A 57,671-nucleotide genomic window follows, 5' to 3' on the forward strand; every position below is an offset into this window, starting at 1 on the left:
ACTGAGGTCGACCTTTTATCTCCTTCAGCTTGGGCTGGAGATAATGCAGCATTGCGGCTGCGTCCGCTCGGGTCATCTGTTTATATCCTTCAAAGCCCTGAATAGATCTCGATGTAACTCCACGGACATAGTCCATGGCGAGCACGTACTGCACCGTCTTGGTGAAATTTTTACCGTCTGCCGCTGCAATGATGTCCGCTGCCTTCTCTCGTGTCATGGCTTGGTTTCTTTTTTTTACATCGCTGATCCCAGCTAGAGGTATATTTCGGCTCTTGGCAATCTGGTAAGCCCCGTCGGCCCAGTACGTGGCTTTAGCAGGCTTGTAAGCGTCATAATGGATGTTTAGCATCTTCAGAAACATGACCCAAAACTCTGCTTCACTAACCGTCTGATCAGGCTTGAAGGTTCCGTCGGCATATCCGGACATTACTCCTGTATTCAGCGCCCATTCGATCGATGTCTGCTGTTCATGGCCCTTAATATCAACAAACGCTGCTGGATTTGAAGCAGTGTATTTTTTGGTCTTCAGCTTGTCCAGAACAGTGACCTTAATATCGGTGTTATACCCGCTGCTTGTACGTACTGTAACGGTATAGCTACCCGCTTTATTTCCGGTTACTACCCCACCGGATGTGATGGTCAGGCCAGCTTCTTTGCTGCTTGAAAATACAAGACTGGGCGGGTTGACTTGAGTTGTCCTGTCATCGTAACGGCCATGAATGACGAGCTGTTCAGGGCTTCCGGTGTTGATCACAAGCTCCGGATAAAGCGCATAGATCGATTGCAGCTCGCGTCCCTTCCCGGTTGTAAACGACCAGGTCCGGTTCAGCTTTTTGCCCGAGTCAGTTAGTACAGCTTCCACAGAAACAGTATAGGTGTGATAGCCCTGCAATATTTCTTTTGGATAGAGAAAAATCGTTCTACTGTGGCTTAGCTCATGGTAATAAGGAATAACATTCCCCTTTTCATCCGTGATGACTGCCTGGTACGAAGCAACATTCTCATCCGCCGTGGCAGAGATAATCATACCTGAGTAATCGATCCCAAACTGCTGCAGGGGATTCGGAATTTCACGCCCATAAAATCCAACCCCGGAGTTGGTCATTCCATCATAAGGATAGACCGAAAGGCCGGTTGGAGTCGGAGAGATGTTTAGAAACTCGCCTACCACATTAACAACAGCAGTGCCGTCAACCAAGCCGATGCCGATTACCTGGTATTGGGGATCCATAATAATTCTGCGATGGTAAGCGGTGTTCAGCCATTCCTTCATGGCATCCGTGCTGGTCTTCTTTTGAAAGCCCATAACCTCGCCTGTTGCACCACCATACCGGGTCTTATAACTATATCCGGCGGCTTTAATGCGGTCTGATACGTTGCTGCCTGTAAATCCCGGCTTTCCAGACTCCTCCGTATGTGCCTTGAGTGTAACCTTCTCCTCTTTATTCTGATTATAATACATAGCATGGGCTACAGCCGCCTGCGTAACATGAGGATCCAACGTTAAAGGCTGGAGTCCCGACTTGGTCCTTATATCATTAAGAAACTGCAGCGCCTCCACTTGGTCTTTGGAAAACGATGATAAACTTGAATCGGCATAGGCAATAAATGAGTCTGCTGTTAGAATGCCTGATGTACCGCTAAGCAGAATGCAGAGAATTAACGTTCTAACTAACCACCTTGACCAGGCACCTCTCCTGTTTAATCTTGAAACCATCGTACAGTCATCCCCTCTTTTTCTATTTTCGTATAATCCAGTTACTCCCATTACGTATATTTGTTATATCGGTTTTCGTTCTTTTGAAGTTAAGAATCCCTGAACACAAAAAAGTCTATTTTCATTTCCATAATCTAAATCTAATATAAAGACAGTGGTACATACTGTATGGCTGTCGGGATAGGAGGTCCATTATGACGAAGCGATACAAGATACGCGCAGCATTACTTCTGGCATTACTAGCTATCTCTTCAACAGCCTTATTTGTATATCGGCCTGCTCAAACGGATGAATCTATTTTCCAACCTACACTGGAGCAAAATGAAATAGAAACGTTGGAAACGGCGACTACAAAGCCACATGTGAAGACATTAGAAGATTGGACCCAACAATACAAGGACATGAAACTGGTAGACGCTCATAATCATAGTGCGACAAATTATGAGTTCCGTTTGAAGATTGATAGGATGTGGAATCGATATGGTGTGGATCGGATCGTGTTATTCGGAAATGTATCAGACCCGAGTGCCGTGTATACGGATGAAATCGCATGGGAAGCTTATCAGCAGCATCCCGAACGATTCATCCCCTTCGCTTCAGGCATTAATTTATTGGAGGAATCCGGGGTGCAAGTGGCAGAGGAATATTTGGAGAAGGGCTTCTTCGGATTAGGAGAGCTTGCCGTCGCTTCTACATACTCGGAAGCGCTGGCACATTCCAGCTGGAAGACACAGCACCCAATGGATGGCTTCCTGCCTGACATCTATGAGTTATGCGCACAGTATAAGGCGCCTATATTGATGCACATCGATCCGCCCGAAGGCTATCCCATACTGAAATTGGAGGAAGCGGCAAAAAAGTATCCGGACACGATATTTATTTTTGCACATGCAAATGCCTACAATTCTCCCGATAATATTCGATCACTGCTTAAGGAACACTCGAATGTTTATGCAGATTTTTTTGAAGGCTTTACGGCATTCAATCCATCTAGTGCATTTAAGCTGGAGGATTATGTTCCGGTCATTAAGGAATTTCCTGACCGCTTCCTGATAAGTACGGATTCGGGATACGGCATCTCAAGCGAAAAAGATGCGATACAAGCGATGTATATGCTGCTAGAGGCTATAGATGATCCCGAGGTAGCTATGAAGATCGCTTCAGGCAATATCGAACGGCTTATCCGCGAGCAAATGGCAACACGTACTCAGCTTACCGCCATACGGCAACTTGAGAACAAATCAGGCAAGAAATACGATACTTCCAACATGTCCAAAGAGCAAGCCGGCAAGCTTTTGATTGAAGAAAGTAAAAAGTTGAGCAATACACAATGAAACCTAAACCGGAAGGTGGGTCTGAATCAATAGCCTATAGACCAACCAACGAAGATACTTGCTGTATCAGCCTCATTAAAGTACATAGAAATAGAATCACATATACCTTCGCGGCTTACCCTCCTATATCTCACAGGGTCTACGTTCCCACTTTACTTAGTTAATCTCGAATCCCGGATACCTTCGATGGTATAGCGAATGGATTCCTGCAAGGCACGCATTGGCTCGTCTGTTGGGGTGTGCTCCTCCGACTCAATTGAAGCTTTCAATACTTCCGTTTAAATCAAAATACTATATAACGACTGACCTATTCCGTCATGCAGCTCACGCGAGATACGTTTATGTTCATTTTCTTGCGCAGACAGAATCGAGTGGGTAATTTATCCCTATAAAAGTTACCTTGAGGATCACAAAGGAACAATGCTACCAAAATTGAAGACCAAAGCGATAATATGGATAAATGTGAATTGAAAGATGTATAACCCTCGCGATTTTTTTAATAACATATAGATTAATGTGACAGATACACTTTATTACCTTCTCATCTTCCCTATCGTAGTGGCGTATTTCACAGTTGCGATTGATTTCAAAAAACTGTGAGAAAACGAAGATAATAAAAAAACAGGTCAATCATGGTGGTAACTGACCATAATCGACTTGTTTGATGTATCGGCATAGCGTTATTTAGGTTATAAAATTAAAGCATTTGATAAGAAGGCTGAGCTAATTAAGGAGGTAGCTATGAAGATCGCTTCAGGCAATATCGAATGGCTTATCCACGAACAATTGACCACACGTACTCAGATTGCTGCCATTCGGGAATTCGAGAACAAATCAGGCAAGAAATACGATACTTCGAACTTGTCCAAAGAGGAAGCCGGCAAGCTTATGATTGAAGACAAAAAGGTGAGCTATAGCAGCCCCCATTAAAGTACATAGAATAGAAACACATTACACTAAAGGCAAGCCGGTTATCCCTGGCTTGCCTTTAGTTCCCTTTTCTTCAAGATTTCTTTTATGTAATCGGCCGTTCGTAACGCAAGCGACATGACGGTGTTGGTCGGGTTCCCCGCGCCGGAAGTGACGAAAATGCTTGCGTCGCAAATGAACAAGTTGGAGATGTCATGACTCTGCCCGTAAGAATTGACGACCGAATCAGTAGGGTTATTCCCCATGCGGCACCCACCCATCATATGAGCTGTGTCCGGAACGACGAAATCGACCTTACCGCCCTCCGCTTCTAATATGGAGCTCATCGTGCTCACCGCGTGTTTGATTAGTTTTTGGTCGTTCTGTCCGTAGCTAAATGTAACTTTTGCGCGCGGCAAACCATATTCGTCCTTCTCATCCACCAGGGTCACGCGATTCTTGGGATTCGGTAATACTTCGCCGACTAAAGTGATTCTACCGTAATGATTATAGTCCAATAGTGCCTGCCTGAGTCGCTCCCCCCAAATTGGGCCTCCTTCTGCTTTGGAAATCCCGTTCGCAAACTCAACCGGTCTAGAACCATGGGCATGAAGGGTATATCCGCGAACGAAATCACGGTTCGGGTCTGTTCGATAAAAATCAAGAGTTGTCGCGAGTACCGGCGTCCCCTTATACAATCGCACCTCGTGATCGAACTTTGCATACACGTCATTACTGCTATGAACCATGATTGATTTTCCAACCATGCCGCTACTGTTTGCGAGTCCGTCCGGAAACTGTGCATTTGCTGAATTAAGCAGCAGTCTGGGCGTCTCTACTACAAACGCACTAAGGATGACCATCTTGGCCTTTTGTTCATACATGTTTCCTTTATGAACGAACGTCACGCCTCTAGCTAGTCCGTCTTTACCCATCAACACTTGCGTCACCATGCAATCAGGCAACACCTCGGCTCCGGCCTTGATCGCTTTCGGGATGTGCACGATGAGCGTGCTGAATTTGGCGTCAGGCATACAGCCCTGGTTGCAAAAACCACGGTTAATGCACGGAGGACGTCCTTCAAAAGGTGCGGATAATATAGCTAGCGGTGCAACGGACGAACGAATCCCCAGCTTGTCACAACCATTCATGAACAGGTAGGCATTGGGACTTAACGGTTCCCTCTCCGGATAAGGATATGGTCCATTAAAATGCCCCCACGGAAAATACTTCGGTCCCGAAACCGCAATATCTCTTTCCGTTCGGGTGTAATACGGCTCAAGATCCTCATAGCTGATCGGCCAATCTTCACCGATCCCGTCTATTGTTTTTGCCTTGAAGTCCAGATCCTGAAAGCGCAGAAACACGCCCGTAAAATGAACGGTTCCGCCGCCAACTCCGCGGCCGGAATTGTTATGGCCCATAGTGAGCGGATCACCGCCGTCCACGATTCGCGTATCTTGCCAACCAAGATTCCTCATGGAAAGCTCATCGCTGGCAAAATCCTTCTGGGGATCGCGCATAGGTCCTGCGTCCAGCACAACGACAGAAAGTCCGGCTTCACTTAACTCTTTGGCCAGCACCCCTCCCGCAGCTCCAGCACCTACTATGACACAATCTACTTCTTCATTTTCATATTTACGCTTCATGTTCCGCTTTCGCCTCCCATGGATCCAATTGTCCGAGCTGCGTTCGTACATATCCCCTCGGATAAGCCGGCCCCGCATAGCCGATCTCCGACCAAACCCGCGGGTGGGAGCAGTAGGATTCAACTGTGAGCCGCATCAGCTTGTTGAATAAGTCCTTCTGAGGAAGTCCGTTCCATATCTCTGACGGTTTCGCTTTCGCCGTGCTGATGTCCTGAATCATCTGCTTTTGTTGTTCGGCATTTAATTTAACGAACGAGTCGGAATACTTCTGTTGTGAACACTTATCGATTGCCGTGAGCCCTTGCCGGATCAATTCCGGTGCTTTCGGTACGTCGACTTTCCTCTGACCTTCTCCTGGCGATGAAAATAACGTATGGTCGATATGGGCAACGATAAACTCAAGGGCTTCTGGTGAACTATCATCCACCAGCAAACTGCAAAAGCAGCGTAAAATATCAGCTTCACGTTCGTTTATAAACTGAAAACTTACTTTTGCATTCGTTCTCGAAGTCACAATTTGTTGGGTATGATCATCCCACTCATCTTTTTCGTCCAGAACGTTAAAGGAAGGGTATCGCGTATTTCCGCTCATATCGATTCCCTCCAATAGACCGCGATTAGCCCAAGAACGCTTATGGCCGTAAACATTAATGGTAGTATAACTGGCGGTCCGATCAGGAAATTGCGCAGCGCCCATCCGCCAACTCTGACACCAACCCCCCGAAAATGAAAATAAAATCCGATTAGCCCGAAAACTACCCCGAACCACATCAAGACCTGAAATAATCCACTTAACCATGAAGCATTATAAATTGTTAGGGCAAGTCCTACTATAAAAAAAATCGGTGAAGAAATAACCGGAGCCCACATCGCCTTATGGTGAAAATTTTGCCTGTAATGAAACATTGTTACCTGAATCCCCAACAGCAAGAAAGCCAGGCTTACAAACAGAATCAGTATTCGTGCAATGGGCCAAGCATCCCAATACATGCGATCTCCCTCTATTCATTAAGTTTTGGATGATTTTAGCATGCCCAGCATCCAGAAAATACATCCAAACGTGGTCATAATGTACAGCATTAGCACTCATACTAAGAAAAAGGCAAGGAGATGTTGGGAGATGAATGTTGCGGATGTCATCATCGAGCAGCTGAAACTGTGGGGAGTCAAACGGATTTACGGAGTGATCGGGGACTCTATTTTTGGCTTGATAGATGGTCTCTCCCGCCAGAATGATATGGAATGGATTGGCGTAAAGCATGAATCTGTCGCTGCCATGATGGCGTCCGCCGAAGCCAAGTTAACCGGCCGTATTGGGGTATGCGCCGTGCAAATGGGACCTGGTTTGACTAATTTAATGACCGGACTTGGGGATGCTTTCTTAGACAATGCTCCAGTTTTGGCCATTTCCGGACAGGCGCCAACCCGCAAAATTGGAACGGAATACAAGCAATATATCGATCAACAGGGACTGGTTCAAGCGATCACCGGCTTTAGCCGGATCGTTATCCACCCCGATTCTGTGATTGACGCTATTACGCAGGCCATGTTTACGGCAGATAAACAAGCAACGCCCGTTCATCTATCCATACCTTCCGATATATGGACACTTCCCTGCGGGGCAAAACCACGCAAACCGATCCAGATCGCAAATCAAGCATCAGAACAGAGCGCAATCCGACATGCGATGAACCTAATGCTCGCGGCGAAACGCCCAACGATCCTTGTCGGCAATCGAGCCAGTCATTCTGGTGACGCGATCCGGAAATTGACCGATCGTTGGGGATGCGGAATCGTCATGAGTTACGGGGCTAAGGGCATCGTAGCGAATTCTCACCCTAGTCATTTGGCTGGTCTGGGTGAAGGCGGAAATCCTTATGCAAGCGATCTGTTTAAGCAATCCGATATAGTACTTGCCATCGGAACATCTTGGTGGCCTGAAGATCATGTTCCTGAAAATGCGCAAGTGATCCATATCGAAGAACGGGCCTCAGCCATCGGGCGAATCATACCTGCTCAGATCGGCGTCGTAGGTAATATCGCGGAGACGATTCATACCCTTTCCGAAGGCTTGACAAATTACAGTCCCGATCCAAATTGGCTGCTACTCGTAAACCAATGCAAACAAGCCTGGAATAAGCAAAATGAACGGGAACGTGCCATCATATCTTCGCCGCTTCATCCCGCATCCATTGTCAGCGTCATTGAACAAACCATTGACGATGACGCGATCATTGCTCTAGATGAAGGAGATGTCACCCTATGGTTTCTGAGAAGTTTCAGGGGAACAGCTCATCAGCTAGTGCTATCGGAGCGATGGAGAACGATGGGTTTTGGATTACCGGCCGCAATGGCTGCGAAATGCTCTTATCCCAATCGCCAAGTCCTATGTATTACAGGGGATGGCGGATTAGGAATGGTACAAGCGGATTTGACTACAGCCTCACGGTACGGATTACCTATTATCGTCATCATTTTCAATAACGGAACACTTCAAATGGAACAGGACAAAATGGCAATGAAACATCTCCGTCCGTTTGAGACGGATATCTCCAATCCGAATTTCGTCCAAATCGCAGAAGCGTCAGGATGGATAGCCAAACGAGCGGAAACGAACGATCAGCTGCGGACAACCCTTAATGAAGCGAAATCATCCTCCAGACCCTACCTGATTGATGTCCCGACGGCGAAAATCACGCATCCGGATTTTCGAAACCAACAATAAAGGAGCTTGAAGCCATGGCAACTGAAAATGAAAAACATCCTTCACCCGTAACTATGCCTAAACCGCCCTATCCTTCTCAGCACCAGGACGTGCAACCCGGTATTGAGTCTTTGATGAACCCACGTCCCATCTATGACGATCCGAACTACAAACCGGGCGGTAAGTTAACAGATAAAGTTGCCATCATTACCGGAGGAGACAGCGGTCAAGGACGCGCGATTGCCGTGGCTTACGCGAAAGAAGGCGCCGATGTCGTCATTGTATATCTAAACGAACATTCGGATGCGGAAGAGACCAAACAGGTTGTCGAGCAAAAAGGACGAAAATGTCTGTGTATAGCTGGGGATATCGGCCAAGAAGCCTTTTGCAAACAAATCGTGGAACAAACCGTTAAACAATTCGGCAAGATAGATATTCTTGTAAATAATGCTGCCGAGCAGCATGTGCAGAACAGTTTGGAGAACATTACCTCCGAACAAATGGAGAAAACGTTTCGAACCAACTTTTTCTCGTTGTTTTATTTAACGAAGGCTGCCCTTCCTCATATGAAACAAGGGTGCAGCATCATCAACGCCGCTTCCCTCACGGCCTATGAGGGTAATGAACAGCTAATCGATTATTCATCCACCAAAGGCGCCATCGTTGCTTTTACCAGGTCTCTCTCGAAATCGCTGCACAGCAGGGGCATTCGTGTGAACGGTGTTGTCCCGGGAAGTATATGGACGCCACTTATTCCCGCGTCGTTCCCTGCTGATCAAGTCGCGAAGTGGGGAGAGAAAAATCCAATGGGTCGAGCAGGCCAACCTTGCGAGATTGCACCCGCTTATGTATTTTTGGCATCGGATGACTCGTCCTATATTTCCGGGCAATTCATACATGTAACAGGCGGCGTTATTGTAAACAGTTGAGGAGGTGAAGTTCCGTGAAGATTCGCAATATAGAAACCTTTCCACTCTTCTATCGCCTACCTAAGCCTTATGGCGATGCCAACGGGATAAAAGCGTACCGCACCTGTTATTTGATTCACATTACGACCGATATGGGGATCGACGGATGGGGAGAATGCACCGATTGGCTTCCAACCTTGCATAAAGGTTTTCATGAACGAATCATACCCTATTTAATAGGCAAATCGATTTTTGACAGAATAAAAATCGTTCAAACCATAAAAAAATGGCATTCGCGCGCCGCTACCGCCGTCAGCATGGCGTTAACCGAAATAATGGCCAAAGCATGCAGGGTATCGGTATGTAACTTGTGGGGCGGTAAGTTTCGTGACAAAGTGCCCGTCTATGCCTCTTTTCAGTCCTATTCTGAAGATACGGACTGGCAAAGGCAATCTCTTGCAGCTATTGAAAAGTCGGTCAATCAGGGGTTTGAAAAGGTCAAGGTCAAAATAGGCGGAAAATCGATCGCCGAGGATCAAGAACATATCACTACGTTGCAATCTTTGTTACATGGAAAAATCAAGCTCGCTTTGGACGCCAATCAGAGCTATGACATAAGTGCTGCTCTGCAATGGCAGTCTTTACTTCAAGCCTGGCCTAATCTGCTGTGGCTTGAAGAGCCCCTGCAGATCAAGTATATTGCCGAATACGCATTGCTTAGAAACCGATTGGTTATACCATTGGCTGGCGGCGAAAATATCGAAGCGCCGACAGAGTTCATTCCCTTTTTTACGCAGCATGCTCTCGATTTCATCACACCTGATCCTCTGCACGTGACCGGTATAGACAGCTACAGAGAGCTATTGAGCCTTGCCCGAAGTTTTGGCGTTCGCATAACACCGCATGCTTATGATGGTGCCTTGTCGCGTCTATATGCCCTTTTTGCTCAAGCCTGTTTAGAGCCGTGGAGTAAGATGGAATCGGACTCCATTGAGCCCGTGGAATGGGATGCTATGGATAACCCTTTTACTGGTTTACTCCCAATTCGCCCTTCGAACGGAGAAATAACCATTCCAGACGGCAGTGGAATTGGGCTCGAACTGGACCAAGAATTGATTTCATTCTATCAATGGGACGGAAGTAGTTATAGGTAGTTGAATGGCGACTCCATGGAGCCGCCATTTATCATTACAGGTTTACTTCAAGTACCTTCCCGTAATCGACTGCTCCGCATGGATGATCTGCTGAGGTGTGCCCTCGAACACCACCTGGCCGCCCTTGCTGCCTCCGTCCGGTCCCATATCGATGATCCAATCCGCTTGGCTGATCACATCAAGGTTGTGCTCGATGACGATTACCGTATTGCCGGCATCCACGAGGCGGCTCATGATCCCTAGAAGGTGACCGATATCTGACATATGCAAGCCGGTCGTCGGCTCGTCCATCACGTATATGCTGCCTTGCTTATGCAGTTCGCTTGCTAGCTTGAGGCGTTGGCATTCGCCGCCAGAGAGCGTACTGAGTGGCTGACCAAGTGTAATATAGTTCAGCCCCACATCACTCATCGCCTGGAGCTTGCGCACAACCTCTTTTAGCTGGAAAAAGTCCAAAGCCTGCTCCACTGTCATCTCTAGCACTTCTGCAATCGACTTGCCATTCAACTTGTACTCGAGTACCTCTTCCTTGAAGCGTCTTCCTCCGCATACTTCGCATGGCAGCTTCACGCTATCCAGGAATGCAAGGTCCGTATACACAACACCCAGCCCTTGGCAGTTCTCGCAAGCCCCCTTGGAGTTGAAGCTGAACAAGCCTTGATTGACCTTGTTCGCTGAAGCAAACGCCTTGCGCACATCATCCATAATACCCGTGTAGGTCGCAGAATTTGAGCGTGTTGACACGCCTACCGCCGACTGGTCGATAACGATCGCATCCGGATGCTGGCTGAGGAATACTTCGTTAATCAACGTACTCTTGCCCGAGCCGGCGACACCCGTAATGACTGACAGCACTCCGGTTGGTATATCTACACTCACGTTCCGCAGGTTGTGCAGTGTGGCATCCTTGACGGTCAGTTTGCCGGATGGTTGCCTGCAATCGTGCTTCAACTGGAGCGGCCGCTTCATATAGTTACCAGTCAGTGTGCCTGAGTCCAGCAAGCCATGGTAGCTTCCTTCATATACGATGGTCCCTCCGCGGCTGCCGGCGTATGGACCGACATCGACAACATGATCCGCCACCTTGATCACATCGGGATCATGCTCAACGACAATCACCGTATTGCCCTTGTCGCGCAGCTTTTGAAGCAATTCATTTAACCGGTGTACGTCGCGGGGATGCAATCCCACGCTGGGCTCATCGAAGATATAAGTGACATCCACCAGACTGCCGCTCAGGTGCTTCACCATCTTGACACGCTGCGACTCGCCGCCGGACAAAGTATCTGTCTCACGGTCTAACGTCAAGTAGTCAAGTCCGATATCCACCAGATGCTGCAAACGCTCCGACAGCGACTTAACGACCGGCGCAGCGGCAGGATCGTCAATCTCTTGAATGACGCGAATAAGCTGGCTAACCTCCATGGAGGACAATTCCGCAATGTTGAGTCCATTGACTTTGCAGTTGAGTGTGGCTTGACTCAGTCTCGCACCCTGACAGCTTGGGCACGTGCACTCGGTGATGTATGGTGCAACTGTTTTTTGTGTGCGCTCAGACTTCGTCTTCACATCCTGCTTGATGTATTTGTTAGTGAACTTCTCGATGGCGCCTTCCACTGTGATATTCGTTGCCTTACCGGCGAAATCCATCTTCACTTTCCTTGCCTTGCCGTACAGCAGCTGCTCCAGATCCTCATCCGAATAATCCCTTAGTTTCTTATCGAGATCGTAGGACCCAGACTGCACGAGCATGTTCCATTCCCAGTCATTCACCGAATAGCCTGGCAGCATAATGGCCCCTTCATTCAACGACTTTGACATGTCCACCGCCTTGCTCATGTCAACGCCTAGTTTGCGACCGATCCCGTTACATTCGGGACACATCCCTTGCGGATCGTTGAACGAGAACATGTTCACTCCTCCAACATGAGGCTGACCCACTCTTGAGAAGAGAAGACGGAGAATGGGGGAAATATCGGTGATCGTGCCCATTGTGGAGTGGGATCCGCCGCCTAGCCGCTTTTGATCCACAATTACGGCCATGCTCAGGTTTTCGATCGCATCCGCATCTGGCTGCGGATAGCGCGGCAGAAAAGTACGTACGAACATGCTGAAGTTTTCATTCAGCAAACGCGTTGATTCTGCAGCGATCGTATCGAAGACGATCGATGATTTGCCGGATCCAGATACCCCGGTGAAGATCGTAATCTTCCGCTTGGGAATACGCAAGGATACGTTCTTGAGATTGTTTTCCCTCGCAGCCGAGATTACGATATATTCTTGATTAGACTCGCTCATAACTAACATCCTTCCGAAAGTGTCAATTTCAACTTATATTCACATTGCACCATTCATCGTGCTTAGAAAGTCGGCAGCCTTGGAACGGGACAAAAAGTCTTAGACTGCCGCTTGTATTCTATGTTCAACGAACAACTCTACTATGGTGCCACTTCCATCATGAAGTTTTCAATGCATACAGCTGCGAAATCATCTGATCGAGTCTCTCTTTGATGAGGATCGCCTCCGCATATCGGGCTGGAATGCCCTCATAGCCGTAGTAGATACCTGCCAACCCTCCGGAGATAGCGCCGATCGTATCGGAATCTCCTCCTAGGTTTGCCGCCTGCTGCACAACTCCTGCAAAATCTGAAGAATGGAGCAATATATGTAGTACCCACCGAAAGGTATGCACCACAAAACCGCTCGGCGCACAATCCGGCTGCGCTTCAATGTTGCCTTCGTATTCACTTCCCGCCACTTCGGCCATGATGGCTGCTCTTAAGTTTTCGCCCTGTAGAAGGCGGTGAGCTATTCGGTTGTATATGACGCAGACTTCGGCGCACCTTGGATCATAATGCGTCATCCGTGACTGTATGACCGTCACTCGGTCAATGTCCGCCGGGTCCTTGTACGCCAGTGCCGCTGGCAGGCATCGCATGAGGGATCCATTCCCGGCGCTTTGCCCCAAATCCATGTGCGCAATAAAGGCCGTTTCGAACCAGTCTCCCTCGTATTTTTGAAAAACATGACGGATGATATTCCCTATGTCTTTGGGTCGCGATTGGTACCATTCCATAAAAAAACGCCCGATCGCCTCCATCGGCTCTTCAGGATTTTCGAGTATTCCTTCCGCAACACAAAGCGTCATCATCGTATCGTCGGTCACTTCTCCCGGTTCTAAGTTCCACACCCCACCGCCGATGATCTCTGTCAAGTAGCCGTACTTCACCTCAATCTCCCGCGTGCTCATAAACTCTGTTGTACCGCCAAGAGCGTCGCCTACAGCAACTCCGTACATTCCGCCCTTTATGCGGTCGATTAATTTGATTTCCATGCCAACACCTCACATTCTGTTCAATTAAGAAGAGAAATCTAGTAGGTTCATATAAATTATGATTATAACTAAACGGGCCGTTGTTTGCTACCTTCTAACATCGCCTACCCGTTACCTTAGCACAAAAGCTGCCAGATCGATCTGCAGGCAGCCTTTGCTTGTCGTTTATTGAGTTATAAAGGTATGTTCAGAAAAACAAGACAATTCCTCGAAGCCATTTTTCTTGTAAAATCTGATGGCTCCGGAATTTGATTTTGCAACTCGCAGGCAGACTTTCTTTATTTCTCTCTGTTTAATCAAATGTCTTATGCAATGAGCTAATATTGCAGTTCCATACCCTTTGTTTTGAAACTCTGGTGAAATAACAAGATCACGGATATAGTTTCCGTCAATGATATAGGCTCCCACCAATCTGTCCTCGATCCAGAAGGAGCGACACTCATCCTCTAGAGTTCTACTATGTAGCATCGATCGGAAAGTCTCGGAATCCGTCGAATACCAATCGGTTTCCCAACCGTTATCCTTATTTAGTTGGTAATAGCCTTGTTCGAATAATGTAATGAAATCCCCTAGCATCCAATCCTCAAAAGTCTTCTCGATGAATTCAGTCTTTGGGGCGACTGGAATATCCTCTGTATCGTAAAATAGAATGTACCCCTCTATGTCCTGTTTAAAGCCCATTTTTCTAACAAACTCAATTACTTTTGTATTTCTCCCATAAATATTAAAACATAGCTCTTTATCTCCACTTACCATATAAGGCTCGATCTGTTGCTGAATCAATCCCAATAAAGCTTCATCCTCTAAATCATTAACGAATGAAACATAAGCAATATCACACTCATTGTTGCTAGCCACGCAAAATACACCGTTATTTTCCGCAGATTCTTCGTAGTGATATATGGTAAGCTCGTTATTGTTCATCGCGATATCCACAAAATCTCTTGCACCCGGAGAGATTCTCTCAACCAGCTTTAGGATCTCTTCTCTCTTTTCGATTTGCATGTTGAAGATGCCTCCCTCAAATTAATCTTTCAGTCATCTACCCCAAAAGCCAACTGCTCAATAGATGCTTTTAGAAAGTTTATCATAAGTAATAATAGAATATCGGTAAAGTATGGTTATAAAAATTATTCACTCTTACAATCCGAACGAATAACGAAACACATTTAGGTTGAGAAGTTCATCTTGTCAATTTATACAAACGAAAAACCTCTAACAAAACCACATTCAAGCTAAGCCAGACGCCACCGAATACGTATCCTGCGGCAACATCACTTGGAAATTGCACGTCAAAAAATATAAGACTTATACCAACGAATAAACAAACAGCCATCACAATCAAAGAAACTGCATATCGAATCCAAATGCTGCTAACGTGTCGGACCCCTAAATAAGCACAAATACCAAGTACAACAAGTGTAATAAATGTTTGTTCGCTTGGAAACGTATATGGTGTATTACCCATTGAAGTTAAATGTCCTGTTCGGTGAAACAAACGCCTTAAACTTTCTTCCCACACTTCTCCACCGATGACGACAATCAGCATAAATATAATTTCTAGCTCTCGATCTTTGCCTTTAAACATAATCCAAAACAGTGTTAATAAGACGATAGGTACTAAGACCTTGATAGAAGCTATGAAAGCGAAATTATTCATTAAAGATGACCAGCTTTCGTTAAACATCGCGTGGATAATAAACGAGGTCACTATATCGAAGTCCCCGAATTCTTTGGCTAAAAAATCTTGAATTAAACCAATCATCAAAACGAGCAGCGATAAGAAGACTGCGAATGTGACAACAATCAATGTTTTTACACGGCGCGGGGAATGAAATTTCTCCTCCCCTTTTTTGAATACATTCATGAAAAATTCAATGATTTGAGGCTTGTATTTTTTATAGAGGAAAGAAAACACAAACACAACTGCGATAATGATGGTTACAACCACCACGTATTTTTTTATTATGACGTGATAACGGTCCCATTCCGGCCCGAAGAGTTTTCCTAAAGAAACGAATGTAGCGGCCCACAAGAAAGCCCCAATGGATGCATAAATGATATACGTTCGAAATGGAATTCGTGTAATGCCTGAAAAATACCCTGTAATGTGTCGGACGCCCGTAATGAAATAGTTAATGGTGATAACCTTATTTCCGTACCTCTGAAACCATTGGGAAGCCTTATTTAATCGGTCCGGTCCCATATGAATGCGGCTGCCGTACTTTTCAAAAAATGGAGTTCCCAATTTATAACCGATCCAATAAGCAAGGGTCATACCGATCGAACTGCCGGTTGCAGCCACCAATATACTTATAAACCAATTTAATTTCCCTTGAAATACAAGAACACCACAATACCCCATTACGAACTCTGCGGAAACAGGAACAAAAAGCAGCTCAAGCATAGGAACAAAAAATAATACGATATATCCGTTCTGGTCTATCCAGCGCATGATCCAATCGAGCATAACCCCAGCCTCCGACTCACATTTTAATACATATATTGCCCTGATATTCCACCTCCATCCAATAATGATCTTGTACCATTTAACATAAAAATGACCCAGTAGATATACACCCTCCTAAAGGACGTCATCTAACGGATCATTGTATGCTAACCAATAGTATTTATTATGTAGATAATGCTTAAACTCCTGTGTTTACAATTCCATAATGAATCAGGTCTTCAAATTTATTTTTTTATAGATATGCTGTAAGAGAACACCTTCTTGCACCATGCCAGATTTTTGCATAACCCGTCCTGAGCCGGGATTTGAAGCAAAGTATCTCGCATACACTCTATGATAATGTTTTTCTGAAAAAGCAAACTCAATGATTGCTTTTGTTGCTTCAGTTGCATATCCTTTACCCCAGTATTCCTCACCTATCCAGTATCCAAGTTCGCCATTTCTATGTGTTTGATTATTTGACAGTCCAATAGCTCCATACAGCTCGTTGGTACTTTTATCAGCAATTGCAAACTCATAGAATTTACTATTGTTAAAATTATCTTCATGTGATTGAATCCATGATATTGCACAATCAATGGGGTAAGGATAAGGCAGCGTCAAAGTACTTTTGTAGACATTATAATTATTGCAGAGCTCACAGACTCGTTGTGCATCGGATAATTCAAATGCTCTTAAAATCAATCTTTCGGTAGTGATTGTTCTGTTTTCTGGATTGTACATTGTTATACCCCCTTGTTTAATGTTCTTAATATAATTTGACACATTATAAATGGTTAATAATAGGTTAGTCAATATCATGTTCTTTCCCCCTATATTTCCTTTCTAGTAAACAGAATCATAGTTACGTAATAGGAAGCATAGAAAAGAGAGCTGCTCGATTGAACAACTCTCTTACTTTTTTATATGGTATATCTCATTTTTTCGTACAGTATCAACTAGCGATTATCTAATGAATTTTGTTCTCTAAAGTCTTCGAAATTCTTCTTATCCTCATTATAAATATCTTCCTTAATGAGTCCCGCGTTATATTGAGCATCTAAAAACCGCAGCTCTTCACTCCACATTTTATCCGTTAATTGAACATAATCTTCACGTTGCTCTGCTGTTAAGTCATTCAGGCTGATTGGTTCTTTATTTGGCTCTTTTGTATTATCAACAAGAATTCCATAATCGAGTTCTAAATTTTCTAATTGTTTATGCAATTCATCTAATTGCTTTCTTTGTTTTATTAGCGAATCCACTTCCGAACTTGTAATACTCGGATTAATTGATTTGCTATACGCTAGCTCCTCTTTGGAGAGTTCAGAGTTTGTACTTGGATTTGCAAATGTATAAGTAGATACTCCCATTGTTATTGCAATAGCTAGTGTTGTGATAATTACTTTTTTCATGTTAGTCTATTCCTTCCACAGTTTGATATGAATTATGTTTCGTTGAATCAACTACTACGATTGTATCAATTCCGTAAATCTTCTTTCAATCTCATCCAATTCAAATGAACTACATACTCTACAGTTCTCTTTATCTAGAATTCTATAGTGTTGTGAAAGAATATTTTGTTGAATTATATAACCGTTCGATTCTCTTAGTTCCCGCCACCATACTTTGCCCCCAAGAGTCCTTGGGAAGTTATTATTGTAATGTTTGAACGCGATTGTCTTGATAATTTCGTTGACATCATCCCCGAATGTCATCTGGATGATCTCACTGTGTTCAAACACCGTTGCGACACAAACTGCACCAGCCCAAGTAAGGGTGCTCCTGCCTTTTTCGATTTCTACTAATGTTTTCTTAGATAAACCGATCATTTCAGACATTTTGTCCTGCGATAAATCATTTTCAATTCGGATAAGCTTTAATTTAGCATTTACCAGATTAATAAATTCTTTCTTATCCATATGCTCTCCCCTCTCTGTCTTGGTGTAATATTACACTATAATGGAGTTTACGTCAACATTGGTGTATTATTTCTTTGTTATACCTTTCAGTTTTAGTTCATAACAGAAATGGATCTGTCTAATGAGAGACAACTCCATTCGATTTCTAGTGTCACGCTATGCTGTTTAGTATGAGTCGACGTATCGTTGTATTTAGATCCCCGCCCAGACATCCTTAGCAACTCGACCATCGTCTTGAAGTTGCTCTAACCAAGCTGCCGATTCCTGCTCATTTACACCATGAACATGTTCATAAGCCAGCTTTAACGTAGCTTCCACATCTGGCGCCATTCTGCTGCCATCTCCGCAAATATAGAGGTGTCCGCCTTGATCCAACATCTCGATTAACTGCTGTGCATCCCGCTCCATCAGATGCTGCACATAGGTCTTTGGCTCACCCTCTTTACGAGACATTGCAGTATGAAGCGTTACGATCCCGTCACGGACATATTGCGCTAACTCATCATGGTAAATATAATCGTATTCGTTGCGGCACCCGAAGAACAAATGTGCAGGACCAAGCTGCTGACCTTCCGCCTGTATGGCGCGCCGCGCCTGAAGGAAGCCGCGGAACGGTGCTACACCTATGCCAGGTCCCACCATGATGATCGGTGTTGCCGCACTCTCCGGCAGTTGGAAGTTTGACTCTGGAGTATGTACGAAGATGTCAATCGAATCACCTGGCTGACGTTCAGCTAGGTAGTTCGAAGCTACGCCTCGATATTCGCCCGTTCCGCTCCATGCAGGACCGCGGACTACACCTACGGTTATGCTTGCCTGCTCAGATCGAACTCGAGGAGAGCTGGATATTGAATAGTATCTTGCCTTCAGCGGCGGCAGCAGCTCGAGAAATCGTTCAAACGGCATTTCACACGCCTCATACCGCTCTAATAGGTCCAGTATCGTCACCCGCTTCTTCTGCACATCAGCCTTATAAGTATCTTCTTCCAACAAGGCCTCAAGCTCACGCTTATGCGGAGGACATACTGTGTAAGATGCAAGCTCGCGCAGCTGGGCGCGACTAGCGAATTCCTGCAGCTCTACACTGTGAGTGAGTAGTTCAAATAAGCTGACAGGTCTCTCCAATGGAAGATGTGCCGCACTTCTTCCCGCAGCACTTAGAATCAGATGGTCGTTGCCATTGAGTCGGAAACGACGCAGCACTCGCTCTACCGCGTCCTTACGATTATGAGGCAAAACTCCGATATGATCCCCCTCAGAGTAGTTAACTCCGTCTGGAAGCGCAATCTCAATGTGACGAGTACTGCGATCACTGTCAGGGCTTTGCAGCTCACGATTGTCCACGATCTTTGCATTGAAAGCTTCGTAGTATTCTACCAATGGAGTACCAGCAATGCTGGTGACGAATTGCACCGTAAGGTTGTTCGTTTCCTTGATAACTTCCTCACTAACTTGCAAACCAAGTGCTGCTAAGACATCCGCTCTTAGCTGGTTCTGCCATTGCTCAAGCTGCAGTTCAAAGTCACCACTCGCATCGCCTTCGCCAAACGAGGTAAGACGAATCGCCCCCTTGGCTGCAAGCTGCTCGTCGATAAGACGCGGAACTGCTTGATAAGTGCTGGCCCAATTATGATCCCCGCATCCAAAGACAGCATAGTGTACCCCTTCGCACTCTGAATCATCTGCTTGTTGAAGCCATTCCACGAATTCGTATGCATTGCTGGGCGGTTTGCCGTTATAGGAGGCTGTTACAATAAGTACAATACCTTCCTTTGGAAGCTTAGCTGTCCAAGTATTAAGCGGTGCAATCTCTGTCCGGAAACCTTGATAACGAGCTGTATCCGCTAAGGATCTCGCAATTCCTTCGGCTGTGCCAAGATTGGATCCATATAAGACGAGCAACGGCGTATTATGTGCCTCTACTCGGTTCATGGGAGCGGCATCTTCATTTGATGAATCTGCAGCTGACTTAGTATCAGGAACAGCTCCGACGAACACTTCTTGATCGCCGCGGGAACAAACGCGCATCGTGAAGTCATCCGGCTTCAGCGTTAACGCTTCCTTTACTTTTAGCTGATAGTTCGTGTAGTCGATAATTTCAAAATGCTTTAAAACCATCCCCAGTACAAGAACCGCTTCTTGCATCGCAAATTGTTGGCCAATACAGGCTCGCTGCTTTTTGGATTTAAATTGTTGGGAAGAATCAGATCAATTTAGCAAGACTGGAATCGAACCTTCTTCGGTTATGAACTTTCATACGATACAACAGATGCTTTTAGAAGATGGCGAAGACAACATGGCTGAACTTGTTGGGAATGTATATGATAGGGAGCGTACACCAGACGAAATCGTCTTAACACTAAGAGATAAAGGTTCAAGCGAAATTTCTGGGATTGCTTATTATCGAGTCAATATATATGATAGCGGGAATAGCAAAGAACTTCATGCTTCTGCGTTTGGATTGCATTTTCGTCCTAGGTTTGAAGTAAGTAGTAAAGAGAAAAAAAGATTATTACATGCTGCTTTATTATCCATGAAACAATTGAATGTACAGTGTGTTATGACCCGAATGACTTTAAAGCATTTTGATGTCTTTTCCGCACTTGTTGCAGAGGGGTTCAATAACAATAAATTAGAAAATGCAAACATCATTCGTCTACAGAAACGTATAAGTCCAATATGAAGAAATATATAAATGCTAAAGAAGTATTACCGGCCGAGTTGATTCAAGAAATACAAAAATATGTACACGGAAAGCATATTTATATTCCTCAAACCGTATGGGATGATTGGGGATCTTCAACAGGAATTCGTGATGAGATTGATAAAAGAAATGATGAGATATTCCGTAAATATAATGAAGGATATCGATTCGATCAACTAGCGGAACTATTCCATCTAAGTGAAGAACGTATTCGTGGAATCATTTATGTGCGAAAGACGAATTAGAGCAAATCATATTTTTGTGACGTTGAATAGTTGTGACCATATCTAAAAAAAACAGCGGCAGCCATGGACGCAAAAGTCTTAGACTGACCGCTGTTTTAATGTTCACGTACTAAAGTATATTGTTACTCTATATGCTACCAGCGAACCGGCTCCTCGTTCCGCCATAGAATCCAGCGGCTTGTTTCCGATATATCAGCGGTACCTATCGTGTATTCATCCCTGACCCCACTGTTCAGATCAATAAAGTGGAGCATGCCTCCGTATGTTCCTACCGCTAACTGCGCTTCATCTGTTGATAAGACCATCCCTGATATCGTACTGCCGACAAAATGGCGCCACACCTGTTGACCTTCTCGATTAATATATCGAAGATAACCGTTGGCGTCGCCTAAGATATGGCCATTTTCCAGAGCGACTGCGGCGTATACACGCATTTCCTCGTCCATGAGATCCCACTCTTCATTGTCTTCAGCAGTACCTTGCCCGGCCGCTGAAACTGGCACACGAATCGTTACACCATTATAAAAATGACAGGAATTATACCATACCTCGCGACTGTCTCGGGAAAAAAGGGAAAAATGCGGGTAACTGGATTCAGGTGCAAATGAATATTCGGTTCCATCAGTCAAATCTCGCAGTAGATGCTCACTGCACTGGCTTCCATAAGCAATCCAGCGTTCATCCGGTGAAACGGCTCCATGGGCCATAGCAATGGACGTAATCTCAAAGTCATCATCCTCTAAAAACTCAGAAATGTCCGGATGAATCAACTTTGCCTGTTCGCTTTCCACTGTATAGATTCCGAGATCGGATACAAGCAACACCTTTTTCCCATTGCCATACGGAATCGCTTCGATTAACATACACTCCGGATGCTCTTCATCTGCAAGAGATTCCAAGTTAGCGAGTGAGGCTTTAATACTGCTCTTTATATTTTCCCACGCAAAAAACGCTGTCTCTTCACCCTCAAAATGACAATTCAATTCACGCACGATCCGAATACCTTCTTGATTAACAAGAGCAAAATAGTTTCCGTCCGGCGAGCAGCCGATATGATTCAATCCTGAAATCTCAGTTATTTGATCTTGATAAACAAGGTACAACGATCCACCCGTTCCTGGGTGTGCAGCAGTATGTACAATGACACCGCCATCCTTGATAAAAGCAGTAGGCCTAATTGCCTGCAGCTCTTGCTCACGTGAATGCGTAATCGGCCACGTTGCCGGTGGCAATTCCCGCCGCAGTCGTTCTACATCTCCAGCTTTATTTGCAGCGCGAATCATTTTAACTACAGCCGAAGACATTTGATGACGCTGGTCATACTCTGGTTCCTTTTGATTTTGCTTCCAATCGGTTTCCATTCCGATTCGAACATATTCGTTTATTTCAGAAGCATACCTTTTACCTTCGCTGCGCCATTTTGCTGCCAGCTCTTCATTTAACCAGTTCAAATGAATATCCTCCTTATGAATGTGTTGAGGTCTTGATTCTAGGTATCCATCGAAATATCATCCCAATGTTCATCCCGATGTCCGGTCATCCAAAACAGTCCTCTCCGTCTTTCCATAACAATACTTTCATTCATGCCGGCAGGAGCTTCCTCTCCTTTAATTCTGCTATTTACACATGCCCAATGAAGTCTATAGATTTTATCTGCCTCATCTAGTATCTCTTGTTTGCTGCGCATCGTAGTTGTCTGATAGAACTGTTCGAACGATTCACAGTTGGAAACGATGTTAATCGCATAATCGCAGTCGCATACCTGATCAGGGAATTCAAGTGTATCTACAAGCCCCAAAGCCCATATAAGCGGCCAATACGCTTCATATTGCCAAGTTAGATTGACAGCCTCTTGCACATCAGGTTCATCATCCTGTAAAAAGCTGCTTTCATTCTCAGTCAAGCCATCTTCCACGCCATATTTTTGCAGCAAGCTTATAAAGAAGTCTTTGGACTCATGGATATCTCGGCTTTGCGCGACATCACAAGCATATTGGATCACGATTAATAGGGCGATAGCTCGTTTTGCTATTTCTTCCTGAGTTTTAAACTGACATTGAACTATTGGCGGCAGCTGAGGCATCCAGCTAATATACGGAATACCCCTTTCATTTAAATAGGCTATACTTCTGTCTTTTCGCTGTTCGCCTTCCTCGGATGTGATCTCAGGCCCCAGCACCTTTCTCGGAGCGGCATGAGGTCTAAAGTCGGACGAACCCGATCTGCCATCAGGATAAACAATGACATCTCCATCTTGATCAAGTAATATTCCATTTGGCAAAAAGCCGATCCCACCAACTTCTGTTAGCAGTCTCGTGAATAGTTGCATCAGTCCGTCGTTGATTTCTTTCTCCGATTCGATGGCAACCATCGTATTCAACACGGATATTTGTGTCATAACCAAATCTTTTAAATTCTCGTCTCCGAAAGGAATACGATCATAAAACCCCATCATCCCAGGAATATTATTCGAGAAATAATCGGGATTCGTTTCTTCGGATGCGACTCTGATCGTAATTTTGTGTTTGTTGAACAGCGTCTTGGACTTGATAACATATTCATTCACGTTAACTTTAACGTCAAAGCCCTTAGCAAAAACGTCTAGTATCTTCGCTTCAATATCGTCAATGTCATTCCTGGATGCAAATATCGTAAAATGATTCAAAACTAGTTCCTCCTCAAATTCCTTGTAAGCATTTTTGATAGAATGTTCATCTAACTGATACCAGTCTATAAAAATATCATTTCAACTTCAACAGACTAAAGGACTACTATTTACGTAAAAAGGACATGAAAGTAGAGCTTAGTCATCTGACCAAGCTCTATGGGCGATATTGTTGTATACGGACGGAAATTTTTTTAATACGTTGGTATACGACATCAAAGCTTGCAAACGGAAATGTAACAGTTGATGGTATGTGTGCGTCAGCACCATTTAGTGCTCCAGCAACTTCAATCGTCCATTTATCTGCTCTATTCGTTAGAATTTGATGAACGGTTTTCGTGTCTTTGTGATAACCTACAATCGTTAATTCAGCCTCGGAGTTCCCATCCCCATCCTCCTGTAGTGCGATTGCTTCACAATTGCTAATTGTTGAATAAAAAGTTTATATCTGATGAACCCTACATATAGCATCCAATATCAAGATGTAGGAGAAAAACATGAACCATAGCTTTTCTTTATATATTCGAACCGTAACCATGTTCTTGATCTTGCTAATTTTAATTAATAATATAAATCATTTAACTGTTAACGCTTCTCCTCTCACGCCAGAACTGTCCGAGGAAAGCTATGATATTATTGTATTCCCTCAGTTACACCGGTTAGTTGTCTGTAAACAAGGACGTAAAATCAGATCATACCATGTTGCTGTCGGAAACCCTTCTACCCCTACCCCGGTTGGGGAGTATCGCATTATCTTCAAAGGTGAAAACTGGGGGCCTTCATTCGGTCCGCGATGGTTAGGTTTAAATGTACCTTGGGGTCATTACGGTATTCATGGTACCAATAGACCCCATTCCATTGGACAACATTTAAGTCATGGCTGCATTCGAATGCGCAACCACGAAGTTATAGAGCTGTATTCGATGGTTCCAGTTGGGACAAGAGTTACGATTCTAGGACATGTATTGGGAGATCTGAATCACGAACCGCGTGTTCTGGCAGAGGGGGACGTCGGTGGAGATGTGCTATTGATTCAATCGCGTCTACAAAATGCAGGATATTTCAAAGGCGTGTGTAATGGCAAATTTAAATCAAGCACAACAGCAGCTCTCAAACGTTTTCAGCAGGATCATCAATTAACCGTTGATGGTGTGGTATCGAAAAAAGTGTACATTAAACTTGGGCTATTGGAATGATGGACGATTACCCCGAAATATGGATTTCATAAACACCAGTTATGTGGAGGCCAGAACATGATCCCTTTAGTGACTCGCACCCTGATATCGCTGCTCCTCCTATCCTGTTTTTCCTATAGTACAATAGTCCATGCTGATAACAAGGCACCAACAGCTGAAGCTGTTATAAGTATTCGGATTAGTCCATCTGCAACATTTGAGCACAATATGGTTTTAAAAAATGCGGAAGTCCTTCATTTATTCAAAGATAGTAAGGAAGAGAAATCCGAGTACCCCACTGCGCTCTCCGACATTTATATTACGACTATGCAGAATGGCAGCACAAGAAATTTTCGTATGGAGAAATCCGGTGCCTTGTGGAATGCAGCTGAATTAACACGTCTTGTTCTTACACCGAAAGCAGCGAAGCAATTACTGGAACATGTTGAGTCATTAAGGAAACTTCATTATGGGGCGATTACCCCTTGGAACGAAGCGAAAGTATTACTCCCGAGGAAAAGTAAATTCACTATTGTTGATATGGAGACAGGATTGAAGTTCCGTGTGCAACGGCGGGCCGGAAGCAAGCATGCTGATGTGCAGCCTTTAACCAAAGAAGACACGAAGACGATGAAGCAGATCTACGATGATCACTGGAGCTGGAATCGAAAAGCGATATTAGTCGTGACAGAGAACAATATGAAAATCGCTGCTTCTATGAATGGGATGCCTCATGGTGGGGACGGAATTCCGGACAATGCATTTTCCGGACACTTCTGCGTGCATTTTCAAGGCAGCAGTACACATCGATCCATTGATTCAGATTTATTTCATCAGTTGATGGTCTATACGGCTGCTGGAAAAAGAGAGGCATACTTAAATGCCATCTCACCCGATATGCTATCGGAAGTATATATTGTAGCATTGTCACAAGGGGATCGAGATCTCCTACAAACCGTGTTGGATGGTGCGAATTCTGAAACTTTACACTACTTTCTAAAGGAGCTGGACAGCGGAACGACATTTCGAATGGTTAGAAGAAATGAATCCTACTTTACGAACATCGAGGATCAATTATCTGCAGAGGCAGTTATATCTATGTTCGTTAAACGGAAGAACCAAACAGTAAAAAGTGTTGCTTTCCGATTTGAACTTGCACGGGAATCTGTCTTTTCACCATGGAAGATACGAAATGTACAACCCATTAAGAACATCGCAGTCACAGGAATTGGTAAGTAAATCAAAAACTTCGATATCGAATCGACCACTCATGAAGATCTTACCAACGATCACTTCGCTTTAATCGAATGATTAGATAGGACTGACCAGCTATGTAACGATAAATTAAATGGCTATCCGTCCTCTCTTCTCTTTCTTGGCGCTTCTCCCCATTAAGCTAGTCTGATCTTCTTATCAATTCGCCCCAACAGATTACCTTACATCTATCTCTCCCCATTGTTATTCGTTAACCTATTATCATAAAAAATCTAGAATTAGGCTTGAAATATATATAAGTAACCAATAATATAAGTGTGTACAAATATAAGTGGAGGTGAATATATGACTGATAACATTCTCGATATCTCCACCAAACTAAAAGTTGTTGGTGATCCTACCCGTTTGACGATAATAGCTTATTTAAGTGCTCAGGAGCTGTGCGTATGTGACCTGGTTGCATTGATGGGACTATCTCAGCCTGCCATTAGTCAGCATGTAAAGAAACTTAAGCAGGCCGATATCATTACTGAGCGTAAGGTCGGCACTTGGGTACATGTCCGACTTAAGAGTGATTTAGAGCCCTATTTAAAGGAGATCATTCAAGCTCTTCCCTCTCAATGCGAAATCGTAGAATCATATCGTAAAACAAAGTGCACAACGTGTTCTTAGATTCAATTAAAGGTGGTTATCAAGATGTATACAAACAAAAAGATTATTTATTTTCTCTGCACAGGCAATTCTTGCCGCAGCCAAATGGCAGATGGGTTTGCCAAGCAATATTTAAGCAATGAATGGGATGTATACTCTGCAGGCATTGAAGCTCACGGAGTTAATCCAAAAGCAATCGAAGCGATGAAAGAAATCGGTATCGATATTTCCAATCATACTTCAAATGTGATCGATCCCCAGTTGCTGCAGCGTGCAGACCTTGTAGTTACGCTCTGCGGACACGCAAATGATGTTTGTCCAACAACGCCGCATAACACAGAACGCGCACATTGGGGCTTTGACGATCCTGCGAAGGCTGAAGGGACAGAAGATGATAAATGGGAGTTCTTCCAACGCGTTCGTGATGAAATCGGGGCAAGAATCAAGCAATTTGCTGATACAGGCAAATAAGCAGTTAAGGAGATGAGCAACGCGTGGCTAAAGTTACGAAGCGTCTATCCTTCCTCGATCGATATTTGACCATATGGATTTTTGCAGCTATGCTGCTTGGCATCGGTATCGGATATGTTTCTCCACAATTCGTGGAAGGCTTGAATAAGTTCCAAATTGGTACGACTTCCATACCCATTGCGGCTGGACTTATTATTATGATGTATCCCCCACTTGCAAAAGTACGGTATGAAGAGATGTGGCGTGTGTTTAAAGATTGGAAGGTACTACTGCTCTCCTTAGTTCAGAATTGGGTGATCGGTCCTGTTCTGATGTTCATCCTCGCCGTAGTTTTCTTGAATGATTATCCTGAATACATGGTAGGACTCATTATGATTGGACTTGCACGTTGTATTGCAATGGTCATCGTATGGAACGATCTTGCGAAGGGCGACCGCGAATATACAGCTGGTCTAGTCGCCTTTAACTCTATTTTTCAGATCCTGTTCTATTCAGTATTCACCTATGTATTTATTACCATTCTACCAAAATGGTTTGGATTAGAGGGCATGGTCGTGGATATTTCCATGGGACAAATTGCAGAAAGCGTGTTTATCTATCTTGGCGTACCGTTTCTAGCTGGCTTCCTAACCCGTTTTTTATTGGTTAAGCTCAAGGGGCGCGAATGGTACGAGAAAGCATTTATACCCATTATCAGTCCGCTGACCTTAATCGCATTATTGTTTACCATCGTCATAATGTTCTCGATTAAAGGCGATATGATCTTAAAGTTGCCGATGGACGCCGTCCGCATTGCCATACCATTGTTGATATACTTTGTCGTCATGTTCTTCGCTTCTTTTTACCTGTCTAAACGAGCTGGAGCGAGTTACGAGGTTAGTACATCACTAGCATTTACAGCAGGAAGCAACAACTTCGAATTGGCTATTGCAGTAGCTATTGGTGTCTTCGGAATTCATTCAGGAGCAGCATTTGCTGCTGTCATCGGTCCACTCGTGGAGGTTCCTGTAATGATTGGTCTAGTAAATGTATCACTCTGGATGAAACGTAAACATTTCACTTAAGTGATGAAGACAAAAGGAGCCTGAAAAGGCTCCTTTGTTGTATATTCAATATTACTTTTTTGCTTGAATGATTGCTGAAACAATAAATTGATCTATGTCTGCGCCAGGAAGCCATTCCTTAATGTAGAGCTTGGATTCATCCTTAGCCGTAATGCTAATATCTGTGAATCCAGCTTGCTGAAGAAAACCTTCAAGCTCCTCAATCGAAGATGCTCCTGAAATGCATCCTGAATACGTAGCATCGATATCTGCACGAATCTCAGGTGGCATTTCTGCTGTCATTATCACGTCTGAAATCGCTAGACGGCCGCCTGATTTCAAGACACGATGTGCTTCGTGGAACACCTGCTGCTTATCTGGAGATAAGTTAATAACACAGTTAGACATAATCACATCAACAGTATCGTTCGCCACAGGCAGATGCTCGATCTCACCAAGCCGGAAGTCAGTATTGGTGAATTGACCTTTAGATGCGTTCTGACGTGCTTTAGTGACCATCTCAGGTGTCATATCAACTCCAATGGCTAGACCTTCTGAACCAACTTGTCGTGCCGCTAAGAAACAGTCAAAGCCTGCACCGCTGCCTAAGTCTAGAACGACTTCTCCTGGCTTAAGTGCTGCGATGGCCTGCGGATTACCGCAGCCAAGTCCCAAGTTAGCTCCTTGTGGTACAGAAGCCAGTTCTTCAGCGGAATACCCCATCTTCTCAGACATCTCATCAAAGTCAACTGGTTCACTTGATCCACAGCAGCTTGATTTGATGGCAATCTCTTTGATTGCCACTTGTTTGTATCGACCTCGAACATTATTGCGGATTGAGTCTTTCTGAATGTTATCCATACCTCTATCACTCCTTATTTGTCTGTAACAGCTATATCACAACTCTTTGATTCTTGCTTCAAAGTTGGGAGATGCTCTATAGTTGCTTGCAAGTAGGGTTTGTCGTCCAATGTAAGAGCATAATAAATCCATTGACCTCTTCTTGTTTCGCTCACTAGACCTGCTGACTTCAACTTTCTTAGATGCTGACTAACGTTCGGTTGTGTCGTGTGCAGGTAATCCACGATCTCACAGACGCATAATTCTGACTGTCCCTTCAATAAGGAGATGATGGTCAGTCTCGTTTTATCACCAAGCAGCTTGAATACGGCAGACATATCATCTATTGGTAAAGCCATGTGCAAACATCCTCTCCTCATCCATATATATAATCATATAATTATTTAATTATATTTACAACAAATAACTACTCTCTCGAGGATTATAATTTGATCGTGACATGACATAATTAACATCTATTTTCAGGTTTGCCTATAAGAATCCTCTAGATACAAGCTTTCTAAGAATACCTCAATAGCTTGGCTATTCGCGCTTCAGATATACAGTCATGCATTGATCATATTCATCATTTTCAGTGTCCAACGCCTTCTTTATTATAAATCCTGCTCTTTCTATTTCCTGCTTATGCTTTACCCAATTTACTGCTCGATATGAAGTACTTGCAACCATAATCTTTCTCCCTGTTTCACCAACAGTCCTTTCCTGCAAATGAAAAGCAGTAGATGGATTTGACTCCCTCTCTAATTGCCCGTCCCCCTTGTTTATTAAAAGCAGTTTACCTTCTGGTCGAAGCATGTTATATACTGCATCAAGAAATTGTTTCCGATCTTCATCTTCGACAAGCAAGTGCAAAGTTGCAATCGAATATATCCAGTTAAATTTTCTACCAAAAGTCTTGTCTGCAGATAAAATGTCAGCTAAAACAAAATTAGCATCTATCCCTCTTTGACTCGCAAGCTGCGTACATTTCTTAATAGCTGTTTGTGAAACATCTAGTGCAGTTATTTTGTACCCTTTTTGAGCAAGGTGCAGAGCGTCTCTTCCTTCCCCACATCCGACATCACAAATTTCATCATTAACATCAATGTTGTTACATTCAACCCATTCTAATAATTCCGGTGTAGGTTGATCTTTAAACCAAGAAAGACCTTCACTATGTACTCTCTTATAACGTTCTTCATAAGCAAGATAATATTTGTTCATAATTATTTCTCCCCTTTTATAAAGGAAAAGCCACCCCTATGATGGAATGACTCTTCCTTGAGCTGCGTTACTTATCTTATTGTTGAAGCGTATTTATAAATTCATCTCGTGTTAGTTCATAATCAATTGAGGATTGCAATTCTCCCAATTGGTTTCTCCATGAATCATGGCGGACGGCAACTCTTCGTAATCCGATTTTTTCATACACGTGCTGTGCTCGGGTATTATTGACATTCGTGTCTAAGATGACTTTGTGATATCCCATGTCTACAAACAATGAGTTAATTAACATCATTAAGAATGTGGTTCCGAAGCCTTTTTCTTGTTGATTGAAATCACAAATCTTAATTCCAATCTCAGCTACATGATCGGCAAGAGTTCTATAATTCATCTCTCCTACAGGAACACCAGAGATCTCCAAAATTAATCGACGATTGAGATCAGTATCTGTATCAAGATTCTCGATAATTTGTTGTTCCGTAGTACCAATTCCATTTGGAAATCCTGCATGGGCCATAATCTTGCCATCATTCCACCAGCTGCATAAGATTCGTGCATCGTTTGCAGTAGCATTTCGGATAACCAATTGATCCTGTTCTAAAAACATATAATTAACCTCCCTATATTGGAGAGCTAAATTATAGTCACCCTCCAAGAACCTATTTGAGCAAACAAGACCATATTTTTCATTGTTATCACCCTTTCGATTAATCTATATTAGGAGTCATTAATCATGAAAATATCCTACTCAAGATGAGCACATCTATCATTCACACCACACTTCCATGTTAACTCACCTCGTTATAAGGTATGATATCAAAGCATTCAACTTATTTGTGGGAAATTATAGGTATAATTATTAATTACTAATGGTCTTTACTCTAATGAAAAATGCGGGATTCACAGCAAAAAAGGAGCACTCCCTCCAAATGAATGAAAGAAAATGCTCCTCCTCAATATTAAACTATGGAATTGACTTCTCCACACTTCTGAGTTATCCTAGCATTCCTCTAGAATCGCATCAATCGTGCGCTTTGCCTCCAATGCCATAGACGAATCTTTATCATGCCCGTCATAGGTTATCAACGCTTTCCACAGTGCCCAGCCTCTTGCCCGATTCCATGTATCTTCGTCACATTCTAGCGCCTCATAGAAAGTGCTGCGGCTCTCTTGATCGAAGAACGTCCAAGCCATTACGTAATCACAAGCAGGATCTCCTACTCCCAATATGCCAAAGTCAATGACAGCACATAGGTTACCATCTTGGACTAATAGATTGCCCGGCGCAACATCACCGTGAACCCACACGTTTCGCTTGGTCCATTTCGATTTCATAGCAGTAGACCATATGTCATTCAGCCTATCCGTTGGCAGCAACGCTTGGAGATGTTCAAGTGCAGCTTGCATCTGATCGTGATAGATCGATAAATCACCGCCGCGATAAAAGTTATGCGCTCCTGCAATAGGTCCATCGGAGGCATCGATCGACTGAAGCTCCTTTAAGAAACGAGCCAGATCTGCGGCGAATTGATTCAAGTTCTTCGCATTGGCGTGATTCACTGTTTCTCCCTTAATCCATTGATTGATAGACCAAGGGTACGGATATAGTTCCGTTGGTTCTCCTTTAGCTAACGGAGTTGATATGGGTAGCGAGAGCAATGGCTTCAGCTTAGGAAGCCAATAGAGCTCTTTCTCAACCTGTGGCGCATAGCCTTCACCGCTCGGCAGTCTCACAGTCATATGATCTCCTAAGTGAAACGTTCTGTTATCATGTCCGCTCTTCTCAACTGGACGAATAGGCAAGTGCATCCACTCGGGAAATTGTTTCTGAATCAAAGTTTTTACTAATTCTGTATTGATCTCTATCATAATTACCTCTTATCATTTAAGTTCGAATCGTACGTGTAAACCTAAAGTCGACCATTGATAAATTCATTGACTTCATGTATTAAATCTTCGGCTTGCTTACAATTTCCTGTATTATCGATAAAGGCGTGTCTTGTGTTTTTATATAGGGAGAAATGAACGTTGTTGCCTGCATCTTTCAGTTTATTCGCATAGGCCAGTGACGAGTCTTTTAGGAAATCCAGATCACCAACAACGATCAACGCATCCGGCAACTTAGTATGATCCTTACATTGCATCGGCGAAACGAGATAACTATCCAGAGGTTCCTTGGATTTCTTCAAATACATTTCCAATATCGCCTCTCCAAATGCACTCTCCGACTTATTCATCATCCCACTACTCATCACGGTTAGATCTGTCGCTGGATAAAGTAAGATTTGCTTGGAAATGCGGAACTCTGCACGATCTCGAGCTAGAATGGAAATAATCGCAGAATAATTGCCCCCTGCGCTGTCTCCCGAAACGATCACGTTATCGACATCGATATTCAGCTCTGCTGCATGCTCGACACCCCATTTAACAGCCGCGTAGGAATCCTCAAGTCCTTCTGGAAATGGAGCTTCTGGTGCTAAATGATAGTCTACGGATAGGACTACACAATCTGCTTGGTCAGCTATAGCTTTGCAGTAATCGTGAACCGCATCAATAGAGCCGCCGATCCAACCACCGCCATGGATGAAAACCATTAAAGGACGCTTAGCTTCGCCTTCCGGTTTATATATACGAATACGAACATCGCTATTGTAGCCTTTAATATTGCGATCTTCGATATGAATCGGTCTAACAGAGATATCCCTGCTGACGCCGCCCATCATTTTTCTAATTTTCTTCACGTTCGATTTAATGAAAAATTTGGTGACAAATGAAGGCATACGTATGTACCCGCCGAAGCTTTCATTTTCAATAGCGACAAACTCATAATCTCGTTCCCTGTAATTCATAGTAACTCCTCCTGTTCATCACAAAGAATTATAAGTACTGTTGTCCTACTACCATCATATTTCTATCGCTGCTATGAAGTCAAATTATAGCACTTATGGCTCTATTCGGCTCAAGATAACCCTATAGGCCCCGAATAATTGGGATGATGAATGCCAAAAATATACTTGAATCCTAAACTAGAAGAAGAGACTGGCAGGTGGAAAAATGCAAACAGATCGAGGACTTCGAATCAATTCCCAAACTAACCCGAATGCGCCCAAAATCATCTTCATCTGTGTCGATACTTTAATGAGTCACTTGATTGATAAAGGAATCGAGCAAAACAAGCTTCCCGCCTTTCAGTTCCTAATTGAACGGGGTCAATACTATAAGAATGTCGTTACCTCATTTCCAACCATGTCTGTGTCGATTGACAGTACTTTGCTGACAGGGACATTTCCGGATCAACATCACGTACCGGGATTGGTCTGGTATTCTACGCGAGATAAGAAGATCATTAATTATGGCAGCGGACCTCTGGAAATATGCAGAAACGGAATCAATCAGTATTTGAGTGACGCATTGATCCATATGAACGGAAAACATCTGAATCCGCATATCCCAACCATCTACGAAGATTTAGTCAAAATGGGTATGACATCGGGTTCTATTAACGGCTTGATTTATCGGGGAAGCTCCGACCACCAGCTGACGTTTCCGTTTTGGATTCACATGCTTACCGTGATACCTAAAAAACTTAAAGTAAATGGACCTGATCTATTCTCGTATGGTGCATTCTTGAACCCTCTAAAAGGCAAGATATACCTACCTGTTAATTTAATCAATCGGTTCGGCTTCACTAATGAATATGCTCTAGAAACAGTAAAGTATCTCATTCGGAACAACCAATTACCACATTTCCTATATGTCTATTTTCCCGATCTAGACAGCAAGATACATAAGAAGGGCCCTGAAGATTTGGATGGTGTTATCAACACAGATAAACAGCTTCAGTCTCTGCTGCAGTCTTTTGGTTCTTGGGAAGAAGCTTTGAACAAGGCTGTGATAATAATTATGGGAGATAACGGAATGGCTCATGTCCTGCCGGCTAATCAACAATCGATCATTGAACTAAGCCACTCCTTAAAGGAGTACAACGTCTTACGACCGGGGGCAGACGTTACGAACCATACCGAGATCATACTTGCGATAAATGACAGAATGGCTTATCTATATAGGCTGTCACAGCACTTAACATTTGAACATATTGCGAATGCTCTAAGGACTGACAATAGATTCGATATCCTGGCTTGGAAAGAAGATGGATGGATTCGCGTTGTTCAAGCAGGATTATCTAAAGAATTCGCCTATCAATCTGGTGGAGCAATGGTCGATCCCTATAACCAAACCTGGACATTAACCCATGACCCGGATGTGTTAGATCTACTGATCAATTCCCAAGCGAATACATTGGACTATGGACAATATCCTGATGCTTTACAGCGATTGTTAACAGCGTTAAATTCACATGATGGCGATTATATGGTGGTCACAGCTAAACCTGGATATGAATTGAAGTATGGCAGCTCACCCACACACAAAGGAGGCGCAGGCCATGGCGGCATAAGTCAACAGGAATCGCTCATTCCGCTTATTATTGCCGGAACCGACCGTGAACCGGAGTCACTACGGATCGTCGATATCAAACGATATATGCTTCAGCTTTTGAAGGGAACATAGTTATTTTCAATTATTTTGAAATGATGCTTCTCATGTATAGCCAGAAGCTGAATGGACTGAATCAGGTTAGGGTAATTTGCAATCGGGTCCAAAAACACTATGTGTCCCGCTATATCTTCGTCTATATATTCAACTAATGCTTTCATTTCATTGGTCTCGTTCAAGAGCAATCGCAATAAGTCATTACCATCTAAAGAATGACGAATCCTTTTGGGCGGTATTAAGATCCAAGGGGCTCTCATTCCCCTTCCCTTTTTTTCTTTGAACTCGGCGTAAATGTCATGTATTTCAGTTGCGAACGGCTTATTTCTCCTCCATTTAGCATATGGAGTGAGCACTAAAGATAATTTTGTCGCAACTTTAAGCATTCTTGTAATTAAATATAAGTGATAGATATGCTCACCTATAGACCACTTTCCCTCTGTATATCGATACCATAATTGTTCTAGTGACATGGATTGCAAGGTTTCGGCAAGTTGATATCTTTGCTCCGTTAATGTATCAAAATGTTTTGATATACTTTCAGATTTCATCTATTAGACTCCTCGCTTCATTTGCTAATTTGTGAATAGCAGCCCCGTTTATTGCTTCAGCAAGATATACGAAAGACTGTCCAGATCGTAGAAACTTATACGATCTGAACAGTCCTTCTCAAGTATAACTATTCCTCTATTAGTTAGCGAGAATCTCCAGATCCACGCTGAGCGTGCACTGTGAATCGCCTCCAACACGAATCATGAAACGTCCTGGCTCTACAACGCGCTTCAAGTCGCGAGTTACCATTTGAAGCTGCTCTTCCCCGATATCAAATACGACAGTTACCGTCTCTCCTGCCTCGATATGCACCTTTTTAAAGCCTTTCAACTCACGCTCCGGTCTTGTTACAGAGCTGAACAGATCGGTTACGTACAGCTGAACAACCTCTTTACCCGCAACCTTTCCTGTATTCGTGACTTTAACAGATACCTGACAGCTGTCAGCAGGTCCCATAGAAGCTCTGCTAATCTCAAGGTCACTGTATGCAAACTGGGTATAGCTTAATCCGTAGCCGAAAGGATACTGCGGCATATGATCCATCTCGACATACCGATGTCCCCGCGTTCGCTTCGAATTGTAGTAAACTGGAAGTTGTCCTACATCCTTCGGAATCGAAATCGTGAGCTTACCGGAAGGATTGCTGTGCCCGAACAGAATATCAGCGATTGCACTGCCTCCTTCTTGTCCTGGATACCACGCTTCCAGAATGGCATCCGCATGCTCAACAAGCCATGGCTCACTGATCGGACGGCCATTGATGTATACAACAATTAAATTAGATGTTACCTTACGAATCTCTTTGACAAGCTCTAGCTGGACCCCGAGCAAGTTCAATGCAGCACGGTCGAAGCCTTCGCCACACTCCATATCAGACTGACCAGAATTGGCATTAATCACGGCTGCGCCCGTTTGTTCGTTAATCGTATCCTCACCAAAGTCTCTTGTGCTGGATCCACCAAGTACGACAACTGCTGCATCAGCTTGTCTTGCTGCCTCGATCGCTTCCGCAAAGCCATCTCTGGAATCCTCTTTGATGCTGCAGCCTTTCGCATATAATACCTCTGTATTGTCACCGACCAGTTGGCGAACGCCATCCAATATCGTGACCACTTGCTCGCGTTTCTGCGGAGATGTATAGTCACCCAGTTGATTGTACATATTGTTCGCATTCGGTCCGATCACGGCGAGCTTCTTCAATGTTGAAGACAGCGGAAGCGCATCATGTTCATTTTTCAACAGCACAACGCCTTCTTCAGCAACCTGCTTCGCAAGCTGGATATGCTCGTCAATTCCAATTCGAAGCTCCGCCTGATCAGGATCAACATATGGACGTTCAAACAAGCCCAGCTTGAACTTGACGTTTAGAACTCTGCTAACCGCAAGATCGAGCGTCTCCTGATCAACCAAGCCGGAATCACAAGCGGTACGAAGTTGTCTCTTAAATAATTCGCCTGACATCTCCATATCCACACCAGCGGTGAGCGCCATTTTGGTAGCAATCTGCAAATTCTCGGCTACATAATGCCCCTGATGCAGCAAGCTCATAGCTCCGCAGTCTGTAATAACGAAACCGTCAAAGCCCCATTCATTCCGCAAAATATCGGTCAACAGCTCGCGATTCGATGTACAAGGTACACCGTCAATCTCATTGTAAGCGGTCATGATGGACTGCGCGCCTGCTTTAACAGCTAGTTCAAATGGATACATATCCTTCTCACGAAGCTCGATGTTCCCGATGTGAGCTGGCGCGCCATTTCTTCCGCCTTCAGGAGAACCATATGCCACAAAGTGCTTCAACGTCGCCACAATCGCATCGTCTGCATCCAGACGTTCACCCTGTAGTCCACGCACTGCTGCTACCGCAAATTCTCCATTAAAGAAGGCATCCTCACCATATGTTTCTTCCGTTCTGCCCCAGCGCGGATCACGAACCACATCCAACACAGGAGAATAGGTTGCAGCTCCGCCCTGTGCTCTCGTCTCCTTCGCAATGACACGACACATATCTTCATAGAGCTGTGCATTCCAAGTGCTTGCAGCTGTCAGTGGAACGGGGAACACCGTACCGCCGATGGCCATATGACCGTGAGAACACTCTTCGCCAAATAGAATCGGGATACCCAGACGGGTATTCTCAATTGCATATTTCTGCATTTCATTCGTGATCTCAGCGCCTTCTTTAACCGTGAGACCTGTCTCTAGCGTAACCTTCGTCCATGGATCCGCACGAAGAACACCATAGAGAGAACCAATTCCCCCCTGAGCGATCTGCTCTTTAAAAGAATCGCTCAGTCCAATCTGAGCACCCTTCTTCTCATAGGCTTGCCAGCCAAACGGCTGCATAAGCTGCCCAATCTTCTCTTCAATGGTCATTCTATCAATCAAATCTTGAACTCTATCTTGTATCGATACAGTAGGATCTTTATATTTCATCATCACTTAGTCCCTCTCTATTCTAGTTAGTATTGGTGATATGATTATTTACTTACCATTTAAGTTTTATATTTAGTCGTAACAGTTACCGCTAACTCATCGGTCAACTGTGGTCATCATATCATCACAAGACAAACAATTGCAAGATAAAACGTTTTCTTTACCATAACATTATATTCCATATACGATTAGCCCCATCCATATATCTCTATATGAAATGGGGCTGATGCAATCACTCTATTACCTATTTGCCGGAAGCAGCTAACCATTCTTTAAATTGTGACTCATACTCTGCAACAACTTTGTCCAAGCCAGCGGCTTTCATCTTTTTAATCGCTTCAGGGAAAGCTTTGTCGTAGTCCAACAAGCCAAGCTTGATTGGCGACATGCTTGTCTTCAGCTCTGTCATACAGTTCGCATATTCAACCGCAACTGGACTTGCGTCAAAGTTAAAGCCAAGAGTGATGCTGTTGATTGCATCATCTGCAACTTTCGTTCTCATCTCAACAAACTTCGGATGAGTATCAACATCCCAGCGGTTCATCTCCAGATTGCCAAGCATCCAGAACGCTAATGAATACGTTTGTGCACCGTTAGCATCTTTCTTAAGAATCTCCATGCTATTCTTTCCTGTGTCTTTCCAGTGTGTATCTTTTATTCCGTATAAGACAAGATCAAAATTATCCTGACTGCTGAATACCCAATTCAAAAACTCGATAGCAGCTTCAGGATGCGGGGATGTTGCGGATACCCCGTTAGAGTTCCGAACACCGACAGGTCTAAACAACTGTTGATCTTTTAAATAGTACAGGTCAAGTTCTGCTCCTGGCACATCTTTTGAAAGCTTCTTGGAGCCTGCAATTGCTTCGCCTTCACGATACAGGAAGCGTCCTTGTGTTTCTTCACGATTTGCTACTTCTACTGGCAGCGTCAAGATATCAGGATTGATCAATCCACGCGTATAAGCTTCTCGGAAATATGTCGCATCTTTCTTAAACTCTTCTGTCTCCAGCCAGGATTTCACATTGCCCTGCTGGTCGATATAGATTAGATTTTGAAAAATGGTGAACGGAAACGTTTCATATGTGGTATGCAAATAGGTTGTAGGCTCATCAGGTAGAACCCTGATATACACTTTTTTATTATCATCCGGCCAATTTTTCTGTAACGTCTCTGAAACATTCAACAACTCTTCAGGCGAGGTTGGAGCTGGTATATTGTTTTTGTCGAGCAGGTCCTTTCGGAACGTTACCATTCCTTCCGCATAGGCGGTATCGAGCCAGAAGTTAGGAACAAATATGGTTTCACCTTTAACCTTAGCTGTATCCCAGATCCAATCCGGCATGCTCTTCTTCAGCTCAGGACCGTACTCATCCAAGTATTTATCGATTGGGATGATTCCACCGTTACTGGCAAGCACATCCGGCGTCTTCATATCATGCATAATATGGATGAGTTCAAATTCTTCGCCTGTGGACATCATGAGGTTCGTTTTTTGATCCCATACATCCCACGGAATGTAGATTGCCTTGTAAGTTAAGTTCAAGCCATCCGCTTCTAATTTCTTATTAATAGCTTCCTCTACCATTGCTTGATCCTGCGGTGCAACGCCAGGCATAACATAGCGCACCATCTTTTTCTCTTTGCTATCGGTGCTTGCCGCATTCCCCTGTTGATCTCCGGCTGCAGCATCACCATTTCCCTTATTGCTGGAGCACCCTGTGAACAATGACATCACCATAACTAGACAGGCAATTGCAAGAATAAACGTATTTCTCTTCTTCATAACATTTCCTCCCTTTTGATGTGATTGGGCTTCGTTCGGGTTCATCTTAAGCTCGATTGGAGGTATACGTATACTTTGAAAATCAATAATTCCTATAAACTAAAGTATTTCATCAGTATAAAAATGAAATGAAGCTTCAATTATTTAAAAGCAGGCAGCAATAGCGGAAGCTCGAATAATTGAAGTGCATTACTATCTAGTCTTTAATCCTTCAAAATAGCTTTGAAGCGATTCCAAATATCCATATAAACGCTGATTCATAGAACTAAGCACACCAAGTTCCCCACGATATGACGGTCCTTGAGTCACAGGAGACAGCTTGTCCACATAATGTTGGATACAGGCTTCTACTTGACAAGATGCGATCAGATTCATCGCTTCCTGAATTCGCGAGACCTGCTTAGCCTCTTCTTCAGCATCTAGAGCAGCACAGCTTGTCTCATATGCGAGACAAGCACTTCGCAAGGTCTCAATACGTTCAAACTGTTCAGATAATTGATGAAGCTCCAAGGCCAGCTTAAGCATCTGATTCAACTGCTGCAATCGGGATCCGCGTTCAAGCGGCTGATTCGCCAATTGCTGCTGCAGCGCATTTACTTTCGTGCAGCATTCATCAGTAAGTCGTCCCCACAAGCAATCGAAACCGTAAAACTCCATGGATTGAACACCTTTAAACCAATAATCGCTGTCCACCGCGATCACTTGCTGAAGAACCTTTGCAGGGAGATTGACACACTCACTTCCCCAGATCTCGTTGTAATATTTAAGAGGTGTAACCGCTTGGCTCCACAATCGCTTGTCCATATAGCTGAATTGATCTTGAATCTCTTTGATACGCCAATGAATCGCAATAACGCCTTCCGCTCCTAACAGCTCAGCTTGATGAATCTGACGCTCCAATGAATGCAATCGCGGCTGCGGATGCCATAGCTGATGATCACCTTCAAACCAAGGAATGATCCAATACTTGCGATCCTGCAGCTCCAGCAGCTCCTTCGGACCATCCACTTCGCCAAGATTAGGGGCTAAACAGGAGAAGATGATGTTCTCGTTCAGCACATCACTTAGTCCTCTCAGCATCTGTGGAAATTGCTCATCTCCGCCCCAGCCGGAAACAACTGTCTTCACATGCGGCATATATCGAGTGAGCAGCACCTGTGCTTGCTCGAACATCGCCAACGACCAACAGCCATCCATGCGGCGATCATATCGATCCAAGTATGCAAAGTACTGTTCATGCATATTGCAGTATTCTTCAAACCGAGTATCGGGACGTGGAATATGATGATCCATTATGGCATGCTCATGCTGCCATAGCACCACATAATCCAGCTCCGAATACTGTGCCGCAATATACTTAATCGTATTGCCAAGTATCTCTTGCGAGGCAGGATGAAACGGATCCAACACTAGATTAGACAGCCTAGCCTCTGCCGGAATAAGCGAATGGATCTCAGGTGGTACAATACCTGGCTCAAAGCCTAATCCGACCTTTATCCCTCGTTCATGCGCATAGTTCAGCAGGCTTCTAAACATATCAGCGGCCTTCGTATAATGCTGCTCTTTGTTCTGCGCGGACAACGTGAGATCACTGCCAAATATCTCATCTGAGAAATAAGGCTTCGCTTCAGCACTGAATGCTGATGTTGACCGTGGCACATTCCCCCAGCGAGCCGTCGCAGATGTATCAAACTGCGCTTCAGGAGTAACTCCCATCCACTCGATCTTTATAAGAGGCTCCACATATGGCCAATATCGTTCAAGCCCCCCTGTATAGACATGAAACATGACGAAGTTGCAGCGCAGCTTCGCTAGCTGCTCTACATACATGAAATAATCCTGCTCATTCCAGCCAGTAGGGCCGCACAAGAAATTGTGCCACGGCAGTGTGCCGCGAATCGCGAAAGAACAGCTCGCCTGATGCTGCATATTCTTGACTGGCACTGAAGTCGGCTGTTCGAACACATCCCCTTCCATCGTGTAGCGAACACCGAGATACTGTTCGGCAAAGGAATATACAGCATACAGCATCGCGGCTGAATCCGTTGCCTTCATCGTGATGTGAATCGGCTCAGCTTCAGCTTCAATATTCCAGCTGTAGCTTTGACTAAACGGCTCTCCTTGCTGCTCCGTAACGAGAGTATAGTGAGCTTCCGCCCAGCCCGTCATTTTGCATTGATTGACATACTTCTGTAATTCATCAGTTGCGAGCCTTGCCGTTCGATCATTCAAGCAAGCATCGACTTTAATCATTAATAATCACTCATTTCATATAGAGAATGGAACACTGGTTAGCAAGCTTTCTCTGCTAATGAAACGCCTTCAGCATATCCTGAAGACCAACGGCATGTGTAGTTTGTTAATTGATAAAACCTTCAATCTGAACGCTTTAGATAGTTTAACTACCTATAAAGACTCCAATTATCGCTGATTAGGCATCTTTATGTTGGTTCAGCAAGCATTCACTGCGATACTGTGCTGGAGAAATCCCGTATTTCTTCTTGAACAAAGTATAGAAGTAAGTGGTGTTCAATATCCCTACCTGTTCGCTAATGCTCTGTGTTGATGCCGTTGTTTCCGCTAACAGCTCCTTCGACTTCTCTAACCGGATCTGCTTCAGATAGTCGTTGAACGACATATTGTTGTGCAGCTTGAACAGCTTCCCTAAGTACCCCGGAGTCAGCTGTACTTGCTGCGCCAGCATTTCGAGCGACAGATCATGCACGGCATAGTTAGCGCTTACAAAACTCATAACGGACTGAATTAACTGCGCGTTGCGATTGTTGGTTTTCTCCTCGATCTGATTGCAGATGGACATGCATACCTGATAGAGATCAGCCTTGAGTTCCGATATCGTTTCATAGGTAGATAAATCATAGGCGATCTGTCGAAACCGTCCACTCTCTTCCGAAGAAAGATACGACATTTCCGTAAAATGATTGTATAGCGAAACGAGCAGCTGATTCGTAGTAAACAGCGCCTGATGATAGTTTCCCGAACCGATGCTATTCATAAATGAGTCCAGCGTCTCAAGAATCTGATCGCGGTTAGTCGACTGTATGCTCTCTATTAATTGCTTTTCAATAGAAGCGGGATATTCGACTTCCTCATCATCGATATGATAATCTCCATACTCGAAGATGCGGCCGTTCCCTTCGAAGAATCGATTATGGCTCGTTTCCTTCGCGATCAGATACGACTGACGAATCTGATCGCTCCCCTTGACCACGGGCCCTATACTAATCGTCATGCTAATGTGGAAGAAATGCTTGATATTGCTCTGAATCTGGTCAAGCAGCACTAATAGCTCTGGTCCATACTGAGGCTTCTCGATCGAGCCTAGTATCGCGAATTCTTCATCTGAAATCACGACAACCTCTGCATGATGGAAGTTTGCCATAATTTCTTGAGCAATATTGTATACACCGTATTGGATAATGGAACGCTGCTTCACATCGTGCATGGCTTTAAATGCTCTCACCTCGTCTAGCATCATCACTACGGACACAAAATATGGACCCTCCAGCGTCTCATAATATCTATTCACGAGGTCCACTTGGCTGCCGTTCAGATAGCGAAACAGATGGCTCTTCTTTACAAGCTCTAACGCGGGTTCAAGCTGGGTAACTTGTTCATTTATCGTCGAGTAGATCTGATCCAGATAACTGAATTCATGCTCCTGGTTACTTTTTACCTGCTTGGAAACATTCATTCGAACGATCTTATCCATCAGCTTCTTGATCGGATTATACATCTGATTGCTTAACCAAATGGATGCAAGAATGCTAATGATGATCGTGGCTCCAGCGATTATTAATGTTGTTACCTTAAGCATATTAATATTGTCTATCAGGTCCTTATAACGGCTTACACTCACAAATACCCACTTTAATCGAGGCGATTTCACAAAGCTAATCTGACTTTTCTCACCATCAACCTTCTCGACAAAGCTTCCGGAGTTAGCCTCGCTGTTCAGTATCCGATTGATATACGACTCCTCACTTAATGATTGATTAAACTGACTGCCGCTCACATCCGACAGCACGACTCCTTCGCTGTCTAAGACCATGATATTTTGTGATCTCGTATTCTTCATCGATCCTATCAAGCTTTGTATGTATTGAGCATCAATATTGATCGTAATAGCGCCTTTCTGCGGCATAAAAGAAGTGACACCTGGTCTCAGCACGATGGTGAGCACATTGTAGGTTGAACCGCTGCCTGGATCTATTATTTTTCGTGGAATATATTGAATATATGGTGAATTGGAGCTGTCTTTAATAATATCGATAATCTCTTGGTCATCAGAGTGACTGTACCCCTTGTTGTTCACGTATCGATCCGTGATGCCATTGTAGATTCCAATATAGTGAATAAAGGAATAAGTAGATTGAATATCCCTCAAGACGCTGACTGCTTCAAATTCCTTTATTCGATCTAGCTCCTTGCTAAACATGACGGATCGTATGGAGTTGTTATTAATTAAGTGATTGCTGATCTCATATACCTGATCATTAATAATGTCTGCAGCATAGCTCGTCTGTCTCAGCATCGACTCTGATATCTCGCCAACATCCTTGATCGTGCTCTTGGAAAACAATATGAACAAGCTCATGCACAGCACTACCGTAACCGCTGCTGTTAATAACGCTAAACTTAAGAACATACGAGAATAAGCAGAATGTCTAATGAGCCTGCGTTTTTTCTTCATATTGATTGCCAACATCCTTTCTAGTAGCTTGTACGTTGATTATGGATAGATATCTTGTGCTTTATATTTATAAATCATGTACTTCCACATTATATTAGCATCTATAGTTTAGAGCGACGTAAACTTGCACAATTCTAAAAAAGTATAGAGATTTAAAAAAATTGAATAGCCACTTCCTCCTAATCTAAGCGATTTCGTTAATTTCAAAGTTTACGCTCCTGACAATAAAAACTATGGTTAAGGCATTAGAGATCGACTTAATTCGAAGCATGAGGAAGGGAGCGGGAAGCGGAATGAAATCGAAGAAGAACAAATCATCTATCTACCGTGAACTGCGAAAAAACTACCAGTCATATTCATTAGCATTACCAGCATTACTGTACACCTTTATATTTGGCTACTTGACATTACCCTACATGGCAATCGCGTTTCAGAAATTTAATTACAAGAAGGGACTGTTCGGCTCAGATTGGGTCGGCTTTGATAACTTCGAATTTTTCTTTGCATCTAACAGGGCTTGGCAAGTCACGTTCAATACCCTGCGGCTTAACTTTTTCTATATTCTGTTCAGTACTTTATGTGCCATCGTGCTGGCTGTACTGTTCAATGAGCTAAAGAGCAAAATGTTCGCCAAAATTACGCAGTCCACGATTCTATTCCCTAACTTTCTATCCTGGGTCATCATCAGTTATGTGATATACAGCTTGTTCGCATCGAACTACGGTATCGTTAATCAAATATTGGAGTGGTTCGGAATCGATCCTATTAACTGGTATTCATCTCCTCAATATTGGGTGAAAATACTCGTAAGCACAGCCATCTGGAAGGACATTGGGATATCGCTCGTCATTTATCTTGCAACCATTGCTGGTATTGACAGCACCCTATATGAAGCAGCCCAGATTGATGGCGCGAACCGTTGGCAGCAAATTCGCCGAATCACGATTCCGCTGCTGAAGCCGACTGTTATTATCCTGACCCTGCTTTCGCTCGGTAAGATTATGTACGGTAACTTCGACATGATCTATGCCATTATCAAGGATAATTCGCTGTTGTACCCTACTGTCGATGTTATTGATACCTATGTATTTAGAACTTTGCGCACGGTTGGTAATCCGGCTCAAGCGATGGCAATCGGCTTGTATCAATCGGTAGTCGGCTTTATTCTCGTATTCTCGGTCAACTGGATTGTCAAGAAATTAAGTCCAGAAGATTCATTATTCTAGAAAGGCGGTGCTCCTATGAAAAAAGGCAAATGGTTTGATTACCTGAACAATATACTCATAACGATCATTTCTATTGCATGTATTCTTCCATTACTGCTTGTACTGATCGTATCCTTCACAGACGAGAGCGCTATCCTAGTGAATGGCTATAGCTTCTTTCCTGAGAAATTATCCCTTGATGCTTATAAAATGCTGTTTTCAGGCTCATCGCCATTGCTGCAAAGCTATATTGTCTCCATTACGATTACAGTAGTAGGTACTTTCTTAGCTGTGCTGATCACGTCGATGGCAGGTTATGCACTCTCCGTTAAGCATGTTAAATATCGCAATGGAATGTCCATGTTCTTCTTCATCACGATGGTATTCAGCGCTGGACTTGTCCCTTGGTATATGATGTGCAACGCATTGGGGCTTAAAAACAACATATGGGCGCTTATCATACCTTCACTTCTATTTACACCGTTCAACCTTTTCTTAGTACGGAACTATATGAAGCAGCTGCCAGACGCTCTGGTGGAGGCCGCGAAAATCGACGGAGCGAACGACTATTATATTGCGTTCCGTATCTTTATCCCTCTAAGTTTGCCTGTTCTCGCAACAGTAACCCTATTCTACGGGATCGGGTATTGGAATAACTGGTTCAACGCCATTATGCTCGTTGACAATCCAGATCTGTACCCGCTTCAATATTTGCTGTTTAAGTTAAATTCAGAGATAAGCATGATTCAACAGATGCAATCGAGCATCTCCAGCGGTACAACGGCACAATTGCCTAGTGAATCGGTGAAAATGGCAACAGCGATCATGACGATTGGACCTATCGTTCTCTTCTATCCGTTCCTGCAACGTTACTTTATTCAAGGGCTATTAATTGGCTCAATTAAAGAATAGCAAGCGCACAAGCTTGATAAAGTTAAGTGTGGACTTCGGAGTACTTTGGATCTGTACTAGCTTGAATTGCCTATAGACAAAGTAAAAGACGCTGAGCACTCATTCTGAGTAGACTCAGCGTCTTCGATTATAGATAGACCTAGTGGCTGTATTTGCTTACTTTCCCTCGTTCACAATTTCTCCATGCCTATTCCTATGCTTGATCTTGCTCCGATAACGAGTTCAAGGGAACTTCCCACTCCTCTTCAGGATTGTTCAACGCGTAGACGCGTGCTGTCTCATTCTGCTTGTTCACATGTTGAATATAGATCGGTTTCCCATCGCACAACACAGTCGCCATTACGGGAGAGGACGCTATTTCTTGTGCTCTTTGAATATTCATTCAGAAATACCTCCCTTTCTAAGTAAAGTTTGACTTTACTATGCGCGAGGTAAATATCCATTATACATATTTCTTACCAACGCAATAATGAGTACGGTACATTGCACACCTTGCCCAATGTGCTAGCTTGTATTGATTTCAGCAGCCACATTTTGTATAACCATATATGCAAACCAGAATCTAGTGGGCCGCGCTTTGAATTTTTCATTAACAGGGAGGTCATTTCCATTCGTAACGATGAGTTGAACAATTCAAGAACATCCTCCGAGCCAGTAGATGATACCGAAGCTTTTATCTACGAAATAGAAGAAGAGGATGAACTGGATACTCCCACCCAAAGAACATGGATCACCAAGTCTATACTTATTTTGCTTGCCGTCTTGTTAGTTGGCAATCTGATCGCTTTTATACCGCAGATCTACAATCTACCGGCACTCCGGTTCTTGAGCAAAGACTCACAATTATCTCAAGATGAACTGATCCAACAATATAAGCAGGCCGTTGTCGCGGTAAGTGCGGGCGATCGAAAAGGCACCGGCTTCAATATTGCTGCGAACGGTCTCATCATTACGAATCAACATGTAATGGCAGATGATCAGGCAGGCACGATCCAATTCCTTCATGGGGAGACGTATCTGGCAGATGTTATCGTCATCGATAAGGATCTTGATATTGCTATCCTCAAGATTCGGGACAATATGAGCAACCTGCCAGCCTTGCAGCTAGAGACTGAGACATCCTATCTAGCAGGCGACCCAGTCTATGTCATTGGCAATCCGCTGTCATTCTTCCACATCGCCATTGAAGGTACGCTGCTAGGATTGACTCCAACTGAGAATCGCGAGCTTCCTATGCTTATGTTACAGGCTCCTATACATAACGGTAACAGCGGCAGCCCTGTTATCAACAACAAGGGTCATGTTATCGCTGTAGTGTTTGCGACCACGACTACGACTCAAGGAGATCAATCCGTCACCGTGGGGCTTGCCATCCCAATCGATTATTTGCAGAAATATGAGAAGTTCATATATGAGTAAGAGATGAGAGAGCTGAAGGTTTCATTCGTAAAATATTTACCACGTAAAATACAGCGAACAGAAGGCGAGTCCATCTGTTCGCGGCGCATAACATACTACAGCGGCCTAAGATATCTTAGCCGTAAAGCATGAAGAAATGAAGCTGATGGCCTGACTGCTTCAAATAGTTATAGAGCTGCGATCGGTGGTGAAACGTATGCGTGACGATTTCGATCAGCCACTTGATCTGAACCACTCCATGCTCCGCATAGAACGCTTTGGTTGACTTGTTTAATAACTCGTCATCACTTAATGACAGCATGTACGTCCGCAGTAAGTCGTAATTGACCCGAAAACGCGCTGCCAATTCCTGCGGATCCTTTACTTCACTTACGCTTGTTTCTACCCGCTCTACATCTGCTTGAGACTTCTCCTGCAATATCGCCAGATCAGAGGCTGGTATAGACACCAGATGATGCGCCAACTCTAACAACGTGCGCATATTGTCAGCTGGTCGATATCCCCACTCTTCTGGTTTGATACTGATCAGAAGCTGATCGACTGTACGAACAGCTAAAGCTAATTCGTCCAACAGATGATCCCGAATTTGTGCAACACCATTCATCCTTCTATCCCCTTTTCATGTGATTGGATTCAAGCTTATCATACTAACCATGACATCATGTATGTCACCATTAGTGGAACGTGTTCATCAAAAATCACTAATATGGGAGCCATGTCGTGATCTTTATGCTTGAGTGTTTGAAGGATGGCAGAAGCATTCCAACGTATGGTCATTTACCAACCCCACCGCCTGCATATATGAATAACAGATCGTACTGCCCACAAATTTAAATCCATCTTTTTTTAACTGTTTGCTCATTTTATCGCTTATTTCGTTTGAAACAGGCACTTCCTTAAGTGTCTTCCATTCGTTAACGATTGGGGTGTTATCTACAAAACTCCATATGTAGTTGGAAAATGAACCGTGTTCTTCTTGAATTCTTAAGAATGCCCTTGCATTCGTTACGACGCTTTGAATCTTCAGTTTATTGCGAACAATACCTGCATCTTGCATTAAGGATTGCAATTTATCATCTGTATATTGAACAATCTTCTCCGCCACAAAATGATCGAAGGCTTTTCGGTAATTCTCTCTCTTTTGCAGTATCGTCCACCAACTGAGACCGGCTTGTGCTCCTTCTAAGCAGAGCATTTCAAATAATAGTCTATCCTCGTATATGGGGACACCCCATTCTTTATCGTGATACTCCATATACAAGGGCTCATTTGTATTCACCCATGCGCATCGACTTTTCATTGGTAGAATCATCCCTTTCTCATTTCGTGATCATGTACGCCGTTTTCTGACCGTTGTACACTTCATTGAATAATGGTACATCGCGGTAGAAATTTACTTTTATATAATCCCTGTGAAGCTCACTCATTGCGATAATTAACCCAATTATAGAACATTCGTTCGCAGTTATCAAATATCAATAACAAAATTTAGCATAGCCTAGGAAATAAATAATGCACAATTCGCAATATAAAAAAAGTGCTGGCAATTATGCCAGCACTTCTTCATGTAGATGCATCACGAATTCTGTTCTCTTTTTACATCTAACAGTCTCGGTTAATGATATAGTCCAATAAATGCTTCAGAAAAGCGGCATTGCGAGGCATCTCTTTCAACGCTTCTATGGCGAGGCAGTAGTGCTCCCACATTTCTTGTCGGGCACCTTCCAGACCGAGGATCGTCACAAAGTTCGAATTGTTGTTCTCAACATCCTGGCCGGTAGGTTTACCAAGTAAATGTCGGTCCCCTTCCACATCAAGCAAATCATCTTTTATCTGAAAGGCTATGCCCGCATGATAGGCGTATTTCTTCAACGTCGCAATTTCCGTCTCTTTAGCTTGAGCAAGTATGGCGGGCATAACCAGAGCAGCCTCGAATGCAATTCCGGTCTTGTAGAAGCATATCCGGTTCAACTGCTCCAGGGTCAACGCTTTGCCTTTGGAATGCAAATCCATTTCCTGTCCCATACACATTTCTCCAGCCTTTTGGGACGAATATTGTATCATGGCAAGTACACTTTTAGGATCGAACTCATGAAGGGTTGACTGTTCCTCAGTCGCTTTCTGGATCAGATAAATACCCGTTAATTCAGCAGTAGCGCTATTATGAACCTGATGTAGTGTTTGACGCCCTCTGCGGGTAGACGCATTATCCTGTGTTGGCAGATCATCGAAGATCAAGGATGCGGTGTGCATATATTCCAATGATCTCAGGAGCGGCACGACTGTCGAAGCTTGGAGACCATAATGCTGTACACCCATGAACCAAGCTAATATAGGTCGTAATCGCTTACCGTCTCCTTCGAGACTGTAATTTGCAGCGTCGATAAGCGACTCCTTCATCGGTGGAATCCCTTTAAGATCAGGAATCTGCAAATGTTCGTTGATCTGATCGCGGACAGATTTGATCGTTTCAATAAATTCATCCTTCTCACTTCGATTGTTTCTCAGAGCGGTCACCATCTGGTCCCGAAGCAGTTTATCGAAGAAATCCACATCATCTGCTTTCTGAACCATCTGTTGAATCAGGCGATTGAATTCTGGATTACCGGATGCGAATATGTCCATGATCTCGTTATATTTCTCAATACCAACACGTGCCTTGCAGCGCTTGAGTCCGTTAATCGCACGATCCAGTATCACCTCTCGCGTCTTGGCATCGGAATGATACACGGTATGGATCAGATTAGAAATGACCGCCCAATAAAGTTCAAAGGGATTGATCAGATCAGAACGACGGTCGCGATATTTTAAATAATACGTATAAGGTGTTACCGCCCCGTCCCTCATATCGTCAAACATATCCGCAAAGTCATCAGCCAGCTGATTGTAGATGCCATAATAGAAGGTTCGATGATCAAAGCCTTCATCCTCTGGAGCACTAATGACGGAACGGACGATCAATCGAGAAGAAGATGATTTTAGGATGACAGGTAGATAAAGCTCTTCATTGGTGTATTTCGCATTCGCAAGATCCTTTACACGGTCCATATCCTGAGATTGAAAGAACACATAGGACTGCTCAAAAAATGTACTCAATGCTTCAGGCCGTTGATATGTCTTAATATACTCAAAAGCTTCCCGCAGTTCCGAGTGTACATATTGAATCAACTCCAAAATATGACCAGCCCACTCCCCTAATTCCGGCACAGTTCCTGTGAGAAGCGCTTCACGAATCATACGAGAATACTGTTCTTTCTCTTGAGCATTGAAGACTTGGGAATCGAGAAGATCGTCAACAAACGGATAGGTCAGACCGTAAGAGTAACCCAACCTGATGGCTTCATCGAGTCTCCGAGCACGTTCATCCGGTAATATGTCATCGTCCATTTCTTCAACCACATGCAGAACAACCCCGAAAATGATCTTGATCAGTTTGCGAACCGCGTGTTCTGCATTCATTTCACTAGGAATATTGGCGGATACACCCTTTATCTTGTCTATCACCCAGATCGTGGCGTTTTCAACACCTTCCTTCTGAGCCCAACGGTATAACCTTGCCATACTCATATCTTCTGGTTGGTCTCCCCCGTTTGTTGCGGTGGAATGAATCAACTTTCGTTTAATATCGGCAACTGCACGCTGAATCCTGGTCTGTGTGTCAGGAGAATTCAGATCTTTGCCCAAATCCCTCATATATATATAAGAAATGCTTCGATCCAAGTAGTCGTCCAGTTTACCGGTATAATTCAGCCATCGAATATATCCTCGATTATCCTGAGAATCAGGTTTTCTCTTACCTCGCGCAAAAAAGGATAGCCATGAACGATGAGTAAAATGCTTCCTTTTCCACAAATGAAAATCATCTGTCAGAGTAGGCACATAAGTCTTTTCCATAACTTGCTCATATAGTGATGCAAAATACTGAGCCGCCTTCTGCTCAGCTTGCCTATACCAACTATCTGCACGTTCTGTAATGTCCACATTCATACGATGAATAACCCCAATTTCTATTTTAGTTAAACATATATCCACTCCACTTCTTTATACGTGAAAGTATCCATCGCGTTACGAAATCGTTTTGGGAACAATGGAACTAACTGCTGAAGAAGTGAAAATGAAGAAGATCGTATATTTGAGTGGAGAAACGAATAATGATTACTGTGCATATGTGAATGCTTAGATAAGTTATAAAAGTATGTTAAAATGTACTTTAAGGCTAAAATGTCAGAGGTGATGGGAATGCTAGAACGTTCCATGGAGAATGTAATGGAATCAGAAAGAGAAAGGAAGTGGTGCAAAGAAGAGCTCATCCTTCGATAGCGGCTCTTCTCATTAATTAGAAATGAGGACGATTACGATGGATAACTATCAATATATAAATAGCGATGGATTTAAACTGAATTATTGTGTTATGGGAACTGGGAAGCCCATATTGGTCATAGGCAGCAGTGTGTATTACCCTCAATTATTCTCAGAGGATTTATATCATACATTTCAGTTTATTTTCCTTGATCATAGAGGATTTGTGAAGCAGCCCCGAACCCTGGGACCAGAAGATTATACCTTGGATAAAGTATTAGATGATATCGAGATGGCAAGGCAGAAACTAGGCATAACAGATTTTATTATACTGGGGCATTCAGGACATGCTTTTATGGCAATGGAATATGCGAAAAAATATCCTGATCATGTCGCTAAAGTCGTCTTGTTAAACTCAGCCCCAACAAACAGCATGGAAAGGCAGCATCAAAGTTTTGCATATTTTAACGAGACTGCAAGTCCGGAAAGAAAGGAGAAGTTTGAAAAGGATATTGCACTATTAGATGCAGACATTGAGAAAGATCCAGAACGACGATTCGTTCATATGTGCGTTCGAATGGGAGCTCACAGTTATTATGATTATGCATTCGATGCAGCATATATGTGGAAAGATGTATATACGAACATGCCGATTATCGATCACTTATGGGGAGTAGCATTTGGAGAGCTGAATCTTATACAATCACTGGCTGGGTGTAATAAGCCCGTATTTATTGGAATAGGCAGATTTGATTATTTGGTGGCTCCTGTCTCACTTTGGAATTCTGTTGATCATACGTATGCACATGTAAAGAAAGTGATCTTTGAGTATAGCGGTCACAACCCTATGTTTGAAGAGCCTCAAACCTTTGATAGAGAACTTATGAATTGGATATGTGAGGACAATTAACAATATTGCTCATCATGAGTATGGGGCTATCTCTAAGTCATCTTAGCATGACTTTTGAGGTAGCCCCTTTCAGCATACCTTACCTGTTGTTGACAGAGTTGCCGCTTTAAATAGGTGTTTGTACTTTTCCTAATCGCCCCTTGCATCATACATTAATATCATTAATCAATCCTCAGTACTTACAGACAACAATCCGAAATAATCCACTTTCTAGTAAAGGGTGATGCGTTTTTGACTGTCAGACGTGTATTTAGCAAATGGAAAAAGACGTTGATTCTGCAAAAGACATCATTGAAGCGTTACATTCCCGAGACAGCTGTTTACAGTTCCAGTCGATTGGATGAAATGCTGAATCGATACGAGATGGTATACGTTAAGCCTGACACGGGTACTCACGGCAAAGGAGTAATGCGTGCAAAAAAACGATCTAATGCATCTTTCGAGCTTAGGGAAGGTGTCTCTACTCATTCATTCCATTCGATGGATCAACTGAACACTAGAATAAAATCAAGAATCGGTAAACGAAAGTATTTAGTTCAACAGGGCATTCACATGATGACCCACCAAGGGCGAAAATTCGATCTCCGTGTATTGGTCCAAAAAAATTTGAGCAATAAGTGGGAAGCTATGTCCATCTTTGGCCGTAAGGCTGCGTCCCATAAAATTGTAACCAATGTCAATAATGGCGGCAAAATAGAATCGCTAGACGTCTTAATGCGTCCTCATATGAACGAGTCTTCCATTCATCAACTGCGACGAGAACTGAATCAACTGGGATTATCGGTGGGAAAGGAATTAAGCAGAAAACATAAAGGTCTGAAAGAGCTCGGACTCGACATCGCGCTCGACAAGAGCATGCGGCCATGGATCCTTGAGGTGAACACCAGACCGGCCATTTATGTTTACCGAACGTTCAATCCCTCCGCTTATCGCCGTATTCTGCGCTATGCCAATGCTTATGGTCGATTTAAGTAAGGAAAATGGTAATGCTCTTTCCCTATGAAAAAAGGACCGACAAATTGTCGGTCCTTCCCTCTGGCAAGCCCTCGCTCACGATACGAATGCCATCGTTACTTGTTCGATTTTATTTCTCGTGTGATCATTCCGACTATAAAGCCTAGGCATCCGCCCACTATCGCAGGAACAACCCAACCAATCCCCTTATCATACAGCGGAATAACATTCATCCACGCAGTAACAGCGTCTACAGAAACCCCCGCCGCCTTCAAGCCGTCAAACACACTTATTAGCAATGTCCCGATAAGCGCTCCTACATATATAGAAGAATGACCGCCTATCAGCTTATGGAACAGAGATAGCACGATCAGTACTATCGCTACCGGATAAATGATGAGTAATATCGGAACTGATATTGAAATAATTCGATTCAACCCTAAGTTGGCAATGAGCAGACCGACTACACAGATAATACATGATATCCAGTTATAGCTCAACCGTCGCGATAAGGTAGAAAAGTATTGACTGCATGCAGAGACGAGTCCGATGCATGTCGTCAGACAAGCTAGAGTCACGATTACGGCTAGTAGAATTAATCCAGAAGGACCGAATAGCTCCTGGACAGCAAGCGTGAGCAGTTGGCCGCCGTTAGCCGCGTAGCCGAGTGATTCCACGCTCGTGACGCCAATATAGCCAAGTGCCGCATATACTAACATTAATCCGATACCTGCAATGACAGCAGCTTGAGTCACAGCCTTTGCTAAGACTCGTCTATCCTGAACGCCTCTGTCGCGAACCGCATTGATAACGATAAGGCCAAATGCGAGCGCTGCGATCGTATCCATCGTCATATAGCCTTCCATAAAGCCTTTGAAGCCAGGTGATGCTGCATACTGTTGTACTGCCGGCTGTGGATCGCCTAGCGGATTCAGCAGTGCAGCAATGAACAGTCCTGCAATGGACAAGAGCAATAACGGCGTTAAGATATTACCGATCCACACCACAAGCTTTGATGGATTCAAGCTCAACACGAACACGACAATAAAAAATACGATCGAGAACACAAACAACACCCAACTGCTAGATTGGAGCGATTCCGGAACAAAGGGTTGCGCCCCCATCTCGAACGCTACGTTCGCAACACGTGGAATAGCCATCGATGGTCCGATTAAGATATATACGGCTACAGCAAATACAATACCGAACTTCGGATGCACTTGTCCCGCCAATTGCTGCATGTCTTTACCTGTCAGCCCCATTGTAATGATCGTAAGCAATGGCAGCCCTACGCCTGTCAGTATAAAACCGAACATAGCAAGCGCGAATTGATCCCCTGACTGCTGACCTAATATCGGAGGAAAGATTAAGTTGCCCGCTCCGAAAAATAACGAAAATAGCATCAGCCCAATGAAGAAAGTATGACCTTTGGAAATTTGTTGCAAGTTAGTCCCCCCCAAGATGTATGTTTTAAACTATATAGCAGATCCGAAAATAAAAAAATCCGTCCCTTAAAAGGGACGGATTATATTCCGCGTTACCACCCATCTTCATCTAGCAGCAACTAACCCCGTTGATGCAAGATGCACTTTGCCACGTACCTACTACGTACTCCGGATAACGGTGGAAAGCCGGCACAGCTTACTGTCGTTCAGCAGCGCTTCTCGAAGATGATATTCACCCATGTACCGAACATTGGCTTGCAGCAGTTTACCAACTCTCTGTGGATCGGATGACATGACTTACTTATTCTCGTCCATGAATTTATACATTAAGAAGTTTGTACTTTATTGTATCTTGTATGTTCGAGAAGTCAATAAACTTTTTTTGACATCTCATCTGATCGATCACATCCACTCTCCAAATTGAACACATTCGCTCATTTATCCAATTTTTATATTGAGATATAATAAATATCATTAAATATTTAGGAGGTACATAAATTTGAAGCATATAGCAGTATACTGTGGCTCTAGTAATGGAGCAAGCGAAATGTATCGACAAGGCGCAGTTGCACTGGGCAAAGAACTCGCGCAACGCGGCATCGCACTCGTATATGGCGGAGCCAGTGTTGGTGTGATGGGAGCTGTTGCCGACGCTGTCTTGGCTGAGGGTGGACATGTAATCGGCGTCATGCCAGGTTTTCTAGATAAACGAGAGATCTCACACAAAAATCTGTCCGAACTAATCGTGGTGGATTCCATGCATGAACGCAAAGCAAAGATAGCCGAACTTGCTGACGGCTTTATCGCGATGCCTGGCGGCCCAGGTACTTTGGAGGAATTCTTCGAGATCTTCACATGGGCGCAATTAGGACTTCACACGAAGCCATGCGGGCTGTTAAACATCAATCACTACTATGACCCGCTCGTAGCCCTGTTCCAACATATGACGGATGAGCAGTTCTTGCACGAAAAGTACCGATCGATGGCCATTGTAGACAGTGATCCTAAATTGCTATTGGACCAATTTGCAACATATGAGCCGCCAACTGTGAAAACATATACTACGGAGAATTAAACGTTCACTACAAAAAAGCACCCTGTAGGGCCAACAGAATAGAATCGTTCTGTATGGAACTTCAGTGGTGCTTATATTTAATACGTAATTCCATGATTTACGATCTCTACTGATACCTTTGGATTAAATGTGACCTTCTGATAATCCTCTGTCCAGTTCAATTTGCTCCAAGTATCCGGATGGTAGGCCATCATTCTTCGTCCGATCCCGAAACCATCATGATTGACCTGCTGCATGTTCCGCGTAATGGCTTGCGCACTTCTCGTCAGTTCTTCCGAAAGTATCTTATCTAACTGTTGTACGTTCTGCTTATCCTCTAGATGATCCTTCGCGTATTCAATTGCTGTTACTTTTAAATGCAAATCCAACGCTACTGAGATATCCTGGTTGCTTTGAACGTTTACTTTCATCTTCCGTTTTATCGATTGAATTTCCATCGCTAAATATTGTTCTGGGTTCGATTGCCCCCCCCCATTTACTTTAAGGGTCAAGCTGCCCGACTTGTTTAATTTATCCGCCATCAGAAGGTACAATAGTGAATCCTCTGATTGTAACGTGCCTACCATGTGATCACCGTTAAATAATGCTATTCCATTGATCGCTGGATGCGTTACATCGTTAGATATATAGGGGACAGCAAAATCATCTCCTGGATCCTTTATCTTTGGACGAATAAGCTGCAGGTCAACCACTGGGGCAATCGTTCTGCCCTCTGCACTTTGGATCAGTCGGGTATAATGCTCGCCGATTAGTTTTGAACCCGATATTTTCTTGCTGATGTAATCACTGGTTTTCCCCCCTATGACAGCAATCTTTGCATTCAAGGCGCTTCTAGGATCACGATAGAATACATCGAGAAACGGATAAATACCTTGTTTCGCCAATGCTTCACCAATGAGGATGACACGGAGCTTGGCAGCTGTGAATCTTCCAGAAATTTCACGGTCAATAATATCTCGGGTATGTCTGCTTGTATTGCCAATCGCCGTATGGATTTCACTATACTTTCTATTCCCCGTTTGCTCGCCGCTTACGTCAAGAACTGAAGAAGTCGTTTGAAGCTTTCCATCTGAACTCAGATCGAAGCCCACAATATATGCAAT

General features: G+C 43.7%; 48 protein-coding genes, 3 pseudogenes and 1 other annotated feature (2 of these 52 cut by a window edge). Of the genes and pseudogenes, 19 read left to right on the forward strand and 32 right to left on the reverse strand.

The features are described 5' to 3' along the window. Positions 1–1,717: the 5' portion of a CAP domain-containing protein gene (locus ACXX53_RS07090; protein ID WP_458567931.1), read on the reverse strand. Its footprint begins 371 nt before the window's first position; the window shows 1,717 of its 2,088 coding nt (coding positions 1–1,717); the start codon lies at positions 1,715–1,717; its stop codon lies beyond the left edge, outside the window. 194 nt (positions 1,718–1,911) lie between these two features. Here ACXX53_RS07090 and ACXX53_RS07095 point away from each other — a divergent pair, with 194 nt between their 5' ends. Further along, complete coding sequence (locus tag ACXX53_RS07095; RefSeq protein WP_458567932.1) at positions 1,912–3,051, forward strand: amidohydrolase family protein; 1,140 nt, start codon at positions 1,912–1,914, stop codon at positions 3,049–3,051. Between the two features lie 281 nt (positions 3,052–3,332). Here the strand turns inward: ACXX53_RS07095 and ACXX53_RS07100 are convergent. Next, positions 3,333–3,416, reverse strand: a pseudogene (locus tag ACXX53_RS07100) (histidine kinase); the annotation flags it as partial. Positions 3,417–3,792: 376 nt separating this feature from the next. Here ACXX53_RS07100 and ACXX53_RS07105 point away from each other — a divergent pair. Continuing rightward, complete coding sequence (locus tag ACXX53_RS07105; protein WP_458567933.1) at positions 3,793–3,981, forward strand: hypothetical protein; 189 nt, start codon at positions 3,793–3,795, stop codon at positions 3,979–3,981. Between the two features lie 41 nt (positions 3,982–4,022). On the opposite strand, the gene ACXX53_RS07110 is transcribed toward ACXX53_RS07105, so the two are convergent. Genes ACXX53_RS07110 through ACXX53_RS07120 form a run of 3 tightly spaced genes read right to left on the reverse strand, consistent with a single transcriptional unit; the run spans position 4,023 to position 6,599 of the window. Beyond that, a complete protein-coding gene (locus tag ACXX53_RS07110; RefSeq protein ID WP_458568363.1) occupies positions 4,023–5,609 on the reverse strand; it encodes a GMC family oxidoreductase in 1,587 nt (528 codons plus the stop codon). Then, the gene (locus tag ACXX53_RS07115; protein ID WP_458567934.1) at positions 5,599–6,201 is read right to left on the reverse strand and encodes a gluconate 2-dehydrogenase subunit 3 family protein; all 603 of its coding nucleotides are present in this window, start codon (positions 6,199–6,201) and stop codon (positions 5,599–5,601) included. The genes ACXX53_RS07110 and ACXX53_RS07115 overlap by 11 nt, the downstream gene beginning before the upstream one ends. Beyond that, positions 6,198–6,599: a hypothetical protein gene (locus tag ACXX53_RS07120; protein WP_458567935.1), complete on the reverse strand. Its 402-nt coding sequence runs from the start codon at positions 6,597–6,599 to the stop codon at positions 6,198–6,200. The genes ACXX53_RS07115 and ACXX53_RS07120 overlap by 4 nt, the downstream gene beginning before the upstream one ends. Positions 6,600–6,729: 130 nt before the next feature. On the opposite strand from ACXX53_RS07120, the gene ACXX53_RS07125 reads away from it, so the two are divergent. The 3 genes from ACXX53_RS07125 to ACXX53_RS07135 are packed head-to-tail and all read left to right on the forward strand — an operon-like array spanning position 6,730 to position 10,375. Then, the gene (locus ACXX53_RS07125; RefSeq protein ID WP_458567936.1) at positions 6,730–8,334 is read left to right on the forward strand and encodes a thiamine pyrophosphate-binding protein; all 1,605 of its coding nucleotides are present in this window, start codon (positions 6,730–6,732) and stop codon (positions 8,332–8,334) included. Between the two features lie 14 nt (positions 8,335–8,348). After that, complete coding sequence (locus ACXX53_RS07130; RefSeq protein WP_458567937.1) at positions 8,349–9,242, forward strand: SDR family oxidoreductase; 894 nt, start codon at positions 8,349–8,351, stop codon at positions 9,240–9,242. A gap of 14 nt (positions 9,243–9,256) precedes the next feature. Beyond that, positions 9,257–10,375, forward strand: coding sequence for a mandelate racemase/muconate lactonizing enzyme family protein (locus tag ACXX53_RS07135; protein WP_458567938.1), 1,119 nt, complete (start codon positions 9,257–9,259; stop codon positions 10,373–10,375). 42 nt (positions 10,376–10,417) lie between these two features. Here ACXX53_RS07135 and ACXX53_RS07140 read toward each other — a convergent pair whose 3' ends face one another. The 8 genes and pseudogenes from ACXX53_RS07140 to ACXX53_RS07175 form a co-directional block, all read right to left on the reverse strand. Beyond that, positions 10,418–12,673 (reverse strand): ATP-binding cassette domain-containing protein, encoded by a 2,256-nt coding sequence (locus ACXX53_RS07140; protein ID WP_458567939.1) that lies wholly within the window; start codon positions 12,671–12,673, stop codon positions 10,418–10,420. A 157-nt stretch (positions 12,674–12,830) separates the two neighbouring features. After that, positions 12,831–13,709, reverse strand: coding sequence for an ADP-ribosylglycohydrolase family protein (locus tag ACXX53_RS07145; protein WP_458567940.1), 879 nt, complete (start codon positions 13,707–13,709; stop codon positions 12,831–12,833). 165 nt (positions 13,710–13,874) lie between these two features. Beyond that, positions 13,875–14,714, reverse strand: coding sequence for a GNAT family N-acetyltransferase (locus ACXX53_RS07150; protein ID WP_458567941.1), 840 nt, complete (start codon positions 14,712–14,714; stop codon positions 13,875–13,877). 178 nt (positions 14,715–14,892) lie between these two features. Beyond that, entirely contained in the window at positions 14,893–16,179 is a 1,287-nt protein-coding gene (locus ACXX53_RS07155) for a VTT domain-containing protein (RefSeq protein ID WP_458567942.1), read from the reverse strand. A gap of 178 nt (positions 16,180–16,357) precedes the next feature. Then, positions 16,358–16,902 (reverse strand): annotated as a pseudogene (locus ACXX53_RS07160) (GNAT family N-acetyltransferase). A gap of 215 nt (positions 16,903–17,117) precedes the next feature. After that, positions 17,118–17,573, reverse strand: coding sequence for a hypothetical protein (locus ACXX53_RS07165; protein ID WP_458567943.1), 456 nt, complete (start codon positions 17,571–17,573; stop codon positions 17,118–17,120). 54 nt (positions 17,574–17,627) lie between these two features. Continuing rightward, positions 17,628–18,080: a helix-turn-helix transcriptional regulator gene (locus tag ACXX53_RS07170; protein ID WP_458567944.1), complete on the reverse strand. Its 453-nt coding sequence runs from the start codon at positions 18,078–18,080 to the stop codon at positions 17,628–17,630. Positions 18,081–18,272: 192 nt separating this feature from the next. Next, positions 18,273–20,255: pseudogene (locus ACXX53_RS07175) on the reverse strand (bifunctional cytochrome P450/NADPH--P450 reductase); the annotation flags it as partial. A 70-nt stretch (positions 20,256–20,325) separates the two neighbouring features. Between ACXX53_RS07175 and ACXX53_RS07180 the strand changes: the two are divergent. Next, a complete protein-coding gene (locus ACXX53_RS07180; RefSeq protein ID WP_458567945.1) occupies positions 20,326–20,763 on the forward strand; it encodes a hypothetical protein in 438 nt (145 codons plus the stop codon). Beyond that, positions 20,760–21,029: a CD3324 family protein gene (locus ACXX53_RS07185; RefSeq protein ID WP_458567946.1), complete on the forward strand. Its 270-nt coding sequence runs from the start codon at positions 20,760–20,762 to the stop codon at positions 21,027–21,029. The genes ACXX53_RS07180 and ACXX53_RS07185 overlap by 4 nt, the downstream gene beginning before the upstream one ends. A 134-nt stretch (positions 21,030–21,163) precedes the next feature. Here the strand turns inward: ACXX53_RS07185 and ACXX53_RS07190 are convergent, their stop codons facing one another. Together ACXX53_RS07190 and ACXX53_RS07195 are read right to left on the reverse strand one after the other, a co-directional pair. Continuing rightward, positions 21,164–22,480 carry a hypothetical protein gene (locus tag ACXX53_RS07190; RefSeq protein ID WP_458567947.1) on the reverse strand — a complete coding sequence of 439 codons (1,317 nt, stop codon included), beginning with the start codon at positions 22,478–22,480 and terminating at the stop codon, positions 21,164–21,166. 38 nt (positions 22,481–22,518) lie between these two features. Beyond that, entirely contained in the window at positions 22,519–23,694 is a 1,176-nt protein-coding gene (locus tag ACXX53_RS07195; RefSeq protein ID WP_458567948.1) for a DUF4272 domain-containing protein, read from the reverse strand. Between the two features lie 497 nt (positions 23,695–24,191). Between ACXX53_RS07195 and ACXX53_RS07200 the strand changes: the two genes are divergently transcribed. The 5 genes from ACXX53_RS07200 (at position 24,192) to arsB (ending at position 28,270) form a co-directional block, all read left to right on the forward strand. Further along, entirely contained in the window at positions 24,192–24,890 is a 699-nt protein-coding gene (locus ACXX53_RS07200; RefSeq protein ID WP_458567949.1) for a L,D-transpeptidase family protein, read from the forward strand. Positions 24,891–24,947: 57 nt separating this feature from the next. After that, on the forward strand, positions 24,948–26,108 hold the full coding sequence (locus tag ACXX53_RS07205; RefSeq protein ID WP_458567950.1) for a hypothetical protein: 1,161 nt from the start codon (positions 24,948–24,950) through the stop codon (positions 26,106–26,108). A 321-nt stretch (positions 26,109–26,429) separates the two neighbouring features. Beyond that, the gene (locus ACXX53_RS07210) at positions 26,430–26,756 is read left to right on the forward strand and encodes an ArsR/SmtB family transcription factor (protein WP_458567951.1); all 327 of its coding nucleotides are present in this window, start codon (positions 26,430–26,432) and stop codon (positions 26,754–26,756) included. Positions 26,757–26,780: 24 nt separating this feature from the next. Then, positions 26,781–27,206: an arsenate reductase (thioredoxin) gene (gene arsC / locus ACXX53_RS07215; RefSeq protein ID WP_458567952.1), complete on the forward strand. Its 426-nt coding sequence runs from the start codon at positions 26,781–26,783 to the stop codon at positions 27,204–27,206. 23 nt (positions 27,207–27,229) lie between these two features. Next, positions 27,230–28,270, forward strand: a complete 1,041-nt coding sequence (arsB, locus tag ACXX53_RS07220) for an ACR3 family arsenite efflux transporter (RefSeq protein ID WP_458567953.1) — start codon at positions 27,230–27,232, stop codon at positions 28,268–28,270. 51 nt (positions 28,271–28,321) lie between these two features. Here the strand turns inward: arsB and ACXX53_RS07225 are convergent, their stop codons facing one another. From ACXX53_RS07225 to ACXX53_RS07250, 6 genes are all read right to left on the reverse strand, one after another. Further along, positions 28,322–29,110, reverse strand: a complete 789-nt coding sequence (locus ACXX53_RS07225) for an arsenite methyltransferase (RefSeq protein WP_458567954.1) — start codon at positions 29,108–29,110, stop codon at positions 28,322–28,324. A 14-nt stretch (positions 29,111–29,124) separates the two neighbouring features. Continuing rightward, positions 29,125–29,448 carry an ArsR/SmtB family transcription factor gene (locus tag ACXX53_RS07230; protein ID WP_458567955.1) on the reverse strand — a complete coding sequence of 108 codons (324 nt, stop codon included), beginning with the start codon at positions 29,446–29,448 and terminating at the stop codon, positions 29,125–29,127. 184 nt (positions 29,449–29,632) lie between these two features. Further along, positions 29,633–30,313, reverse strand: a complete 681-nt coding sequence (locus tag ACXX53_RS07235) for a class I SAM-dependent methyltransferase (protein WP_458567956.1) — start codon at positions 30,311–30,313, stop codon at positions 29,633–29,635. Between the two features lie 76 nt (positions 30,314–30,389). Beyond that, complete coding sequence (locus tag ACXX53_RS07240; RefSeq protein WP_458567957.1) at positions 30,390–30,920, reverse strand: GNAT family N-acetyltransferase; 531 nt, start codon at positions 30,918–30,920, stop codon at positions 30,390–30,392. A 392-nt stretch (positions 30,921–31,312) separates the two neighbouring features. After that, positions 31,313–32,182: an aminoglycoside phosphotransferase family protein gene (locus ACXX53_RS07245; RefSeq protein ID WP_458567958.1), complete on the reverse strand. Its 870-nt coding sequence runs from the start codon at positions 32,180–32,182 to the stop codon at positions 31,313–31,315. Between the two features lie 41 nt (positions 32,183–32,223). Next, positions 32,224–33,162 (reverse strand): alpha/beta hydrolase, encoded by a 939-nt coding sequence (locus ACXX53_RS07250; protein ID WP_458567959.1) that lies wholly within the window; start codon positions 33,160–33,162, stop codon positions 32,224–32,226. Between the two features lie 205 nt (positions 33,163–33,367). On the opposite strand from ACXX53_RS07250, the gene ACXX53_RS07255 reads away from it, so the two are divergent. Then, positions 33,368–34,882: an alkaline phosphatase family protein gene (locus tag ACXX53_RS07255; RefSeq protein WP_458567960.1), complete on the forward strand. Its 1,515-nt coding sequence runs from the start codon at positions 33,368–33,370 to the stop codon at positions 34,880–34,882. Here the strand turns inward: ACXX53_RS07255 and ACXX53_RS07260 are convergent. The 5 genes from ACXX53_RS07260 to ACXX53_RS07280 all read right to left on the reverse strand — a co-directional run bounded on the left by ACXX53_RS07260 (position 34,861) and on the right by ACXX53_RS07280 (position 44,349). Beyond that, entirely contained in the window at positions 34,861–35,415 is a 555-nt protein-coding gene (locus tag ACXX53_RS07260; RefSeq protein WP_458567961.1) for a DinB family protein, read from the reverse strand. The genes ACXX53_RS07255 and ACXX53_RS07260 overlap by 22 nt on opposite strands. A 139-nt stretch (positions 35,416–35,554) precedes the next feature. Then, positions 35,555–37,852 carry a glycoside hydrolase family 3 N-terminal domain-containing protein gene (locus ACXX53_RS07265; RefSeq protein WP_458568364.1) on the reverse strand — a complete coding sequence of 766 codons (2,298 nt, stop codon included), beginning with the start codon at positions 37,850–37,852 and terminating at the stop codon, positions 35,555–35,557. Between the two features lie 244 nt (positions 37,853–38,096). After that, positions 38,097–39,638 carry an extracellular solute-binding protein gene (locus tag ACXX53_RS07270; protein WP_458567962.1) on the reverse strand — a complete coding sequence of 514 codons (1,542 nt, stop codon included), beginning with the start codon at positions 39,636–39,638 and terminating at the stop codon, positions 38,097–38,099. Positions 39,639–39,830: 192 nt separating this feature from the next. Beyond that, positions 39,831–41,891: a hypothetical protein gene (locus ACXX53_RS07275; RefSeq protein WP_458567963.1), complete on the reverse strand. Its 2,061-nt coding sequence runs from the start codon at positions 41,889–41,891 to the stop codon at positions 39,831–39,833. 178 nt (positions 41,892–42,069) lie between these two features. Next, positions 42,070–44,349: an AraC family transcriptional regulator gene (locus ACXX53_RS07280; RefSeq protein ID WP_458567964.1), complete on the reverse strand. Its 2,280-nt coding sequence runs from the start codon at positions 44,347–44,349 to the stop codon at positions 42,070–42,072. Between the two features lie 293 nt (positions 44,350–44,642). On the opposite strand from ACXX53_RS07280, the gene ACXX53_RS07285 reads away from it, so the two are divergent. Both ACXX53_RS07285 and ACXX53_RS07290 read left to right on the forward strand, forming a co-directional pair. Then, positions 44,643–45,575, forward strand: coding sequence for an ABC transporter permease (locus ACXX53_RS07285; RefSeq protein ID WP_458567965.1), 933 nt, complete (start codon positions 44,643–44,645; stop codon positions 45,573–45,575). Positions 45,576–45,590: 15 nt separating this feature from the next. Continuing rightward, a complete protein-coding gene (locus ACXX53_RS07290) occupies positions 45,591–46,466 on the forward strand; it encodes a carbohydrate ABC transporter permease (RefSeq protein WP_458567966.1) in 876 nt (291 codons plus the stop codon). Positions 46,467–46,659: 193 nt separating this feature from the next. Here ACXX53_RS07290 and ACXX53_RS07295 read toward each other — a convergent pair whose 3' ends face one another. Further along, the gene (locus ACXX53_RS07295) at positions 46,660–46,848 is read right to left on the reverse strand and encodes a small acid-soluble spore protein H (RefSeq protein WP_458567967.1); all 189 of its coding nucleotides are present in this window, start codon (positions 46,846–46,848) and stop codon (positions 46,660–46,662) included. Positions 46,849–47,090: 242 nt separating this feature from the next. Here ACXX53_RS07295 and ACXX53_RS07300 point away from each other — a divergent pair, with 242 nt between their 5' ends. Next, the gene (locus tag ACXX53_RS07300; RefSeq protein ID WP_458567968.1) at positions 47,091–47,885 is read left to right on the forward strand and encodes a S1 family peptidase; all 795 of its coding nucleotides are present in this window, start codon (positions 47,091–47,093) and stop codon (positions 47,883–47,885) included. Positions 47,886–48,000: 115 nt separating this feature from the next. Here the strand turns inward: ACXX53_RS07300 and ACXX53_RS07305 are convergent, their stop codons facing one another. The 3 genes from ACXX53_RS07305 to ACXX53_RS07315 form a co-directional block, all read right to left on the reverse strand. Beyond that, positions 48,001–48,489, reverse strand: a complete 489-nt coding sequence (locus tag ACXX53_RS07305; RefSeq protein WP_458567969.1) for a DinB family protein — start codon at positions 48,487–48,489, stop codon at positions 48,001–48,003. A 123-nt stretch (positions 48,490–48,612) separates the two neighbouring features. Then, positions 48,613–49,185, reverse strand: a complete 573-nt coding sequence (locus ACXX53_RS07310; RefSeq protein ID WP_458567970.1) for a DNA-3-methyladenine glycosylase I — start codon at positions 49,183–49,185, stop codon at positions 48,613–48,615. 302 nt (positions 49,186–49,487) lie between these two features. Beyond that, positions 49,488–51,872 carry a polyprenyl synthetase family protein gene (locus tag ACXX53_RS07315; RefSeq protein WP_458567971.1) on the reverse strand — a complete coding sequence of 795 codons (2,385 nt, stop codon included), beginning with the start codon at positions 51,870–51,872 and terminating at the stop codon, positions 49,488–49,490. Positions 51,873–52,242: 370 nt separating this feature from the next. Here ACXX53_RS07315 and ACXX53_RS07320 point away from each other — a divergent pair, with 370 nt between their 5' ends. Beyond that, positions 52,243–53,094, forward strand: a complete 852-nt coding sequence (locus ACXX53_RS07320) for an alpha/beta fold hydrolase (RefSeq protein WP_458567972.1) — start codon at positions 52,243–52,245, stop codon at positions 53,092–53,094. A 231-nt stretch (positions 53,095–53,325) separates the two neighbouring features. Continuing rightward, positions 53,326–54,069 (forward strand): YheC/YheD family protein, encoded by a 744-nt coding sequence (locus tag ACXX53_RS07325; RefSeq protein ID WP_458567973.1) that lies wholly within the window; start codon positions 53,326–53,328, stop codon positions 54,067–54,069. A 95-nt stretch (positions 54,070–54,164) separates the two neighbouring features. On the opposite strand, the gene brnQ is transcribed toward ACXX53_RS07325, so the two are convergent. Beyond that, on the reverse strand, positions 54,165–55,493 hold the full coding sequence (brnQ, locus tag ACXX53_RS07330) for a branched-chain amino acid transport system II carrier protein (protein WP_458567974.1): 1,329 nt from the start codon (positions 55,491–55,493) through the stop codon (positions 54,165–54,167). A 68-nt stretch (positions 55,494–55,561) separates the two neighbouring features. Beyond that, positions 55,562–55,816, reverse strand: a binding site (T-box leader). Between the two features lie 176 nt (positions 55,817–55,992). Between brnQ and ACXX53_RS07335 the strand changes: the two genes are divergently transcribed. Beyond that, on the forward strand, positions 55,993–56,568 hold the full coding sequence (locus tag ACXX53_RS07335) for an LOG family protein (RefSeq protein ID WP_458567975.1): 576 nt from the start codon (positions 55,993–55,995) through the stop codon (positions 56,566–56,568). Between the two features lie 77 nt (positions 56,569–56,645). Here the strand turns inward: ACXX53_RS07335 and ACXX53_RS07340 are convergent, their stop codons facing one another. Beyond that, on the reverse strand, positions 56,646–57,671 hold the 3' portion of the coding sequence (locus ACXX53_RS07340; RefSeq protein WP_458567976.1) for a Ger(x)C family spore germination protein. It continues 90 nt past the right edge of the window; the window shows 1,026 of its 1,116 coding nt (coding positions 91–1,116); its start codon lies off the right edge, out of view — the gene reads right to left on this strand; the stop codon is at positions 56,646–56,648.

Source organism: Paenibacillus marinisediminis, assembly GCF_054343325.1.

Bases quoted from the DNA above. Each gene is read 5' to 3' on its own strand.
- ACXX53_RS07095 (WP_458567932.1), top strand. From the start codon at position 1,912: ATGACGAAGCGATACAAGATACGCGCAGCATTACTTCTGGCATTACTA.
- ACXX53_RS07105 (WP_458567933.1), top strand. From the start codon at position 3,793: ATGAAGATCGCTTCAGGCAATATCGAATGGCTTATCCACGAACAATTG.
- ACXX53_RS07110 (WP_458568363.1), bottom strand. From the start codon at position 5,609: ATGAAGCGTAAATATGAAAATGAAGAAGTAGATTGTGTCATAGTAGGT.
- ACXX53_RS07115 (WP_458567934.1), bottom strand. From the start codon at position 6,201: ATGAGCGGAAATACGCGATACCCTTCCTTTAACGTTCTGGACGAAAAA.
- ACXX53_RS07120 (WP_458567935.1), bottom strand. From the start codon at position 6,599: ATGTATTGGGATGCTTGGCCCATTGCACGAATACTGATTCTGTTTGTA.
- ACXX53_RS07125 (WP_458567936.1), top strand. From the start codon at position 6,730: ATGAATGTTGCGGATGTCATCATCGAGCAGCTGAAACTGTGGGGAGTC.
- ACXX53_RS07130 (WP_458567937.1), top strand. From the start codon at position 8,349: ATGGCAACTGAAAATGAAAAACATCCTTCACCCGTAACTATGCCTAAA.
- ACXX53_RS07140 (WP_458567939.1), bottom strand. From the start codon at position 12,673: ATGAGCGAGTCTAATCAAGAATATATCGTAATCTCGGCTGCGAGGGAA.
- ACXX53_RS07145 (WP_458567940.1), bottom strand. From the start codon at position 13,709: ATGGAAATCAAATTAATCGACCGCATAAAGGGCGGAATGTACGGAGTT.
- ACXX53_RS07150 (WP_458567941.1), bottom strand. From the start codon at position 14,714: ATGCAAATCGAAAAGAGAGAAGAGATCCTAAAGCTGGTTGAGAGAATC.
- ACXX53_RS07155 (WP_458567942.1), bottom strand. From the start codon at position 16,179: ATGCTCGATTGGATCATGCGCTGGATAGACCAGAACGGATATATCGTA.
- ACXX53_RS07165 (WP_458567943.1), bottom strand. From the start codon at position 17,573: ATGAAAAAAGTAATTATCACAACACTAGCTATTGCAATAACAATGGGA.
- ACXX53_RS07170 (WP_458567944.1), bottom strand. From the start codon at position 18,080: ATGGATAAGAAAGAATTTATTAATCTGGTAAATGCTAAATTAAAGCTT.
- ACXX53_RS07180 (WP_458567945.1), top strand. From the start codon at position 20,326: ATGAACTTTCATACGATACAACAGATGCTTTTAGAAGATGGCGAAGAC.
- ACXX53_RS07185 (WP_458567946.1), top strand. From the start codon at position 20,760: ATGAAGAAATATATAAATGCTAAAGAAGTATTACCGGCCGAGTTGATT.
- ACXX53_RS07200 (WP_458567949.1), top strand. From the start codon at position 24,192: ATGAACCATAGCTTTTCTTTATATATTCGAACCGTAACCATGTTCTTG.
- ACXX53_RS07205 (WP_458567950.1), top strand. From the start codon at position 24,948: ATGATCCCTTTAGTGACTCGCACCCTGATATCGCTGCTCCTCCTATCC.
- ACXX53_RS07210 (WP_458567951.1), top strand. From the start codon at position 26,430: ATGACTGATAACATTCTCGATATCTCCACCAAACTAAAAGTTGTTGGT.
- arsC (WP_458567952.1), top strand. From the start codon at position 26,781: ATGTATACAAACAAAAAGATTATTTATTTTCTCTGCACAGGCAATTCT.
- ACXX53_RS07225 (WP_458567954.1), bottom strand. From the start codon at position 29,110: ATGGATAACATTCAGAAAGACTCAATCCGCAATAATGTTCGAGGTCGA.
- ACXX53_RS07230 (WP_458567955.1), bottom strand. From the start codon at position 29,448: ATGGCTTTACCAATAGATGATATGTCTGCCGTATTCAAGCTGCTTGGT.
- ACXX53_RS07235 (WP_458567956.1), bottom strand. From the start codon at position 30,313: ATGAACAAATATTATCTTGCTTATGAAGAACGTTATAAGAGAGTACAT.
- ACXX53_RS07240 (WP_458567957.1), bottom strand. From the start codon at position 30,920: ATGTTTTTAGAACAGGATCAATTGGTTATCCGAAATGCTACTGCAAAC.
- ACXX53_RS07245 (WP_458567958.1), bottom strand. From the start codon at position 32,182: ATGATAGAGATCAATACAGAATTAGTAAAAACTTTGATTCAGAAACAA.
- ACXX53_RS07250 (WP_458567959.1), bottom strand. From the start codon at position 33,162: ATGAATTACAGGGAACGAGATTATGAGTTTGTCGCTATTGAAAATGAA.
- ACXX53_RS07255 (WP_458567960.1), top strand. From the start codon at position 33,368: ATGCAAACAGATCGAGGACTTCGAATCAATTCCCAAACTAACCCGAAT.
- ACXX53_RS07260 (WP_458567961.1), bottom strand. From the start codon at position 35,415: ATGAAATCTGAAAGTATATCAAAACATTTTGATACATTAACGGAGCAA.
- ACXX53_RS07265 (WP_458568364.1), bottom strand. From the start codon at position 37,852: ATGAAATATAAAGATCCTACTGTATCGATACAAGATAGAGTTCAAGAT.
- ACXX53_RS07270 (WP_458567962.1), bottom strand. From the start codon at position 39,638: ATGAAGAAGAGAAATACGTTTATTCTTGCAATTGCCTGTCTAGTTATG.
- ACXX53_RS07275 (WP_458567963.1), bottom strand. From the start codon at position 41,891: ATGATTAAAGTCGATGCTTGCTTGAATGATCGAACGGCAAGGCTCGCA.
- ACXX53_RS07280 (WP_458567964.1), bottom strand. From the start codon at position 44,349: ATGAAGAAAAAACGCAGGCTCATTAGACATTCTGCTTATTCTCGTATG.
- ACXX53_RS07285 (WP_458567965.1), top strand. From the start codon at position 44,643: ATGAAATCGAAGAAGAACAAATCATCTATCTACCGTGAACTGCGAAAA.
- ACXX53_RS07290 (WP_458567966.1), top strand. From the start codon at position 45,591: ATGAAAAAAGGCAAATGGTTTGATTACCTGAACAATATACTCATAACG.
- ACXX53_RS07295 (WP_458567967.1), bottom strand. From the start codon at position 46,848: ATGAATATTCAAAGAGCACAAGAAATAGCGTCCTCTCCCGTAATGGCG.
- ACXX53_RS07305 (WP_458567969.1), bottom strand. From the start codon at position 48,489: ATGAATGGTGTTGCACAAATTCGGGATCATCTGTTGGACGAATTAGCT.
- ACXX53_RS07310 (WP_458567970.1), bottom strand. From the start codon at position 49,185: ATGAAAAGTCGATGCGCATGGGTGAATACAAATGAGCCCTTGTATATG.
- ACXX53_RS07315 (WP_458567971.1), bottom strand. From the start codon at position 51,872: ATGAATGTGGACATTACAGAACGTGCAGATAGTTGGTATAGGCAAGCT.
- ACXX53_RS07320 (WP_458567972.1), top strand. From the start codon at position 52,243: ATGGATAACTATCAATATATAAATAGCGATGGATTTAAACTGAATTAT.